Source organism: Acidimicrobiia bacterium (assembly GCA_035471805.1).
Classification (GTDB): domain Bacteria; phylum Actinomycetota; class Acidimicrobiia; order Spongiisociales; family JAHEDJ01; genus JAHEDJ01.
Genome location: DATIPS010000063.1, coordinates 1 through 57,671, shown reverse-complemented (window position 1 = coordinate 57,671; position 57,671 = coordinate 1). Strand labels below are relative to the sequence as shown.

General features: G+C 62.8%; 48 protein-coding genes, 1 tRNA gene and 1 pseudogene (1 of these 50 running past the window's edge). 27 read left to right on the top strand and 23 right to left on the bottom strand.

The genetic code is table 11. From position 1 onward, the window contains the following. The 3 genes in view from VLT15_13335 to VLT15_13325 are tightly spaced (at most 42 nt apart) and all read left to right on the top strand, a layout consistent with a single transcriptional unit that may run on beyond the window. Nucleotides 1–676, top strand: partial view of a branched-chain amino acid ABC transporter permease gene (locus tag VLT15_13335; protein HSR46194.1) — the 3' portion only. 221 nt of this gene lie to the left of the window's left edge; only the last 676 of its 897 coding nucleotides appear in the window; its start codon lies beyond the left edge, outside the window; the stop codon is at nt 674–676. After that, complete coding sequence (locus VLT15_13330) at nt 673–1,782, top strand: branched-chain amino acid ABC transporter permease (GenBank protein HSR46193.1); 1,110 nt, start codon at nt 673–675, stop codon at nt 1,780–1,782. Before VLT15_13335 ends, VLT15_13330 begins: the two co-directional genes overlap by 4 nt. Nucleotides 1,783–1,824: 42 nt before the next feature. Beyond that, nucleotides 1,825–3,249: an ABC transporter substrate-binding protein gene (locus VLT15_13325; protein HSR46192.1), complete on the top strand. Its 1,425-nt coding sequence runs from the start codon at nt 1,825–1,827 to the stop codon at nt 3,247–3,249. 303 nt (nt 3,250–3,552) lie between these two features. Here the strand turns inward: VLT15_13325 and VLT15_13320 are convergent, their stop codons facing one another. Next, complete coding sequence (locus VLT15_13320) at nt 3,553–4,128, bottom strand: biotin transporter BioY (protein HSR46191.1); 576 nt, start codon at nt 4,126–4,128, stop codon at nt 3,553–3,555. Nucleotides 4,129–4,130: 2 nt separating this feature from the next. Here VLT15_13320 and VLT15_13315 point away from each other — a divergent pair, with 2 nt between their 5' ends. The 6 genes from VLT15_13315 to VLT15_13290 all read left to right on the top strand — a co-directional run bounded on the left by VLT15_13315 (nt 4,131) and on the right by VLT15_13290 (nt 12,492). Next, nucleotides 4,131–5,444, top strand: coding sequence for an ABC transporter substrate-binding protein (locus VLT15_13315; GenBank protein ID HSR46190.1), 1,314 nt, complete (start codon nt 4,131–4,133; stop codon nt 5,442–5,444). A gap of 47 nt (nt 5,445–5,491) precedes the next feature. Further along, the gene (locus VLT15_13310; GenBank protein HSR46189.1) at nt 5,492–6,037 is read left to right on the top strand and encodes a class E sortase; all 546 of its coding nucleotides are present in this window, start codon (nt 5,492–5,494) and stop codon (nt 6,035–6,037) included. Nucleotides 6,038–6,165: 128 nt separating this feature from the next. Continuing rightward, entirely contained in the window at nt 6,166–7,224 is a 1,059-nt protein-coding gene (locus VLT15_13305) for a S16 family serine protease (GenBank protein ID HSR46188.1), read from the top strand. A gap of 47 nt (nt 7,225–7,271) precedes the next feature. After that, nucleotides 7,272–9,251 (top strand): DivIVA domain-containing protein, encoded by a 1,980-nt coding sequence (locus VLT15_13300; protein HSR46187.1) that lies wholly within the window; start codon nt 7,272–7,274, stop codon nt 9,249–9,251. A gap of 178 nt (nt 9,252–9,429) precedes the next feature. Next, on the top strand, nt 9,430–12,300 hold the full coding sequence (locus VLT15_13295; protein HSR46186.1) for a UPF0182 family protein: 2,871 nt from the start codon (nt 9,430–9,432) through the stop codon (nt 12,298–12,300). 118 nt (nt 12,301–12,418) lie between these two features. After that, nucleotides 12,419–12,492 (top strand) — tRNA-Met (locus VLT15_13290). A 165-nt stretch (nt 12,493–12,657) separates the two neighbouring features. Here the strand turns inward: VLT15_13290 and VLT15_13285 are convergent. From VLT15_13285 to VLT15_13260, 6 genes are all read right to left on the bottom strand, one after another. Beyond that, complete coding sequence (locus VLT15_13285; GenBank protein HSR46185.1) at nt 12,658–13,626, bottom strand: c-type cytochrome; 969 nt, start codon at nt 13,624–13,626, stop codon at nt 12,658–12,660. Next, on the bottom strand, nt 13,623–15,029 hold the full coding sequence (locus VLT15_13280) for a 4Fe-4S binding protein (protein HSR46184.1): 1,407 nt from the start codon (nt 15,027–15,029) through the stop codon (nt 13,623–13,625). The genes VLT15_13285 and VLT15_13280 overlap by 4 nt, the downstream gene beginning before the upstream one ends. Beyond that, nucleotides 15,026–15,484, bottom strand: a complete 459-nt coding sequence (locus tag VLT15_13275; GenBank protein HSR46183.1) for a cupredoxin domain-containing protein — start codon at nt 15,482–15,484, stop codon at nt 15,026–15,028. Before VLT15_13275 ends, VLT15_13280 begins: the two co-directional genes overlap by 4 nt. Nucleotides 15,485–15,495: 11 nt before the next feature. Then, nucleotides 15,496–15,951 carry a PCYCGC motif-containing (lipo)protein gene (locus VLT15_13270; GenBank protein HSR46182.1) on the bottom strand — a complete coding sequence of 152 codons (456 nt, stop codon included), beginning with the start codon at nt 15,949–15,951 and terminating at the stop codon, nt 15,496–15,498. A gap of 71 nt (nt 15,952–16,022) precedes the next feature. After that, nucleotides 16,023–16,178, bottom strand: coding sequence for a hypothetical protein (locus VLT15_13265; GenBank protein ID HSR46181.1), 156 nt, complete (start codon nt 16,176–16,178; stop codon nt 16,023–16,025). Nucleotides 16,179–16,202: 24 nt separating this feature from the next. Beyond that, nucleotides 16,203–16,511: a hypothetical protein gene (locus VLT15_13260; protein HSR46180.1), complete on the bottom strand. Its 309-nt coding sequence runs from the start codon at nt 16,509–16,511 to the stop codon at nt 16,203–16,205. A 546-nt stretch (nt 16,512–17,057) separates the two neighbouring features. Here VLT15_13260 and VLT15_13255 point away from each other — a divergent pair. Then, nucleotides 17,058–17,321 (top strand): DUF411 domain-containing protein, encoded by a 264-nt coding sequence (locus VLT15_13255; protein ID HSR46179.1) that lies wholly within the window; start codon nt 17,058–17,060, stop codon nt 17,319–17,321. Between the two features lie 93 nt (nt 17,322–17,414). Here VLT15_13255 and VLT15_13250 read toward each other — a convergent pair whose 3' ends face one another. Both VLT15_13250 and VLT15_13245 read right to left on the bottom strand, forming a co-directional pair. Beyond that, nucleotides 17,415–19,763, bottom strand: coding sequence for an excinuclease ABC subunit UvrA (locus VLT15_13250; protein ID HSR46178.1), 2,349 nt, complete (start codon nt 19,761–19,763; stop codon nt 17,415–17,417). Nucleotides 19,764–20,029: 266 nt separating this feature from the next. Continuing rightward, nucleotides 20,030–20,392, bottom strand: coding sequence for a DUF6326 family protein (locus VLT15_13245; protein ID HSR46177.1), 363 nt, complete (start codon nt 20,390–20,392; stop codon nt 20,030–20,032). Between the two features lie 287 nt (nt 20,393–20,679). On the opposite strand from VLT15_13245, the gene VLT15_13240 reads away from it, so the two are divergent. Both VLT15_13240 and VLT15_13235 read left to right on the top strand, forming a co-directional pair. After that, the gene (locus VLT15_13240; GenBank protein HSR46176.1) at nt 20,680–20,955 is read left to right on the top strand and encodes a 2TM domain-containing protein; all 276 of its coding nucleotides are present in this window, start codon (nt 20,680–20,682) and stop codon (nt 20,953–20,955) included. A 308-nt stretch (nt 20,956–21,263) separates the two neighbouring features. After that, nucleotides 21,264–22,484 (top strand): serine hydrolase, encoded by a 1,221-nt coding sequence (locus VLT15_13235; protein ID HSR46175.1) that lies wholly within the window; start codon nt 21,264–21,266, stop codon nt 22,482–22,484. Nucleotides 22,485–22,571: 87 nt separating this feature from the next. Here VLT15_13235 and VLT15_13230 read toward each other — a convergent pair. Continuing rightward, nucleotides 22,572–22,754, bottom strand: a pseudogene (locus VLT15_13230) (hypothetical protein). Nucleotides 22,755–22,834: 80 nt separating this feature from the next. Between VLT15_13230 and VLT15_13225 the strand changes: the two are divergent. After that, the gene (locus tag VLT15_13225) at nt 22,835–22,975 is read left to right on the top strand and encodes a hypothetical protein (GenBank protein ID HSR46174.1); all 141 of its coding nucleotides are present in this window, start codon (nt 22,835–22,837) and stop codon (nt 22,973–22,975) included. A 48-nt stretch (nt 22,976–23,023) separates the two neighbouring features. Here the strand turns inward: VLT15_13225 and VLT15_13220 are convergent, their stop codons facing one another. From VLT15_13220 to VLT15_13205, 4 genes are read right to left on the bottom strand one after another with little or no spacing between them, the layout of a single operon-like run. Further along, a complete protein-coding gene (locus tag VLT15_13220) occupies nt 23,024–23,812 on the bottom strand; it encodes an ABC transporter permease (protein HSR46173.1) in 789 nt (262 codons plus the stop codon). After that, nucleotides 23,809–24,729, bottom strand: a complete 921-nt coding sequence (locus VLT15_13215) for an ABC transporter permease (GenBank protein HSR46172.1) — start codon at nt 24,727–24,729, stop codon at nt 23,809–23,811. The genes VLT15_13220 and VLT15_13215 overlap by 4 nt, the downstream gene beginning before the upstream one ends. Before the next feature lie 47 nt (nt 24,730–24,776). Next, nucleotides 24,777–25,958, bottom strand: coding sequence for an ABC transporter substrate-binding protein (locus tag VLT15_13210; protein ID HSR46171.1), 1,182 nt, complete (start codon nt 25,956–25,958; stop codon nt 24,777–24,779). Nucleotides 25,959–25,976: 18 nt separating this feature from the next. Continuing rightward, complete coding sequence (locus VLT15_13205; GenBank protein ID HSR46170.1) at nt 25,977–27,059, bottom strand: ABC transporter ATP-binding protein; 1,083 nt, start codon at nt 27,057–27,059, stop codon at nt 25,977–25,979. Between the two features lie 322 nt (nt 27,060–27,381). Between VLT15_13205 and VLT15_13200 the strand changes: the two genes are divergently transcribed. From VLT15_13200 to VLT15_13170, 7 genes are all read left to right on the top strand, one after another. Next, nucleotides 27,382–27,639 (top strand): 2TM domain-containing protein, encoded by a 258-nt coding sequence (locus tag VLT15_13200; GenBank protein ID HSR46169.1) that lies wholly within the window; start codon nt 27,382–27,384, stop codon nt 27,637–27,639. Nucleotides 27,640–27,733: 94 nt separating this feature from the next. Further along, the gene (locus tag VLT15_13195) at nt 27,734–28,987 is read left to right on the top strand and encodes an MFS transporter (protein ID HSR46168.1); all 1,254 of its coding nucleotides are present in this window, start codon (nt 27,734–27,736) and stop codon (nt 28,985–28,987) included. Between the two features lie 45 nt (nt 28,988–29,032). Further along, complete coding sequence (locus VLT15_13190) at nt 29,033–29,422, top strand: DUF2237 domain-containing protein (protein ID HSR46167.1); 390 nt, start codon at nt 29,033–29,035, stop codon at nt 29,420–29,422. Between the two features lie 401 nt (nt 29,423–29,823). Next, nucleotides 29,824–31,443, top strand: a complete 1,620-nt coding sequence (pgi, locus tag VLT15_13185) for a glucose-6-phosphate isomerase (protein HSR46166.1) — start codon at nt 29,824–29,826, stop codon at nt 31,441–31,443. A 412-nt stretch (nt 31,444–31,855) separates the two neighbouring features. Next, nucleotides 31,856–35,026, top strand: a complete 3,171-nt coding sequence (locus tag VLT15_13180; GenBank protein HSR46165.1) for an efflux RND transporter permease subunit — start codon at nt 31,856–31,858, stop codon at nt 35,024–35,026. A 3-nt stretch (nt 35,027–35,029) separates the two neighbouring features. After that, nucleotides 35,030–35,467 carry a hypothetical protein gene (locus VLT15_13175; GenBank protein ID HSR46164.1) on the top strand — a complete coding sequence of 146 codons (438 nt, stop codon included), beginning with the start codon at nt 35,030–35,032 and terminating at the stop codon, nt 35,465–35,467. Between the two features lie 9 nt (nt 35,468–35,476). Beyond that, on the top strand, nt 35,477–38,629 hold the full coding sequence (locus VLT15_13170) for an efflux RND transporter permease subunit (protein HSR46163.1): 3,153 nt from the start codon (nt 35,477–35,479) through the stop codon (nt 38,627–38,629). A 312-nt stretch (nt 38,630–38,941) separates the two neighbouring features. Here VLT15_13170 and VLT15_13165 read toward each other — a convergent pair whose 3' ends face one another. Further along, nucleotides 38,942–39,874 carry a hypothetical protein gene (locus VLT15_13165; GenBank protein ID HSR46162.1) on the bottom strand — a complete coding sequence of 311 codons (933 nt, stop codon included), beginning with the start codon at nt 39,872–39,874 and terminating at the stop codon, nt 38,942–38,944. A 254-nt stretch (nt 39,875–40,128) separates the two neighbouring features. Here VLT15_13165 and VLT15_13160 point away from each other — a divergent pair, with 254 nt between their 5' ends. From VLT15_13160 to VLT15_13150, 3 genes are read left to right on the top strand one after another with little or no spacing between them, the layout of a single operon-like run. Continuing rightward, nucleotides 40,129–41,088, top strand: coding sequence for an ABC transporter ATP-binding protein (locus VLT15_13160; GenBank protein ID HSR46161.1), 960 nt, complete (start codon nt 40,129–40,131; stop codon nt 41,086–41,088). Further along, nucleotides 41,085–41,870, top strand: coding sequence for an ABC transporter permease subunit (locus tag VLT15_13155; protein ID HSR46160.1), 786 nt, complete (start codon nt 41,085–41,087; stop codon nt 41,868–41,870). Before VLT15_13160 ends, VLT15_13155 begins: the two co-directional genes overlap by 4 nt. After that, nucleotides 41,867–42,406 (top strand): hypothetical protein, encoded by a 540-nt coding sequence (locus VLT15_13150; protein ID HSR46159.1) that lies wholly within the window; start codon nt 41,867–41,869, stop codon nt 42,404–42,406. Before VLT15_13155 ends, VLT15_13150 begins: the two co-directional genes overlap by 4 nt. 110 nt (nt 42,407–42,516) lie before the next feature. On the opposite strand, the gene arsB is transcribed toward VLT15_13150, so the two are convergent. The 4 genes from arsB to VLT15_13130 form a co-directional block, all read right to left on the bottom strand. Beyond that, a complete protein-coding gene (arsB, locus tag VLT15_13145) occupies nt 42,517–43,602 on the bottom strand; it encodes an ACR3 family arsenite efflux transporter (protein HSR46158.1) in 1,086 nt (361 codons plus the stop codon). Nucleotides 43,603–43,700: 98 nt separating this feature from the next. Further along, nucleotides 43,701–44,159 (bottom strand): plastocyanin/azurin family copper-binding protein, encoded by a 459-nt coding sequence (locus VLT15_13140; GenBank protein HSR46157.1) that lies wholly within the window; start codon nt 44,157–44,159, stop codon nt 43,701–43,703. 107 nt (nt 44,160–44,266) lie between these two features. Beyond that, the gene (gene rarD, locus VLT15_13135) at nt 44,267–45,154 is read right to left on the bottom strand and encodes an EamA family transporter RarD (protein ID HSR46156.1); all 888 of its coding nucleotides are present in this window, start codon (nt 45,152–45,154) and stop codon (nt 44,267–44,269) included. A 132-nt stretch (nt 45,155–45,286) separates the two neighbouring features. Next, nucleotides 45,287–47,527 carry a Na-K-Cl cotransporter gene (locus VLT15_13130; protein ID HSR46155.1) on the bottom strand — a complete coding sequence of 747 codons (2,241 nt, stop codon included), beginning with the start codon at nt 47,525–47,527 and terminating at the stop codon, nt 45,287–45,289. A gap of 257 nt (nt 47,528–47,784) precedes the next feature. On the opposite strand from VLT15_13130, the gene VLT15_13125 reads away from it, so the two are divergent. The 3 genes from VLT15_13125 to asnS all read left to right on the top strand — a co-directional run bounded on the left by VLT15_13125 (nt 47,785) and on the right by asnS (nt 53,202). Then, entirely contained in the window at nt 47,785–49,635 is a 1,851-nt protein-coding gene (locus tag VLT15_13125) for a S8 family serine peptidase (protein ID HSR46154.1), read from the top strand. Between the two features lie 171 nt (nt 49,636–49,806). Then, on the top strand, nt 49,807–51,558 hold the full coding sequence (locus VLT15_13120) for a S8 family serine peptidase (GenBank protein ID HSR46153.1): 1,752 nt from the start codon (nt 49,807–49,809) through the stop codon (nt 51,556–51,558). A 249-nt stretch (nt 51,559–51,807) separates the two neighbouring features. Then, complete coding sequence (asnS, locus tag VLT15_13115) at nt 51,808–53,202, top strand: asparagine--tRNA ligase (protein ID HSR46152.1); 1,395 nt, start codon at nt 51,808–51,810, stop codon at nt 53,200–53,202. Between the two features lie 42 nt (nt 53,203–53,244). Here the strand turns inward: asnS and VLT15_13110 are convergent, their stop codons facing one another. Together VLT15_13110 and amrA are read right to left on the bottom strand one after the other, a co-directional pair. Then, complete coding sequence (locus tag VLT15_13110) at nt 53,245–53,874, bottom strand: MBL fold metallo-hydrolase (GenBank protein ID HSR46151.1); 630 nt, start codon at nt 53,872–53,874, stop codon at nt 53,245–53,247. Between the two features lie 16 nt (nt 53,875–53,890). Beyond that, nucleotides 53,891–54,409, bottom strand: coding sequence for an AmmeMemoRadiSam system protein A (amrA, locus tag VLT15_13105; GenBank protein ID HSR46150.1), 519 nt, complete (start codon nt 54,407–54,409; stop codon nt 53,891–53,893). Between the two features lie 33 nt (nt 54,410–54,442). On the opposite strand from amrA, the gene amrB reads away from it, so the two are divergent. Beyond that, nucleotides 54,443–55,240, top strand: coding sequence for an AmmeMemoRadiSam system protein B (amrB, locus tag VLT15_13100; GenBank protein ID HSR46149.1), 798 nt, complete (start codon nt 54,443–54,445; stop codon nt 55,238–55,240). Between the two features lie 4 nt (nt 55,241–55,244). Here the strand turns inward: amrB and amrS are convergent, their stop codons facing one another. Both amrS and rsgA read right to left on the bottom strand, forming a co-directional pair. Beyond that, nucleotides 55,245–56,345 carry an AmmeMemoRadiSam system radical SAM enzyme gene (gene amrS / locus VLT15_13095; GenBank protein ID HSR46148.1) on the bottom strand — a complete coding sequence of 367 codons (1,101 nt, stop codon included), beginning with the start codon at nt 56,343–56,345 and terminating at the stop codon, nt 55,245–55,247. Between the two features lie 80 nt (nt 56,346–56,425). Beyond that, on the bottom strand, nt 56,426–57,511 hold the full coding sequence (gene rsgA, locus VLT15_13090; GenBank protein HSR46147.1) for a ribosome small subunit-dependent GTPase A: 1,086 nt from the start codon (nt 57,509–57,511) through the stop codon (nt 56,426–56,428). Between the last annotated feature and the right edge of the window lie 160 nt (nt 57,512–57,671).

Here is a 57,671-nt window from a genome sequence, read left to right as displayed (position 1 = left end):
GATGGGGTGGTTGGCGGAACGGGTGGCGGTTCGGCCGATGATCGGCAAGCCGCTATTCGCCATCGCCATTCTGACGATCGGTTTGGACATCGCCATCCGCACCCCGGTCAACAACTTGATCGGGGTCAACATTCGATCCGTCGGAGATCCCTGGGGTTTCGGAACCTGGCAGCTCGGCGACGTCGTCATTCAGCACCGGTCGATCGCGATGGTCGTTACCGCCTTCATCGTCGGGAGCCTGTTGTTTGCGTTCTTCCGATTCTCGCGGGTCGGCCTGGCGATGAGGGCTACCGCCATCGATCAGGAAGTCGCCCTGGCCCAAGGCATCTCCGTTGGGCGGATCTTCTCGCTGGCCTGGATCATGGCCGGCGGCATGGCGGCCCTGGCCGGTACCTTCGCCTCATCCGACTTGAGCGGCTTGACGCAGAGCACCTATATCGTGGCGCTGAAGGCATTGCCTGCCATAGTGGTCGGCGGCCTCGACTCGATCGGTGGGGCGGTGGCGGGAGCTCTGATCATCGGTCTCGCCGAGGCATACACGGCCACCTACCAGAGCCAGCACCTGAGCTTCCTCGGAGGCAACTTCAGCCAGGTCGTCCCGTATCTGGTCCTGCTGATCGTTCTGTTGATCAAGCCGTACGGCTTGTTCGGAACCGAGGAGGTAGAACGGGTATGAGAGGCCGCCCCTCCCTGTTCACCAGATATGAGGCGGATGGGGCGATCTTCCCCAGCAATGCCCAGCGGCTCTGGTTTGTCGTCGGTTTGATTGCAGTTGCAGTTCTGCCGATCTGGCTTCCCCGGGATTGGATGATCCTCATCGCCACCGCATTCATCGCGTCGGTCGGTGTCATCGGGCTCAACCTGATCACCGGCTACGCAGGGCAGGTTTCGCTGGGTCATGCCTTCTTCCTCGGCATCGGCGCCTACGCCGGGGCTGCTTTCGGAGGAGCCGCCACCGACAAACTCACGGGCTTCGGCCTCGACATCCTCATCTGGCTTCCGGCCGCCGGTGTGACCGCCGGGCTGGTCGGGGCGATCATCGCCCCCGTGGCCGTGCGCCTCAAAGGCCTCTATCTGGCGTTTCTGACACTCGGTCTGGTTTTCCTGGGTGAACACATCTTCCGTGAATGGGACTCGGTCACCGGAGGGCCGGGTATCGGCCGGGAACCTGCCCAGCTGAGCCTCTTCGGCTGGCGGTTCGACATCGACGGCAGCATCGGCGGATTCGATGTCACGCGTGAGCAACAGATCTACTGGGTCGGGCTGGTGGTGCTGATCATCATGGGATTCCTGGCCAAGAACATCGTCCGCTCGCGGATCGGTCGTGCATTCGCGGCCATCCGCGACCGGGACATCGCCGCCGAGGTCATGGGCATCGGTCTGACCCGCTACAAGGTGCTCGCCTTCGCCGTCTCTTCCTTCTACGCGGGCGTGGCCGGTGCGCTCCTGTTCACCGTCACCGGGTTCGTCACAACGGCCTCGTTCAATCTGTTGCTTTCGATCAACTATGTGGCGATGGTCGTCATCGGGGGAGCGGCCAGCATCGCCGGGTCGATCATGGGAGCGGCGTTTCTCACGTTGTTGCCTCGCATGATCGACGCGGCAGGCGATGTGCTTCCTTTCCTCGAGGTGGGTTCGTCCGGCCTCTTGAGCACTTCGCAACTCGAGCGCGTAATCTTCGGCATACTGATCATTGCTTTCTTGATATTCGAACCGATGGGTTTGTATGGCATCTGGATTCGCGTTCGCAACTATTGGAAGGCATGGCCTTTCTCGTATTGAGGATTCCGGGTCACCCGGATTGACATGAGGAGGAGGAGGAACATGAGACGACTAGGAAGGTGGAGAGCTCTCGCTTTGCTGGCAGTGTTTGCCCTTGTGGTAGCTGCCTGCTCGCAGGAGACCGACGATACGACGGCCGATACGGAGGCACCCACCGCAACAACGGTGGCCGATACGACCCCGACCGAAACCACGGTTGCCGACACGACCCCGACCGAGACCACAGTTGCCGAGCCGATGCTCACGCTGGGAGCCGGCGTGACCGAAGAGCCTTGCGAGGGAGGCAATCCCGATAACGGCTGTATCTATCTCGGCGTCTTGACCGACGAGTCCGGTCCGTTCGCCGGCGCTTCTGCCGGCCTCTACGGCGGCCAGAGCCTGTTCTGGGCGACGGTCAATGCCGAAGGCGGTATCGGCGGTGCTTTCGATGTGGTGCTCCCGGCGGACCTGAAGAAGGACACCGCCTATCAGGCTGAGAAGCTGGTCGCCGACTACAACACGATCGCAGAGGACGTCGCCGCCATCGCCCAGTCGCTCGGTACGCCGCAGACGATTGCCGCGCTGCCGGATTACCAGCGGGACAGCACGATCGCGGCCCCGATGTCGTGGTGGTCTGGTTGGGCGTTCGTCGACAACGTGATCGAGTTCGGCACGGGCTACTGCTTCGAAGCGATGAACGCCATCGACTGGGCCACGCAGGCGATTCCTGCTGCCGGCCGGACATTCGAAACCATCGGCATTCTCGAGTTCCCGACCGACTACGGCTTCGACTACGCAGAGGGCGTCAAGTATGCCGCAGAGGCCAACGGCCTCACCGTTGCGTGGGAAGAGATGGTCATCCCGGTCTCGGCCGGTGGCGACCCTGCTCAGACTGAGGCAGTTGCCAAGATCGTCGCAGACCCGACCGACCTCGTCATCCTGGTGACGGGCCCGTCTGAGACGGCCGCCATCGTCGGTGGTGCTGCTCAGCAACTCGGTGCAAACGTGCCGCTGTTCATCGGTGCTGCCCCTTCGTGGAACTCTGCACTGCTGGCTTCGGCAGCCGCACCGGCATTCGAGCTCGGCATCTACTTCCAGTCCTCGTTCGTGGGTGGCTGGGACTACGACTCCGTCGGCCATGAGAAGATGAGGACTGCAGTGATCGCGGCCGGATTCCCGGCGAACGACTTCTTCATCTCCGGATGGGTTTCGCAGTATGGTCTCAAGGCCGCTCTCGAAGCTGCCTATGAGTCCGGCGATCTCTCGCATGATGGAATCCAGGCTGCCGCCTTTGCGTTGACCGATGTCGACTACGAGGGCATGATGCCCGCCCGGTCATTCGCCGGAGATCCCAACGACGTCTTCCCGCGTGACGGAGTCATCGGCGGCTACTCGGCAGATGCCACGACGGGTATGGCCACCGTTCAGGACTTCTTCGTGGGACCATCGGCGGCCAGCTACGACTTCACCGAAGCCTGCGCCGGCTAGAACTGCAAGAAGAGACAATTGAGACGTTCTCGGGGGCCGCAAGGCCCCCGAGGCGCGAGAGACCCCGAGTCTCCGGGTTCGGCGCTGAGGTTCTGGAGTCCGGGTCGATCCTTTGGCGTTGCAGCCGGTATCTCTCTGACAGAGGGAACGACCAGGAAACAGGGCAGATATCGAGCGCACATTCTCGAGCCGGTGACCAGATGTCGAGGTTCTCGAAGGTTCGCATAGGCTGCTCGCCTCACCCAGGAGTGACAGTCCGCGGAGCTGCTCGTGGCCGGTTGCTCATGGCCTCGGCCTCCCGCTTCACCTCTCGCCGAACAGCCTCCACACCGCAGGAAGGAACAATCCCGCAGCCGCGATCTTGAGCAGGTCGCCGACGACGAACGGGGCGAATCCTGCAGTGAGGCCCCCGGCGAGATCGGTGCCGAGCACGTGCATCAGCCAGGGCACGCCGCAGAGATAGATCAGCGTGTTCCCGGCGAGCATCGCCGGGATTGCGGTGGTGACCCGGCGATCCTGCTGCTGCTCGGCCAGGTATCCGACTGCGGCGGCCGAGACGATGAAGCCGAGGAGGTAGCCGGCAGTGGCGCCGGTGGCGTAACTCCATCCGCCTTCTCCGCCCTGAAAGACCGGGAAGCCGGCGAGCCCGGCCGCCACATACAACGCCTGTGCAGCAGCTCCCGCCCGAAGCCCGAGGACCGCCCCGCTCAGCAAGACCGCAAAGGTTTGGCCTGTCAGCGGCACCGGCGTGAACCCGAGAGGGATCCGGATCTGCGCGGCGAGGGCCGTCAGCGCGGCGAACCCGACCACGAGAACCGCGATCGAAACGCGGGTGCGTGGCAGGATGCGTGTTGACAGTACGGGGGCTTGGGCTTGCAAGAATGTCTCCTCTCGACCGATCTGAGGTTATCGACTTGAAGCGCCGGATGCTGGTTACCGCGCTGGCAGCAGCCATTGTGGCAGTTTCGTGTACTCCGACCTCGGAGACGACCACGACTGCCGCGGCTTCGGCGACGACGACCGTCGAGACTCCCACCACCGAGCCACCGATCCGGACCGGCATCGGAGTAGACGACGGCGTGATAAGGGTTGGCGTGTTGGTTCCGCTCAGCGGGCCCGCCGCAGTATTCGGCGAGTCCGTTGTGGACGGCCACACGGCCTTCTGGACCTACGTCAATGAAACCCTCGGGGGTGTCGGCGGTGAATACGAAGTGGAGGTGACGGTCTTCGATCACCGGTACGACGTCGATGATGCGACCGGCGGATTCAACGACTTGTCCGGTCGGGTCGTCGGGTTTGCCGGAGCTCTCGGATCGCCGATCGATGAGGCCCTGGCTCCGCTCCTCGAAGAGAGCGGAATGCTGATGATGGCGGGAAGCCTCTCATCAGAGTGGATCGGCCACTCCGCGCTCGTGCCGAATCTCATGCTTCCGACCTATCGGGATCAGGTGGCCTCGGGGTTGGTGTGGGCGGCGGATGGAGGCCTGGCGGGTGAAACCGCCATCCTCTACCAGGAGGGCAGCTACGGGGAGGACTGCCTGCGCGGCTACGACGCCGCCGTTTCCGACCTGCGGCTGGCAAGTGCCGGGCGCGTCGCCCATGCTCCCGCCTCGACGGACTTCGGAGATGTCGTCGAGCAGTTGCGCGCCTCGGAGCCGGATCTCGTCGTGGTTTGCACGACGGCCGACGCGCTGGTGCGAATCGTCGCCACCGCAGACTCGCTTGGGTTCAATCCAAACTGGCTCGTGGCGGCGCAGTCTTTCGACGCTGGGGTAGCAACGGCGCTGGGAGGAGACGAAGGCGTCGAAGCGGGGATTGCCAGGCTGGGCCGAGTCGGTGTGATGGGAGCCGGCCCGCCGGACGGGGCCCCTGCTGCGAGTCTCATGCGCTCCGTGTTCGAGGGCAGTGACGCGACGGACTGGTACACCTTGTTCGGGTACAGCCAGGCGGCCACCTTTCATCTGATCCTCGAGGAGGCCTTCGAATCCTCCGATCTGACCAGAGCAGGCTTGCGGGAGGCCGCGGCCCGGTTGGACGGCATAGACCTCGGCCTCGACGGACCGCTCTCGTCACTGGTCCGGCCGGCTCCGGTGGAGGCTGCCGCCGTGGGGCGTATCGACCTGGACACCATCACCGCGCCGTTCGGGATCCCGGCCACCGAGCCCTACTTCACCTCCGTGTTCGCCGTCCCGTAGGAACCGTTTCAACTCAAGACGAGGCAGAGCCGCGCCGATGCGTTCGTATGCGCCGCTCCGGTTTCGCACTTGTCGCGATAGTCGCCATCGTCCTCGGAACGATGCCGGCTCCTGCGTCGGCAGAGCGAACAACCCTGCTTCCGGAGCGGGCAAGGGTAGATGCATTCACGCAGAGTCTCGGTGTGTACATCGCCAGACTGGAGATCCCGGCGATCGGTCTCGATGAGATCGTCCGCCAGGGTGTCGACCTCTCGGTGATCGACAAGGGGGTGGCGCACTGGTCCGGTACTGCAGGCCCAGGGGCAATCGGCAACATGGTGCTGGCCGGTCATCGAACCACCGAGACGGCGCCGTTCGTCGATCTCGATCAACTCGCCCCCGGCGACGCCGTCACGATTACCGGCGTCGATGGACGTGTCGCCGACTACGCGGTGATCGAGACCGTCATTGTCACTCCGGATGAGATGTGGATCGTCGATCAGACCGAGTCGCCGATGCTCACCATGTTCGCCTGCCATCCGAAGGGGTCGGCAACCCATCGGATCGTCGTGAGGGCGGAACTGGCCGATCAGCCGGTCGTGCAGTTTCCCTGACCGTCTGAGGGCGTTGAGAGACGAACTTCGCGCCTCCCGATCCACCATCCGGTGCCTGTGATTCGGTGGCCCGCAGCCGGCCGCTCCCGGTTCCTTACCCACCACCGGCCAGTACCATCGCAGCCGAAATGAAGACCGAATGGGAACACTCCGAGACTGATCCCGGGACCACGCGCCGGATGCCGCGCTGGCCTTGGGCCGTGATCGCAGCGTTCTTGCTGTTGATCGGTCTCACCGTGACGGCCTGGAACGTCAGCCTGCCGTACTTCGCCATGTCGCCGGGCCCCCTCTACGACGTCACCGACTTCGTGATTCTCGGTGAGGGCGACCCGCAGCCTTCGGAGGGCGATCTCTACATGCTCACGGTCGTGCTGCAGGAAGTGAACATCTTCGAATACGTCCTCGGGGCACTCGATCCGGCGGTCGATCTCGTCGAACGTCAGAAGATCCGCCCGGACGACGTGTCCCGTGAGCAGCAAAGAGAGATCAACCTTCGTTCGATGAACGAATCAAAGACCACCGCCATCCTCGTTGCGCTCGAGAGACTCGGATACGAAGCGACAATATCGGGTGAGGGATTGAGAGTCGCGTCGCTTCTCGAAGGTGTCCCCGCCGCTGAGGTTCTCCAACAGGATGACGTGATCATTGCCGTCGAGGGCGTCGAAGTGACGATCGCCCCCGACGGTGTAGCGGAGATAACGAGTTACGACATCGGGGACACCATCACCCTGACCGTTCGACGCGACGGCGAAGTCCTGGATGTGGATGTGTTGCTGATCGAACACACAGAGTTTGCCGATAGGCCGATGGTCGGCTTCCTCGCCGAGACCTACAACCCGTCCTACGTGTTCCCCATGGAGATCGATATCGATTCGCAGAACATTGGTGGCCCTTCCGCCGGTCTCATGTACACGCTGGCCGTCATGGACGTTCTGAGCGATGAAGATCTGACAAGGGGGTGGCGCATCGCCGGGACCGGAACGATCCGGTCGGACGGGACGGTGGGCGCCATCGGGGGGATCAAGCAGAAGGTAGTCGCTGCTCAAGAGGCCGGAGCCCAGTATGTCTTCGTGCCCGTGTCCAACTTCGAGGCGGCCGCAACGGTGGTCGACGATGAAGTAGAACTGATCGCCGTTGAGAGCGTCGACGACGCTCTGGACTTCTTGAGCGGTTTGCCCCACGCTTGACGGCTCAAACCCCTGATTCTCGTGAATGAGCGGGTATCGTTTCGGCAATGGCCGACCTCGTTTCCCCCGATCAGATCCGCAGTAAGACCTTTCGGACTGCGTTCCGTGGGTTCGACCAGTCCGAGGTTGCCGATTTCCTCGAGAGGATCAGCAGCACGATTGAGTTTCTTGACCGTGAACGGGCCCGTGTCGCTACATCGGCGGCCGAGCAAGTCGACGGGGACCTCCAGACGGAGTTCCAGAGAGTCACAGCAGAGATCGGCGAGTTGCTGGAGGCGGCGCGGGTAGCAGCCGAGGGTATGCGCGATCGCGCAGCTGCCGAAACTGCCGAATGGCGGCGGTCCGCCGAAATGGAAGCCTCCAGGCTGCGCGCCGAGGCGCAATCCGATTCGGAGCATCTGCGAGGCGATGCGTGGTCGACCGCCAAGACGATGCTCGAGCAAAGCCAGGAAGAAGCCCGGCGGATCGCCGCGGCGGCCGAGAGAGATTCCCTGGCGGTGGTCGGCCACGCCGAACGCGAATCGCACAGAACCCAGGCTGCGGCTCGGCGGGAGGCCGACGATTTGGTCCGCACGGCCAAAATGGAGTCCGACCGCCTGATCGTTGATGCTCGTGCCCAGCACGACGAGATCATCGACACGGCCCGCAAACAGGCCGATGCGGCACAGGAACGGGCCAGAGCGTTGGAGGTGCGACGCGACGAGCTTCTCGCCGAACTCGAGACGGTTCGATCGAAGATCCACGCCATGGAGGCGGATATCGAGGATCGACGGGAGCCCGTACCGTCGGATCCGGCGCAGCCGGCGTCCGTTCGTTTGATTCCGGCTGAGGGATCCGGCGAGGGCAAGGCGCGCGACGATGCGGCCGGGTGGTCGCCTGCCGACACGATCCGGATCATCCCCGCAGCAACGAAGAGAATCGAGCTGGATCACGAAGTTGATGCTTCATCACTGGCCGACGAGGTTCGCCGGTTGCGGGAAGAAGCCGCTCTCGTGAAGTTGGCCGGAACGGCAAAGAGGAAGAGCGTCGAAGTCCCGCGGGCGAGCGAACCCCCCGTCGATGAGTCGTTTGATGCCGAACAGGTCGAGGATGTCCAGGTGCCGACCGATCCGGAGGAACCCGCCGCCGAGGTCCCGGAGGAAGTTGCAGAAATCGACGAACCCGAGCAAGTCGTTGCGGAGCCCGAACCGCCGCCGGCGGCGGTCGATGAAGCTCCTCCGGAGAAGCCGTGGGCGCTCGACTCACTGTTCGCGACTCTGCGGAGTGAGCCGTCGGGTACGGAACCGGCGGCGGCTCCGGAGTATCCACTCGAACCGGCTACCGAACAAATGCCCGACCCCGAACCCGATGCGGAAGTGCGGGAATCCGAGCCCGTGGCCGCAGCCGGCGACCCGATCGCCGACCGGGAGCAGCTTCTGCTGCCCATTACGAACCGCGTGTTGAGAAGCGTCAAGCGTCAACTGACGGAGGCACAGAACCTCACACTCGAAGATGTTCGTGTCAAAGAGGCTTGGGATCCGGAGGCCTTCGATCTCGCCGACCGGGTCCGCGGCGATCTGTTGGTCCTGGTGCAAGAGAGCTACGCGGCGGGCCAGGGAGCAGCCGCGTCGATATTGGGGACGGAGACGGGAAGGCCCAAGCCCGGGAAGCTCGACATCCCCGATCACTCCGTCGACTTCTCCTCGGCCCTCTCTGAGGCGCTCGATCATGTCGCAGGATCCGGAGAGCAGGGCCCGCGTGCTTTGTCGGCCTCGCTGTCGAGGGTGTATCGCGCCTGGCGAACGGACGAAGCGGAGAGACGGCTCCGCGAATACGCGATAACGGCCTTTCATCGCGGGTTGCTGGCCGGATCCGCGGGTGCCGGAGCGGCACGAATCCGGTGGGTCATGTCGGGCCGTGGGTGCGCGAGTTGCCGTGCAGCCGCCAAGGTCGGCACCGTCGCGATCGATTCCGACTTCCCGGGCGTGGATGGAGTCCCGCCGGTGCACGGGGGTTGCGGCTGCACGATCGTGCCCGTACCGGGCTAGGCGCATTTCGCCGTGCGGGCTCCGGAGCCTAGGTTGTAGGTGGTCGAAGCCCCTGCACCGTCCACACCGGGTTGGGACGGGGGAACTCGAACTCAGAAACCGGAACTCGAAGTCAGATCAGGGACCCATCGACGGGTTTTTCCCTGGAATCTCCAACTAGTCATAGAATGGCCTGCACATGCTGAACAGAGAACCAACCGAAATCACGCCTCGCCCCCGCCGCCGCCGCGGACTCGGGGTGATCCTCGTCATCGTCGCGGCCGTTCTGCTCGCTCTTCGGACTCTGGCCGGGTTCTGGACCGACTACCTGTGGTTCCAATCGATTGATCTGGTGTCGGTCTGGTCGACGAGATTCTGGACGACCGCGGCAATCGTCGTCGTGGCTTCGCTCATCGCATTCGGCTTCTTGTTCGGCAACTTGATCCTGGCCGATCGTCTTTCGCCGAGGTTCCGGTTGATCGACCTGGGAGACGACGAGGAGGTCGTCGAGAGGTTCAGCGAATGGATCGAACCCCGGATCCGTCGAGTGCGCCTCTTGCTGGCGTTGGTCTTCGGCGTCATGCTCGGCGTCGGAACCGCCTCGCTTCTCGATCAGGTCCTTGCGTTTCTGAACTCCTCCAGCTTCGGGGTCACCGACCCGCAGTTCGGTATCGACGTTGGTTTCTACGTGTTCAGGCTGCCCTTCTGGCGCGAACTGGTGAACTGGACGTTCCAGCTGGTCGTCGCCTCTGCGATCCTGGTCACCGCGCTGCACTACCTGAACGGAGGGATCCGGCTGAGGCAGGGCCGCCCACCGGAGATCGGCGAGGGTGTCAGAGCTCATCTATCCGTCCTGTTTGCCCTCTTGGCGATTCTCAAGGCCGGCGCCTACCGAATCGACGGCTACGAGTTGCTCAACTCGAGCCGGGGTCTCGTGTTCGGAGCGGGATACACCGATGTCAACGCACGGATCCCTGCTCTCCAGTTGTTGGTGTGGATCTCACTGGCGGCCGCCCTGCTTCTGCTCTACAACCTCCGGCGCCGGGGTTGGATGCTCCCGGCCGTCGCGGTGGGTAGCTGGTTGGCGGTCTCGCTCATCGTCGGCAACATCATCCCTGCGGCCGTGCAAAGATTCCAGGTCGATCCGAATGAGATCGAGCGCGAGTTGCCGTACATCGGTCGCACCATCGAGTTCACCCGCAACGCCTTCGGCCTCGCCGATGTCGAAGTCCGATCGTTCGCCGCGGCACAGCAACTGGATGCCGACGCGATCGAAGCCAATCGACCGACGATCGACAACCTGCGATTGTGGGATCCGACTGTGCTCGAGTCGACGTACCGCCAGTTGCAGGAACTGCGCACTTTCTACAAGTTCGAGGATGTCGACATCGACCGTTACGAGGTCGACGGGGAACTCACACAGGTGATGTTGTCGGCCCGCGAGTTAGATCTCGAGGGACTCGAGGTGACCGGTTGGGTCAACGAACACCTGGTATTCACTCACGGCTTCGGTGCGGTGCTCAGCCCGGCCAACTCGGTGACGGTGGAGGGTCAGCCCGATTTCTTCGTGAAGGACATTCCACCCGAGACCACTGTGGCAGGTCTGGAAGTCACGTCGCCGCGTATCTATTTCGGTGAGGGCTTGAACTCAGGAAGCTTCGTGATCGTGGGCACCAACGAGAAGGAAGTCGACTTCCCGCTCGGCGCCGGAGAGAGCGCCGTGGAGTTCAACTCGTACGACGGGGAAGGTGGCGTGCGCGTCGGGAACATCTTCCGCAGGGCAGCCTTTGCGCTCCGGTTCGGCGACTTCAACACCCTCATCGCCCAGCAGTTGACGAATGACAGCAAGGTCCTGATGGTTCGCAACATCACCGACCGCGTCACAACTGCAGCACCGTTTCTCATCCCGGACGGTGACCCCTATATGGTTGCCCTGGATGGTCGCCTGATCTGGATGATCGACACGTACACCGTCACCGACCGGTTCCCCTACTCGGAACCGAGCAATACAGCCCGGCTCGGCGCAGAGGCACGGCTGCCTTTCGGTCTCAACTATGTGCGCAACTCGGTGAAGGTGGCGGTCGATGCGTTCGACGGAACGATGACTTTCTACGTGGTCGATCCGTCTGATCCGATCATCCAGACCTACCAGAAGATCTACCCGGATCTCTTTGCCGACTTCGACCAGATGCCGGACGGAATGGTGGCGCACTTGCGCTATCCGGAGGACATGTTCCGCATTCAGAGCGACGTCTACTCCTTGTACCACGTGACGGAGCCACGGGTGTTCATCAACAACGGCGACCCGTGGGCCATTGCCCGCGACCCGTCGACCACCGTGCCGGAGCAGATCCGAATCGAATCGGCTTATCGGGATGCCGACGACGCTCTCTACCGTCCGATGCTGCCGTACTACCTGCTGATGCGCCTTCCCGAAGAGGAGGGACTGTCGTTCATCCTCATGCAGCCGTTCACCCCGGCTAACCGGCCGAACATGTCCTCGTTCCTCGTGGCCAAATCGGGTCCCGACAACTACGGGCAGTTGATCGACTACGAGCTGCCCCGCGATCGTTTGGTGGACGGACCCGGACAGGTAGGTGTCCGGATCAACCAGGATCCCGAGATCTCGCCTGAGTTCACTCTCCTGGGTCAAGAAGGTTCGGTGGTGATCCAGGGAAGCATGCTGGTCGTGCCGATCGAAGATTCGGTTCTGTACGTTCAGCCGATCTACCTGCAGGGCGAGGACCGGGCTTCGGCGTTGCCCGAGTTCAAGCGGGTGGTCGTTGTGTTCGACGATCGAATCGTCATGAGAGAGACGCTCGACGAGGCGATGTCTGCCATTTTCGAGGGGTACGTTGTTCCGGGTGGAGACACCGTCACGCCCCCGGGCACCGGCGACGACCTGGTCGTGCCCAGCGACGTGGCGGACCTGCTCCGGCAGGCAGACGCAGCGTTCGCGGAAGCCCAGGCTGCCCTCAGCGCGGGAGATCTCGGCGGCTACCAGGCCAAGATCGACGAAGCTCAGCAGCTAATCGGGGAAGCCATAGAACTGCTGAGCAACGGCGGCTGAGTCCTGCCGTTCCGGCCCAAGCGGCCGCCCGAGACGGGGAGGAGTCGACGCCGAAAACGGCCGGCGGGCTGCCTTTGCGGTACCGGGCGGGCTGCCGTACACTTGAAGGACAACACGACGCGGGGTGGAGCAGTCTGGTAGCTCGTCGGGCTCATAACCCGAAGGTCGTAGGTTCAAATCCTACCCCCGCTACGAAAAACCCCGGTCAGGCGAACGCCCGGCCGGGGTTCTCTTTCTCTCTCCTCTTCCGGCCCGGCATCTCTTGGGGGTGGGCCCGGTCGCAGCCGCCGGCCGGCATCCGACCTAACGCCGCCAAGGTCTACGAGGTGCGCAGCGCGGCTGCGTCGATGAGCATTGCTACTCGGGTGGAGAGTCGAAAGCCAGGTACCAGAGGTATCCGACGAGTTCCAGCGTTTCCTCCGCAGTGAACAGCGTGCCGAAATTCGGCATGTCTGTCCCCATGCCCCCGCGCCGGATCTTGGCGTACCAGATGTCGCCCCGTCGCAGCCAGGCTACGTCGCTGAACGCGGCAGGTCGCTCGATTGTCGTTTCGGCGGCCGGCCCGTCGCCTTCCCCGGATTCGCCGTGGCAGGCGGCGCAGTTCTTGGTGTACAGGCCGGCGGTCGCAGAGTCCGGTTCGGCAGGAGTCCAGAGGTAGGCGACAACGTCGATCAGGAGATCAGCGGAGAGATCGGGGTTGGCGGTGCCGAGGATGTCGGCTCCCTCGGCCGGCGAGTGTTGCAGAAGCCAGTCGGGATCTTCGAGTTCGGGCGGAATCACTACCGACTCGATGCTCATCCCGGCCCGGCTCACATCGGGCGAGATGCCGGTCGTCGTCTGGGGTTCGGCATCGATGTCGATGGACGCAGCAGCGAGCGCGTCGATGATGGGGTCGGGTGGATCATCCGCGGTCGCCGACCCTGCGGCGACGACTTCGATGATTCCTCGCATCCTCCAGTGATCGGCACTGCACCAGGTGTTGCAGTAGTACGTGTAGATGCCGGGGGAGTCGAAGGTTACGGTGACATTCTCGGTGTGGCCGGGGTCGATCTGCCCGAGGTCGATCCCGAGGCCGGGGCCGATGGCAATACCGTGAGTCACGTCCTCGGCGGAGAACCGGAGGGTGACCGTCTCGCCGACGTCGACCCTGATGGTGTCCGGTGAGAATCCCCCGTCTTCGGGAGTGCGGGCTTCGACGTCGATGATCCGGTGCTCGGACAGCATCGGACGGAGACCGTACTGGTATCCGAGCACGGCAACGGGGATGCCGACGACGATCAACAGCACCGCCAGGAGGCCGGAACGGTTGCCGGCGGTTCGGTTCATCCGAGGTACAGCCAGAGCAGCGCCATCGTGCAGACCAGCAGAAACATGGCCACCGGTGCCGTTGCCCGCACAGCCGTTGCGCCTGAGGGATCGTGACGGAACCCTATACGGAGACCCGTGCGGAGGCTGAAAACGAGCCCGCTGAGAATGATGGCTGCCTGTATGCCGGGCGCGGTCCCTGAGAGGAAGGGGGTCCATCCTGCGTCGCGTGTGCCGAACAAGTTCCAGCCCCAACCCAAGGGGTCTGAGACTGCCGCCAGTGCATAGCTGCCGTTGGTCAGGGCGAAACCGACGGAGAAGGCGATCCAGGCGGCCAGGCCGATAGGGATCAGCGCGTGGGCGTATTCGTTGAACGTCTGCCGCACGGAGAGTCCGCCGCATGACCGTCGAGCTGCGGCGGCGGCGGCGAGCCAGAAGAGTCCAGGGACCACCAGCAGAGTGGCTGCGAGAAACCCGGCTGCGTAGAGCGCCCAGCCAACGAACGATTCGAAGGCAGCCCACTCTTTGATCGTCGACCAAGGTCCGAACAGCACCGCCGGGTAGATGATCGAGCACGCCAGCATGATCAAGGCTTTGAACGCCTCGTCGACCTTCTTGCTGCGAACCGGCCGGCCGAGGTCCGCTCCCGGCCGGCGCAGGTTGACCACCACGTTGTCCATCGTGCACGTCTTCAGACATTCGGTGCACAACCCACAATCGAGATTACGGTCGAGTTTGCCGGGGTAGACCATCCACGGGCAGCCGTAGCCGCGTTCGTTGCCCGTGATGCAGTCCTTCGTGCGATGATCGACACATACCTGCCGGTCGCGGACTCGCAGCTCAACCGGTGCCGTCATCGAGTAGAGGCCGATGAAGCCGCCGATCGGGCACACATATCTGCAGAACACCCGTTTCTCGAAGAGCAGGCTCATGCCGAGGGCTACTCCGGCCATTCCGAGGATCACCCCGGCGGATATCGAGGGCCTGGTCAGGATCACCGTCGAGAACAAGGCGAGCAACAGGAACCCCGTGTTCTGGGTCCACATGTTCCTCAGCCGGCGCGGCCATCGCAGCCCCATCGTTCGCAGCCGGTTCGAACCGCCGACGATGCCGCGCCGTTGGACCCATTCGCCGGGCGCAGGTATGGGGCACACCGTGCACCAGGCCCGTCCAAGACCCGGTACCAGGAACACCATCAGCAGCGCCCACCAGACGATCCAAACGAACACGATTCCGAAGTTGCGGTTTCCCGCCGACGTTCCGACCAGACCTGCAACGATCGCCAGGACGAACGGCGCCAGCATCACGAGCATCAGGATCGGCTGAAACCCGCGGGAGAGCACAATGCGTCTGAGTCGCGGAGCCGACTCGAGCAGGTCGATTCTTCGCCCGGATGAAGCCGGCTCCCGCACGACGACCTTCATGTCGCCCACCGTTCGCGAGTGCCGGAGAGCAAGGCCGCCACCGCGAGGAGGGCCAGGGCACCGGACCGCCACAGGAGGTCGTTCGGCCCCACCACCAGTTCACCGATCATGAAGGGGTGCAAAGGTCCGCAGGCTACCGAACACCGGTACCGGAACTTGCCGCTCTGGTCGGCCAAGAACGAGAACTCCTCCGATGCTCCGGGTGCGACCCGAGCCTCGATGTCGTAGCCGTCCAGATACAGTCCGTGGACGACGTCGGAGGCTTTGAGTTCCACGTGTACCGTGTCGCCGCGATTAACGGTCAGCCTCGCCGGCGAGTACTCGAACTGTGAGGCGTCGATCGTCAGGTGATGGACCTCCGGTTCGCCGAACGCGGGAAACGGCACGAGCAGCACCGCCAGTATCGCCAGCAGCAGCACGCTGCGGCGAGCCGTGACAATCGTGCGCCATCTCATCATGCGTAATCTCAACTCGGGGGCATCGGCGTCGGAGTCGGAGGTCCGAACCTGCCGTAGCGGCCGTCGATGAACTCCCGTATCTCCAGGGGCGACTTGCCGTCGGCCGTCATGCGCATGGTGTCCTGGGCGATGTCGACGCAAATACCGCACCCGATCGCATGAGAGTCAAACGTGATGGGGCCGCCTTCGGCCATATCGGATATGAAGCAGCCCAGGTTGCTTTCGTGGCCCATCGTGCCGCAGCCGCAGTAACAGGGCTGATGCGACAGATCTTCCGGGTGGGCGACCGCAAACAGGTACGCCTCCTGGACGGAGTCCGGCGCCGTCAGTACGAAGTCGGGAAGCACCGACGGGTCGGCGAGATCCATCCCGTGGCTCTCACCTCCGGTGCCGCACGCCGAAACGGTGAGTCCGCCGGCGATGATTATGAAGGCCATCAGAAGCGCAGTTTTCGGAATCCTCACTGGTTGTCCCTACTCGTTCTCGTGTGCCGTCCGGACGTGTGTGACGCACCGATCCCGTGCGGCGTCATTCTCTATTGGACCCAGTTCGAGAGGATCACGATCTCCCGAGCCGGATTCTCCGGGTCGTTTGTGGCCAGGTGCAACCGGAAGTCGTGGAAGCCGTCCATTCCGGCGTGCATCGTGAAGGTCACCGCCACAATTGTTGATTCTCCGGGGTTGAGGACCATCGAACCGATGGTCGGTGTAGGCGGTCAACACCCGTCCTCGAGTTCGATGAACGGCTCCTCAGTGAACAGGAGAGTGGCATCTCCCGTGTTGGTCACCTCGAACGTCGCCTCGACCATCTGATTGAACTGAACATCTCCGAAATCTACGAAGTCGCGGTCGAGTTGGAGGATCGGTGTGCCGATTGTGTCGAGAGCCACCCCGACCGGTTCGGGACTGTCACCCCATCTCGAAGTAACCAGCAACAGGACGAGCAGCAAACCCGCTACCGCGGCGACGGTCCGCGCCGCGTTCGGTGTGCGGTACCCACGGGTCGAACGATCTTGCCTGGTCACGGTTCCTCCCCGGATCCGTTCGTCTGCTCTTCAAACGGTCGCATAAGTTGATTTGATCCCTAATTATCAGACAGATTGATACTTAGTCTGGCGCCAGAAGTCCCAAGCCGGGAGGGAAGGTCCCAAACCGCGGCGACCGGAGATGAAGCCGTCGTTTGTCGGGTGGGCATTCTTGAGCACGGGACCGGCTATCGGGCCTCTACCGCGCCCTGCGAGGCCAACAGATGCGGCGGGTGCGCCCTCGACACCGCCCGCACAGGATTGCACTGCGGCTAGAGTCTGCCCCTGATGAAAGGTCGAGAGTTGCGTTCCCGTATATGGCTTTTGTTACTGGTGCTTGGAGCGACCGCGTGCGGCGGCGCTTCAACGGTCACCACGACAACCGCGGCACCTCAGCCGACGAACCCTGTGGCAACAGCAACGGAGTTGTCACTGTCCGGTCTCAGTCTGGATGTGCATCAGGAACCCGGCTGAGGATGCTGCACTGGGTGGGTCGGGTACCTGCAAGAACTGGGAGCCAGCATCGATCTGACCGAGGATCCACAGTTGGCCGAATTCAAATCGGAACACGGGGTCCCCGCCGGTGCCGCATCGTGCCACACGGCGCTGCTGGATGGGTACGTGATCGAGGGACACGTTCCGGCCGGGGCGATTCTTCAGCTCCTCGACGAACGCCCGGATGCCATAGGTCTGGCTCTGCCCGGCATGCCGGCGGATTCACCCGGCATGGGTGGAGATGTCGACACCTGGGAGTCGCAACCGGTGGTGTTGATCCAGAAGAACGGGGAAATGGTTCCGTTCGACTTCTGATCTCGAGCGGCCGCATCTCCACATCGAGATAGGAGGACCCGCGCCCTGCCGGCCGGAGCGAATCCGGGCTTCGGGGCGTCTCATGCTCCTCAGTCAGATGCCCGAATACTCGGCCAGGTGTTCGCCGGTGAGCGTGGAGCGGGCCGAGACGAGTTCGGTGGGTGTGCCCTCGAACACGATCCTGCCGCCGTCGTGACCGGCACCGGGGCCGAGGTCGATGATCCAGTCGGCGTGTGCCATCACCGCCTGGTGATGCGAGATGACTATGACCGTCTTGCCCGAATCCACGAGCCGGTCGAGTAACCCGAGCAGGTGGTCGACGTCGGCCGGGTGGAGTCCGCTGGTCGGTTCGTCCAGGATGTAGACGCCGCCCTTCTCGGCCATGTGGGTGGCCAGCTTCAGTCGCTGCCGTTCGCCACCGGACAGAGTGGGGAGCGGCTGGCCGATGCTCAGATAGCCGAGCCCGACGTCGGCGAGCCGGCCGAGGATGGTGTGGGCGGCCGGCGTGCGAGCCTCCCCTGTGCCGAAGAACTCCTCGGCCTCGGTCACCGGCATTGCGAGCACCTCGCTGATGTCGCGGCCGCCGAGGTGGTACTCCAGCACCGATGTCTCGAATCCTTTCCCTTCGCACTCTTCGCAGGTGGTGGTGACGGTGTCCATGAAGCCCAGCTCCGTGAAGATGAGGCCGGCGCCATTGCAGACGGGGCAGGCGCCCTCGGAGTTGGCGCTGAACAGCGCCGGTTTCACGCCGTTGGCCTTTGCAAACGCCTTGCGGATCGGGTCGAGCAGCCCGGTGTACGTAGCAGGGTTGCTCCGGCGCGAGCCGCGGATGGCGTCCTGGTCGATCGAAACTACCCCATCTCGCCCGGAGACCGAGCCGTGGATCAGGGAACTCTTGCCGGAACCCGCAACTCCGGTCACCACACAGAGCACCCCGAGTGGAATGTCGACATCGACGTCCCGCAGGTTGTGGGTTGTTGCGCCGCGGACCTCCAAACGGCCGGTGGGTGCCCGCACCGTCTCTTTGAGGGCGGCCCGGTCGTTGAGGTGGCGGCCGGTTACGGTGGCGCCGGCACGCAACCCGTCGACGGTGCCCTCGAACACCACCTCGCCGCCGGCACTGCCGGCGCCGGGACCGAGGTCCACGATGTGGTCGGCGATCGCGATCGTCTCTGGTTTGTGCTCGACGACCAGCACAGTGTTGCCCTTGTCCCGCAGCTGCAGCAGCAGTTCGTTCATCCGTTGTATGTCGTGAGGATGGAGGCCGATGGTCGGCTCGTCGAAGACGTAGGTGACATCCGTCAGCGAAGACCCGAGGTGGCGGATCATCTTCGTGCGCTGGGCCTCCCCTCCCGACAGCGTCCCCGACGGTCGGTCGAGTGAGAGGTAACCCAACCCGATCTCCACGAACGCGTCGAGTGTCTCCCTCAGCGCCCCGAGCAGTGGGGCAGAATGCGGATCGTCGAGGCCGCCGACCCACTCGGCCAGGTCGCTGATCTGCATGGCGCAGGCGTCGGCGATGTTGATCCCGTTGATCTTCGACGACCGCGCCGCCTCACTGAGCCGGGTGCCGCCGCAGTCGGGACAGGCGGTGAAGGTTGCCACCAGGTCCACGAACGCCCGGATGTGCGGCTGCAACGAATCCCGGTCCTTGGAGAGGAACGATTTCTGGACCCGGGGTATCAGGCCGTCGAAGGTGGCGTTGACCCCGTTGATCTTGACCTTGGTCGGCTCCTTGTAGAGGAAGTCGTGGAGCTCCTTCTCGGAGTACTTGCGGATCGGCTTGTCGGGGTCGAAGAAGCCGGACTCGGTGAACGACCGCACCATCCAGCCTCCCGTCTTGTAGCCGGGGACGGTGATGGCACCCTCGTTGAGCGACTTGGAGTCGTCGAAGAGCCGGGTGAGGTCGATGTCGGAGGCCGTGCCGCGGCCTTCGCAGCGCGGACACATTCCTCCCGTCCGGGTGAACGTGACGTTCTCTCGCTTGCCCTCGCCGCGTTCGATCGTGACTGCACCGGTTGCCCGGATCGAGGGGACGTTGAACGAGAAGGCGTTGGGCGACCCGATGTGCGGTTGTCCGAGCTTGCTGAAAAGGATCCGCAGCATGGCGTTGGCATCCGTCACCGTGCCGACCGTCGAGCGGACGTTGGCTCCCATCCGCTCCTGGTCGACGATGATCGCAGTCGTCAACCCGTCGAGTACGTCGACATCCGGACGAGCCAGCGCCGGCATGAAACCCTGCACGAAGGCGCTGTAGGTCTCGTTGATCATGCGCTGCGACTCCGCGGCGATCGTGTCGAAGACGAGAGAGCTCTTGCCTGATCCCGAGACACCGGTGAAAACGGTCAGCCTGCGCTTGGGGATCTCGACACTGACATCTTTGAGGTTGTTCTCTCGGGCTCCGGTCACCCGGATGAGGTCGTGGCTGTCGGCATTGTGCATCCTGTGAACGCTAGCTCTCTGAGGAGCCGCGGCCGGACCGTGAATACATTTCCGGGTCCCGGTTCACCCACAAAGACCTACGCAGGCACCGGAGCGGATTCCCCTTACAGGCGTCTGATACGCTGCCGGTCGGACGGTCGCGGGTTCGGACCCGACCCAGCCCAACCGGCTGCCGACTGGTGCGGCCGCTTCCTCGCCGCTTCTCACGATTACGAACAGGCGACCGACACCGATCCATCCGACACCCCTGGGAAATCGCCCGAGAGTCAGGTCCACGTCCAAGCGTTCCAGATGATCGCTCCGTTGAAGACGAAGCTGACCACGAGCAGGAAGTTGTCGTACGCTCCCGGGTACGGCATCCCGACGAGATTGAAGAGGACGAGAAACGCAGCGGCGGCGATGTTGATCCAGCGGATGGCCGGATACGGCACGGTCAGGGAAAGGACCACCATGACGATCGGGATCAGCATCAGCACGGCTGCGGCGATCCACACCGCCTGGTTTGCCTTCCGGCCGTCGATTTCCCCGGGGGTGAAGTCGCCGGCAAATATCCGCAATACGTCTCCCAGGAGATAGGTCAGCATCATCGCCACCCACAGCCCCGAGAGGACGATCCTCACATCCTCCACGATTTCCAACTCCTCAGGATCGACCGTCTCATTCCCGTTCGACGTCGAGAGCCGGCGAGTCGAAACCGCGCTCGGTCCTGGAGGGTTCCTTTCCACAAACTCCCGGGTCCTCCTCCTTGTACAGCCCCATCGACACGACTTCTAGAGGCCTTGGTCCCTCAATCGGGGGTGGGGAAGTCGCCGCCTCGGGTCCGGTCTATGTCGCCGAAGTTGGCGCCCTCAACGGGCCCTTTGGCCCTTGCGCGGAGAGCGGCCCTCCTCGTCCAATGAACGAGGAGGTCTGGATGATGCAAACTGATCCTGGACTGGAACGGGTTGAGAGGCACGCCCGGCACGTGCGCAACTTCCTGTACCACCTGATGACCTACGCGTTCGTGAATGCACTGCTCGTGATTCTCGATGTACGTGCCGGCAGGGGAGGTCAGGCAGTGCTCGGCCTCGACTGGGCTTACTGGCCCGCTCTCTTCTGGGGCCTCGGCGTCGTCGGACACGCAATCTCCGTGTTCTTCGGGAACCAGAGGGCGCAGATGCTGTATGAGAGAGAACGGGGCGGGAACTCGTAGAACACCAGGTCCGTTGTCGCCGATTCGTGACGTCGTCCATCCGCATGCACGACAAGGGTGCCGGCGATCAGATTCAGAAAAGACCTGTTCTGAGGGTCGAACGGCTTGGTGACGCGAGGATCAGCACCGGGGCGGCAATCGACAGAATGAGATATCCGACCGCAGTGCTTCCCGCAACGAGTTGGAGCAAGCGAGCCTGCGAAGCATGAAAGGCGTCGACCCCATCGCAGATGCCCGGGAACCACGGATGTTGGTGACTGGCCGACGCGATAGCGTGGTGCTCGACGGAGAACCGGAGGCAGAACATCATGGGTCGGCGAATCGGCAAATGGTTGCTGGCAGCTGTGGCGATGCTGGTCGCGGCCGTGACGGTATGGGTCGTCGTAGGCGCGGTCGTGTACTCGCCGGAGTACGCCTGGCGGGTCGTGTCGATGAGGAAATCAAGCCAACTCGACTACCTGGAGCGATTTCCCCTCAGCCGGCTTTCAGCTTCCACCGATCCGTTCGTGTTCGAGAAGGCTATCGATGAGGAGAGGGTCCGGAGAGGTTTCGAGTCGATCTTCGGGGTCGACGACTTCGACGCATTCCTCACTTCCACGGGCACACAGGCTTTCATCGTCATCGAGAACGACCGAATCCTCTACGAGCGTTACTTCAACGGCGCCGCCCGCGACTCGATGCTCACGTCGTTCTCGGTGGCGAAGTCGTTCGACTCTGTGCTGATCGGCATCGCCCTCGAGGAGGGTTTCATCGGCGGCGTGGACGATCCGATCACCGACTATCTGCCGGAGCTGGCGCAACGAGACGCGCGTTTCGCGGCGATCACGATCCGGGACCTCCTGCTCATGGCCTCCGGGCTCGACTACCAGGCGATCCGCTGGGGTCTGTTCAACGGCGACGACCCGCTGACTACTTATGCCCTCGACCAGCGGCAGCTGGCGCTGGACAACACCACAGTCATCGACCAGCCCGGCGAGTATTTCAGCTACAACAAATACCATCCCCAGCTGTTGGGGATGATCCTCGAACGGGCCACCGGCATGTCGGTGACTGAATACACGCAGACCCGGTTGTGGGACAAGGTGGGCATGGAGTTCGATGGTGCCTGGGCACTGGACGGTGAGACCAGTCGCTTCGAGAAGATGGAGGCAGGTTTGAACGCCCGGGCGATCGATTACGTCAAACTGGGCCGGCTATTTCTCGAGCGTGGGGTCTGGAACGGCGAGCAGGTCGTGTCGGACGGATGGGTTGGCGAGTCGACCGTACTGGATCCGTCGACCCACCACGCGGACTACTACCCGGATCATTGGGGACAGATCGTCTACGCAGACGGCGGCGGGTACTACAAGTACATGTGGTATGGGGCGCTTCGAGACGCGGGGGAGTACGACTTCTATGCGGCCGGCGATCACGGTCAGTACGTGTACGTATCCCCGGTAGCCGACATGATCATCGTGCGCAACGGCACCGAGTTCGGCATCCCGAGCGCCGAGTGGACCGACGCGTTCTTCGCTTTCGCGAGCGGTTGACGTTGAGCCCGGCGATCGGGGGTTAGGTCCGTGGGGATTCTGCCGGCCCGGGCAAACCGCCGCCGGCCGGGCCGGCACGACTTCGGGTCCGGTGAACTGGGCGTTGTAGAGGTCGGCGTAGGCGCCGTCGAAGGCGATGAGTTCGTCGCGGCTACCTTGCTCAACGATGCGGCCGTTTTCCATGACCAGAATCAGGTCGGCGGCGCGGATCGTCGAGAGGCGGTGGGCGATCACGAAGCTGGTCCGCTCCGTCGGCAGGGCCGCCACGGCAAGATGACCCGTGGCCGGCACCCTCCCTGTGAGACAATGGTCCATGGCCACCATCTTTGGTGGCCGGCCTGGAGGCACTGATGGCTAGCAAGGACAAGGGCGGCAGAAGCGCCAAGAAGGTGGCCGCCAAAGGCCTCAAAGAGAAACGCCTCGACAAGAAGGCGAAAAAGGCCTCGCACGGGAGCGGAAACCAGTCGGTCGATCGGACCCTGGGCCGCTGACACAGGAGTCCTCGATCGATCGAAACACGTCCAGGGGGTTGGGGGGATTCAGGTCGATTCCTCGGCCCGGCGCGAGAAGCGCTGGGCGAGGATTATCGGGACGAATGTCAACACCACAACCGCCAGTGCCACCACGTTGGTGACGGGGCGGTTCCTCGGCCGCACGAGCGATGAGAAGATCCAGATTGGCAGGGTCTGCTGATTGCCGGCCGTGAATGTCGTCACGATGATTTCATCGAAGGACAACGCGAAGGCGAGCATGCCGCCCGTCACCAGCGCGGAAGACATCTGGGGTAGGAGGACATGCCTGAAGGTCTGCCAGCCGCGCGCTCCCAGGTCCATTGATGCCTCGATCAACGACGGCGAAGTCCTGCGTAATCGCGCGATCACGTTGTTATAGGCGACGGCCACGCAGAAAGTCGCGTGGCCGATGACGAGCGTCCAGAACGAGAAGGACAGATCCGCGAGGTTTATCGCCGAACGTAACGCTATCCCGGTGATGATCCCGGGTAATGCGATCGGTAAGACGATGAACAGTGACAGCGTCTCCCGCCCGAAGAACTTGGTTCGCCAGACTGCTCCGGCTGTGAGCGTTCCGAGTACGAGCGCCACGATCATCGCCACGAACGCCACGCGCAGCGACAATCCGAGGGCAGCCCGGATGTCACCGTTGTTCCAGGCAACCTCGAACCACCGGGTCGTCAGGCCCGGAGGCGGAAATTGGAAACTCGAGTCCTCGGTTGTGAATGCGTACAGAAACAGAATGGCGATAGGCACATGGAGATAGAGAACGGCACCCAGCGCCGCCGCTTTCAGGCCCCAACCGGCGGTTCTCATAGCGCCTCGAAGGCGCCGAGCCGTTTGGCGCCGAACAGGTAGAGACCCATCACCGCTATTGGCACGAAGGCGAATGCGGCGGCGAGCGGGAGGTTGCCTGCCACGCCCTGGTAGCTGTAGATGGCCAGCCCGATGAATGGTGAAGAATCACCGATGACGGTCGGAATGATGTAATCGCCGAGCGTCAACGAGAAGGTGAAGATCGATCCCGCCGCCACACCGGGGATGGCGAGAGGCCAGACCACCTTGCGAAAGGTAGTAGGCGGGTGAGCTCCCAGGTCGGCAGATGCTTCGACGAACGAGCGGGGAACGCGCTCCAGCGCCGCCTGGATCGGCAGCACCATGTACGGCAGCCAGATGTAGACGAAGACCAGGAACTGACCGATGTACGAGACGGAGAGGGACGGCCCACCGATCCCAGGGGTCCGCAGAATCGCATCGAGAAGACCGCCGATTCCCAGCCGTTCGAAGAACCAGTTGATGATGCCGTCGGCGGCGAGGATCAGCTTCCACGAATACACGCGAACGAGATACGAGGACCACAACGGGATCAGCACCGCCATGATCAGTACGGCCTTCGTGCGCCGCGATGCGTGGCGGGCAATGTAGTAGGCGAGCGGCAGAGCGATCATGATCGAGGCGAGAGTCACCGCGGCCGCCATCCCTATAGTCCTGCCGGCCACCGACATGTTGGCGTCTGTGAACAGATCACGCCACGTGTCGAGAGTCGGTGACCGGTCGATGGTGCCTGCGAAGCTGTCGAGACGGAAGAAGCTCTGCACCAGCAGAGCGACGATGCTTCCCCCGTAGACGCCGACCATCCATAACAACGGAACTCCGAGCAGGAGGGCGAGGCGCAGCCGCGGCCTGCGATAGAGAGCCGATGCGATCCGGTGCCAGGTCGGTGAAGAGCTCATGGGACAGGGTGGGTGGGAGTGCCGGAGCACTCCCACCCACCGTCATGTCAACGTCCGCCGATGACGGCCAGGTAATCGGTCACCCATCGGTAATAGGGAACGCAAGCCCCGGCTGTTGAGGTGCCGTTACAGTCATCCGTTGGGGTCTTCCAGAATGAGATCCGCTCGAAACTGTCGAACCCGTTGACAGTGCATCCGTCCGGGCCCAGGAGATCGTTGCCGTCACAGGCGGCAGGAACCGAAGGCACGGAGCCGAACCAGGCGGCCAGGTCACCCTGGACCTTGGGATTGAGCGACCAGTCGAGCCACTTGTAGGCGCAGTTGGGATGCGGCGCGTTGACGTGCATCATGGTCGTGTCCGCCCAGCCGGTTGCACCTTCCACGGGAATCGTGGACGCTATTGGCTCGCCGCCGGCCTGCAAGATGTTCACCTGGAATGGCCAGCTGGCCGACGCGGCCACACCCTCGTTGGTGAAGTCGTCGATCTGGATGAAGGCATCGTGCCAGTAGCGGCCAACCAGCGACCGTTGCGTCCGGAGAACATCGAGTGCAGCGGCGTACTGCTCCTCGTTGAGCTGGTAGGGGTCGTCGATTCCGAGGTCGGGTCGCGTGTGTTTGAGGTAGAGGGCGGCGTCGGCAACATAGATGGGACCGTCGTACGCCTGCACCCGTCCGGCATTCGCCTCGCCGTCCGGCAAGTCGGTCGGTTCAAAGATCACGCTCCACGACGTGGGGGCGGAGCCTCCGAATACCTCAGTGTTGTACGCGAGCACGTTGGCGCCCCACTGGTAGGGCGCTCCGAAGTGCTTGCCGTCCACTGTGTGCCATGGAGCATTCTGCAGCCGTTCGTCGACCGTGTCCCAGCTCGGTATGAGGTCGGTGTTGACTTCCTGCACCGTTCCACCTGCGATCAGACGAAGGCTGGCGTCGCCGGAAGCCGTCACGAGATCGAACTCATCCGATCCGGTCATCAGCGCAACCATCTCGTCCGACGTGCCCGCCGTCTTGACCTCTACCGCACAACCTGTGTCTTCTTCAAACTGGGTAACCCAGTCGAAGGCCGAGTCGGTCTCCCCGCGCTCGATGTACCCGGCCCAGGCGACGATGACGACCTTGTCTTCGGAGTCGCCGATCTCCTGGAGAGGGCCGCCCGAGGTGGCCTCGCCATCGCCGCCGCAAGCAGCGATGACGAGAGCCAGGACGGCCACCAGGCTCACTATTCGTCTCATGTCGTTCCTCTCGATGGTCTATTGGTGTGTTTCTCGAACGGCTGCGAATGCAGCCGGGTCTGTGTTCTCGTCCTGAGTAGCTTCCGCCAGCGGACGGCACGCCCCCGACTTCCAGTGGAGACGCACCTGCTTTCCATGCGTGGCGCCAACATCGCCGTGATTCACGTCCAGGTTCTGGTTGGTCACCAGCAGTTCGCCGCCTTCAACGGTGACTCGGTAGCGGCTGTACATGCCCAGGTAGGTCGCCTCGACCACCGTGCCGTCGATGGAGATGGATCCATCCGGAGCCGGGATGGAAGGGTCGCTCAAAGTGATCTTCTCCGGCCTCACCGTGAACGCAGCGGGTGTGCCTCGCAGCTTGGTGGCGAGGAGGCCGTCGACGACGTTCGACACGCCGACGAATCCCGCAACGAACGGATTCCGTGGGCTCTCGTATACCTGGGCCGGAGTACCTACTTGCTCGACCCGCCCGTGGTTGAACACGGCGAGCCGATCGCTCATGGTCAGTGCTTCCTCTTGATCGTGCGTGACATAGATGAACGTGATACCTACCTCACGTTGGAGTGATTTCAGCTCGATCTGCATCGCCTGACGCAGTTTGAGATCGAGCGCTCCGAGGGGTTCGTCGAGCAACAGGACCGAAGGACGGTTGACCAGCGCCCGGGCCAGGGCGACCCTTTGTCGCTGCCCCCCCGACAACTGAGCAGGCTTGCGGCCACCGAGAGCGTCGAGGTGAACGAGGGCCAGCGCTTCCTCAACCCGGGTACGCTGCTCGTTTCCGCCGACTTTCTTCACCATCAGCCCATAGGCAATGTTCTCGGCCACCGTCATGTGTGGAAACAGCGCATAGTCCTGGAAGACCGTGTTGACGTCGCGATCGTACGGCGGAAGGCCGGAGACGTCGATGCCGTCGAGGAGGATGCGCCCGGCGGTCGGGATCTCGAAGCCGGCGAGCATGCGCAGGCAGGTGGTCTTGCCCGACCCCGATGGGCCGAGCATTGCAAAGAACTCGCCGTCGTGAATCGCCAGGTCGACTTCATTCACGGCGCGCACATCACCGAACGCTTTGGAAACCCCCTCGAACTCAACGGCGACCGTCAAATCCGGCTCCCTCACAACCAGCAATCGCGGATGTGTGCTGCCGGCGCGTCGACATCATCGGCACTCATTGGGGGGAAGAGATCTGACGACGCCAGCATCAGGGAAATATAGGCGCGCGCAAGCCGGCGACGCCTCCGAAAAACCGAAAATTGGCAGCGCCCCGGCGTGGCGACCCTGCCGACATCCTGTCGACCTAATCGGTAGGCTTCGGGCTCAATCGCGACGAGCGTGATCCGAGTCGGCGTTGGCCGAGTATGTGGACCGCGCCAGACGGTGTGCGCTCGAGCGGAAACAGCTCAAGCGTCTAGGGAGGAGTGCCGGCATGGATGCGGAGAATGGCCGAGAGGCCGCTCTCAAACGCCTGAAGGACAAGCGGGATTTCAAGAATCACGCGGCCACCTACCTGATCGTGAACGCCCTGCTCGTGGTCATTTGGGCAGTATCCGGTCAGGGTTATTTCTGGCCTATCTGGCCGATCCTCGGCTGGGGTATCGGACTGGCCTTGAATGCCTGGACCGCCTACTTCCAGAAACCGATATCGGAGGATGACATCCGCCGCGAGATGGAGAAAGGCGTCTAGGCGTAGACGACAGGTCGCCGTCAGCGTCCCGTCGGGGTTGACCGGGCACCGGCAGCGTTAGCATCTGCGCACCCTACGCAGTTGGTTGAACGCGGTGTCATCAAGAACTGAGACTTCTGGTACCGGTGCCGTCGTGGTGTCGGTCTGGGTGCTGTTCCTCGGCACTGCCCTCCTGATGGCAGGCAATGGCCTGCAGGGTTCACTACTCGGTATCCGTTCGGATATCGAGGGGTTTGCCACCCCGGCCATCGGCATCGTGATGGCGTCCTATTACGCCGGGTTTCTCGTCGGGTCGCTGACGATTCCGGCGCGGCTGGCCAGCGTCGGGCACATACGGGTGTTCGCCGGGCTGGCGTCCCTCACGTCTTCGGTTGCCTTGATCCACTACCTGGTTGTGGATGAGGTCACCTGGTCGCTGTTGCGGTTCATCACCGGATTGTGTCTCTCGGGACTCTACGTGACGATCGAGAGCTGGCTCAACGACCGGGCCTCGAATGCGACCAGGGGCCGCCTGCTTGCCGTCTACATGGTCGTCGTCACCGTTTCCGTCGGATGCGGACAGCTGCTCCTGGGCGCCGCCGACCCATCCGGTCCGCGCCTCTTCATCACCGCCTCCATTCTGATCTCGCTGGCGATCGTCCCTCTTGCCCTATCTCAGATACCTGCGCCGGCCCTCGACCCGCCTTCCGGGGTCTCGATTCGAGCCCTTCTCCGGGTGGCTCCTCTGGGAGTAGTCACCGGCGCGCTGGTCGGCGCCTCCAACGGTGCGATATTCGGATTGGGTGCCGTCTATGCCACCCGCATAGGTATGAGCCCGGGTCGGGCCGGATTGTTCGTGGGAGCGTCGGTGGTCGGTGCCGTCATCACGCAGTACCCGCTCGGACATCTGTCCGATCGATTTCCGCGGCGCCGTGTCATCTTCATCGCCGCAACCGCCGCAGTCGGTGTTGCCTTGCTCGGAACGACGGTCGATCGGCACAGCCCCCTGCTCTTCGTCGTTGCCGCGCTGTACGGCAGTCTTGCCTTTCCGATGTACTCGCTGGCCGTCAGCCACATCAACGACATAGTCAGGGACGATCAGCTGGTCTCGACCGCGGCGGGAGTGTTGTTCGTCTACGGGGCAGGTTCGATCGTTGGGCCGATCATCACTTCAGTCCTGATGACTCTTTTCGGACCGGCCGGGTATCTGTGGAGCCTGTCCGGGTTCTTCGCTCCCGTCGCCGCGTACTCCCTCTATAGGTTGGCGACGAAGGCCAGACCCGGCCAACAGAGTTTCGTGAGCCTCCCCCCGAGAACGTCTGTGGTGGCGGCCACCCTGGCCGAAACGCGGCCTGCAGACGATATGTGAGCCACATTCAGCGCGGGGAGGCAGGGACGGCCATACTGGAGGCTCATGGAGCACAACGTTCTCGGCGGGGTACTCGAAGCCTGCGGTACCGACCCGCTCACCGGGTGGTACCGCGATGGTTCTTGCGCCACAGATGCGAGCGACCGGGGAAGCCACACGATCTGTGCGGTGGTCACCAGGGAGTTTCTCGATCACCAGCTGGCCATCGGCAACGACCTCATCACCCCCGTCCCACAGTTCCGCTTTCCGGGTTTGGTGCCCGGGGACCGCTGGTGCGTGACCGCCGTCAATTGGTTGCGCGCTCATCAAGATGGCGCTGCCGCGCCCGTCGTGCTGGCGGCGACGGATGAGTCGGCGCTCGAGTTTGTGCCGCTCGAAGTGTTGCGTCGATACTCAGTCGACGTGCCACCGGATCCGGGCATGCTGGGACCCTGATCTTTCGATAATCCGGCGCCCGGCAATCGAGCTACCGCTTCAATGGACTATCCGGACGCTTGGTCGGGCGTCCCACTCCCTTTGGCATTGCGACGGCCGGCTGCTTCGCCGGTCACGAGTCCCTCGGAAATGCAGATTCCGGCTTTGGTCGTCGAGACGTACCAGAATCATCGGTACCAGTGAGGGAGACCCAATGGGTTTGACTGTCTGTATGAGCGCCGCGGCCCTCGAGATACGCCGGGAGAAGGGCGCGCCGTCTTGAGAGAACAACCCAACGCCGACGGAAGCCGACGCTCTGCTCGGACCAGACTGGGCCTGGATCACTCGATGACTGCCCGTACTGTGACCTGTCTGGTTGGGTTGCAGGACGATGGCGGATCTGGAGGAATGGTTTGATACCAATCAACTCGACACAGGAGTGGAAGGAACTCGAGGAGCTCGAGCGACGACTGGGTGATCTCGATCTGCGACGGGAGTTCGTAGTAGACCCGGGCCGGGCAGAGCGCCTGACCTTCGGCGCCGGCGATCTGATGGTCGACTTCTCCAAGCACCTGGTCACCGATGAGGTACTTGCGGCGTTGGTCGGCGTCGCCCGTCGTGCAGGTGTCCCGGAGCGGATCGAGGCGATGTTCGGCGGGGAGCACATCAACGTGACGGAAGACCGAGCCGTCCTGCACCCGGCCCTCCGTGCCCGGGTGGGGGAAACCTTCTTCGTGGATGGTCGAGACGTAGTCCGTGATGTTCAACGCGTACTCGACCGGATGACGGACTTCGCCGACCGTGTGCGAGCCGGTGAATGGCTCGGTCACACCGGGAAGCGGATTCGCCACATCGTTAACATCGGCATCGGGGGATCAGACCTCGGTCCGGCGATGGCGTACCGGGCTCTCCGTTCGTACAGGGATACCGATATCGAAGCGCACTTCGTGTCGAACGTCGATCCGGCGAATCTGGCGGGTGTTCTCGACGTGGTCGATCCTGCTTCCACGCTGTTCGTGGTCGCCTCCAAGACGTTCACCACTCTGGAGACGCTGTCCAACGCTCGCGCCGCCCGTGCCTGGTTGGTCGATTCTCTGGGAGACGATGCGGCCGTGTCGAAGCACTTCGTAGCCGTCTCCACCAACGGCGACGAGGTCGCCGCTTTCGGGATCGACACTGCCAACATGTTCGAACTCTGGGATTGGGTTGGAGGCAGATACTCGCTGGATTCGGCGATCGGACTGAGCTTGATGATTTCGGTCGGCCCGGACGCCTTCCGGGACATGCTGGCGGGATTCCGGGCCATGGACCTTCACTTTCGGACGACGCCGCTGGAGCACAACGTGCCGGCCCTGCTCGGCATGATCGGCATCTGGTATCGCAATCTGCTCCGTTACCCGACCTACGCCGTCTTGCCGTACAGCCAGGATCTCGATCGATTCGCCGCGTATCTGCAGCAACTCGAAATGGAATCCAACGGCAAGCGGGTACGCCTCGACGGGACGTTGGTCGACATGGACACCGGACCAATCGTGTGGGGTGAACCGGGTACGAACGGCCAGCACGCCTTCTACCAGTTGCTGCATCAGGGCACGACGGTGGTCCCGGCCGACCTGATCGGGTTCGTCGAGCCCGCAGAAGATCAGGGGGGCCAACACGATCTGCTCATGGGCAACCTGTTTGCACAGGCCGAAGCACTGGCGTTCGGCAAGCCCGCAGACGAGGTGGCGGCGGCCGGCGTGCGAGCAGACCTGGTTCCGCATCGAACGTTCCCCGGCAATCGACCCACCTCCGTGATCCTCGCTCCGAAACTCACACCATCCGTCCTGGGTCAGCTAATCGCTCTCTACGAGCACAAGGTCTTCACCCAGGGAGTCGTCTGGGGTATCAACTCTTTCGATCAGTGGGGAGTCGAACTCGGCAAGGAACTGGCAGGGACGATCATCGAGGAACTGACCGCCGGGCAACCGCTTGAGTTGACGCACGATGCTTCGACAAACGCCCTGATCCGTCACTACCGCCGCCAGCGCGGCAGGGCGTGACCGCCGGTTCCTTCGTGCCCGCGAGCGGCGCGATTAGACCCGTTTTCGCGCGACATTCCGACCCTATAGGTACCGAAAGTCGCGCGAAAACGGTCATTTCAGGGGAGAGCTTCGCGTTTCTCGGGGAAAACCCCCCCCAGATATCTCACACTGAGCGGTCAGGCTGTGTAGGTTACTTCTAGGCTGTTGAGAATCGAGATGGCAACATCTGGATTCCGACTTGGGACAAGGGGTATCGCATGGGAGGCGTAAACCGCAGGAACCGTCCAGGGGCGCTGTTGCATGGGAGGCCTCCACAGGGTTGCCGACCAAGAATCGGTGCGGCTCCGTCCGGTGCAGGCGGCCGTCGCGGCTCACTTGGAGATCAGCTTCTGATCTCGATCCCGACGGGCAGAACTGGAGGCCGATCGTGATGATGCGGTGGCTGGTTGACTGGAGTCTCAAGTTCCGCAGAATCGTGGTGGCTCTTGCCGTTGGGCTGCTGGTCTTCGGCATCGTGCAACTCGACGACATCAAGAGAGACGCGCTTCCCGAGTTCAGCCCGGTCACGGTGGAGGTCCAAACAGAGGCGCTCGGATTGTCGGCAGCCGAAGTCGAGCGGTTGATGACCATTCCCCTCGAGCAGGACTTGCTCAGCGGCGTCGCTTTCCTCGAGAGTATCGAGTCGGTTTCGCTGCCCGGGTTGTCCTCGGTCGTCATGACATTCGAGCCCGGCACCGCCCTTCTCGACGCCCGCCAGGTTGTAGCCGAGCGCCTGGCCCAGGCGGCCGGCCTGCCCCAGGTAGCCGACCCGCCTCTGATGATCCAGCCACTCTCGTCAACGGGTCGCGTTGCCATGGTTTCGCTGTCATCCGACGAGCTGACACCGATCGAGACGTCGGTCCTCGCACGTTGGGTCGTAGTGCCGCGGCTTCTCGGAGTAAAAGGCGTTGCGAATATCTCGATATGGGGGTTCCGCGACCGGCAACTCCAGGTTCTCGTCGATCCCGAGAGACTCATCGCCCAGGATGTCACTCTGAATCAAGTGATCCGGACCGCAGGGAACGCTCTGGAAGTATCACCGCTGACCTTCCTCGAGGCGTCGAGTCCGGGGACGGGCGGGTTCATCGACACCGTGAACCAGAGACTGCACGTGTTTCACGAGCAAGCGATTTCCACGCCGGAGGAGCTCGCTCAGGTCACCGTTGAGGGAGATGAGGGCGAGGCGGTATATGTTGATGGGCGCCCCCTCACGCTTGGCGAAGTTGCGCAGATTGAGACGGGTCACCAGCCTCTGATCGGTGACGCTCGCTGCAGCTCCGGCCCGTGCGTCCTTCTGGTCATCGAGAAGTTTCCAGAGGCGAACACGCCCGAAGTCACCAAAGAGCTGGACGCGGCGCTGCGGGCGTTGAGTCCGGGGCTTCCCGGCATTCAGATCGACAGTTCGGTCTATCGGCCGGCTTCCTACGTGACAACCGCATTCAGCAATCTGGGGATGATGGTTCTCATCGGGGCGGTCCTTTTGCTGCTGGTGATCTGGATTTTCCTGCTCGATTGGAGGATCGTCCTGATCGGTGGGGCTTCGATCGTTGTTTCGATGGTCGCGGCATTGGTCGTCCTGTACCTGACCGGAACTACGACAAACGTCATGATCCTGGCGGGTCTGGTCATGGCGCTTGTGGCGATTGTCGACGACGCGATCGTCGGTGCGTGGAGCCAATCGATCGCTTCGGAAGGCGGAGCACGACAGACTTCACTGTTGGAGCGGATCCGTACGGCCACTCTACGGACGCGGGGTGCGGCCCTATATGCGACCGTCATCGCCGGTGCCGCAGTATCGGTGTTCTTCTTCCTGGAAGGTGAAGGGGGCGCCTTCCTTCCGCCTATCGCCGGCGCCTATCTCCTTGCCATCGGTGCATCGCTTCTCGTCAGCCTCACCGTAACGCCGGCCTTGAGCGCGCTCGTGCTACCGAGCGAGCCTCGCGAGCCCTCGCCTTCGAGGCTCATTCGGTCGGTACGTTCTTCATTCTCGAGATTTGGATCGCGGCTGATCGCCGGGCCCGGAGTCGCCATAGCCACGTTCGTCGTATTCGTAGGGGCCGCCCTGATCCTGGTTCCCTTCATCGATCAGGCTCTGCGACCCGAGTTGAAGCAGCGTGACGTGCTCGTGCACCTGGACGCTCCACCGGGAACCTCGCTGATTCGAATGGACGAGATCGCCGCGCAGGTGGTTTACGACGTCGGCTCGCTCGACGGCATCTCCAATGTGACGGCGCACGTTGGAAGGGCAATCACCTCCGATCAGGTGGTAAACGTCAACTCGGCAGAAATCTGGGCCAAGATCGACCCGGCGGCCGACTACGAGTCGACGCTCGCCGGCATCGAGAACGCCGTTGGTTCTCGACCCGATATCAGCAGTCAGGTCCAGACCTATTCAGAGCAACAGGTTTCGGAGATCCTCGGCAGATCTGCCGATGCGTTGATCGTCCGCGTGTACGGAGACAACTCTGTCGTTCTTGGTGAGGTCGCCGAGCGGGTAGTTGGGCTGGTCGAGAACGTGGAAGGGGTGGCCGACTCGAAGATCGACCTTCCGCTCGAGCAGCCGACTATCGAAATCGACGTTGACCTCGATCGCGCCCAGGCCGTCGGCCTCAAGCCGGGCGATATCCGGCGTCGGGCGGCAACCCTGTTGTCCGGAATCGTCGTCGGCAATCTGTTCGAAGAACAGAAAGTCTTCGACGTCGTCGTTTGGGGTGCTCCGGCTATACGGCAAACGGTGGACGACGTTGAAGGCATTCTGATCCCGACTCCCAGCGGATTGACCGTGACTTTGGCCGATGTCGCCGACGTGAGAGTCGTTCCCAACGCCACGGTGATACGGCATGAGTCGGTCGAGTCCTACCTGGACATCATCGCCGACATCGGCAACCGCGACATCGCCGACGTGGCCGCAGAGATCGATGAGTCTCTATCGAACACAGTCTTTCCGCTCGAGTATCACGCAGAGGTGCTCGGAGGATTCGCCGTCGACCGTGCTGCAACTTCGCGGGTTATCGCCGTCGTCGTTGCCGCGTTGATCGGGATCTTCGTGTTCCTTCAAGCCGCGTTCGCCAGCTGGCGGCTGGCCATCCTGGTGTTTGCCACCCTGCCGCTGGCCCTATCCGGAGGCGTGCTCGCCATCGCCCTGACGGGTCTTGAGGCAACGCTTGGATCCATTGCCGGCCTGGTGGCAATAATCGGTCTGGCTGCACGCGGAACGGTGTTGCTAATAAGGAACTACGAGGGGCGTGAAAGGCGCGGTGAGGCGTTTGGCGAGGAGTTGGTCGTCGCGGGTACTGCCGAACTCCTGGTCCCCACGGTCGTTCCCCTCGCCGGGCTGGCAGCCGTGTTCATTCCACTTGCGGCCACGAGTCGGATGGCAGGCCTAGAGGTAGTGGGTCCTATGGCTTTCGTGGTGATTGGAGGTTTGATCACAACACTCCTAATGACGCTCGTGGTTGTTCCGGCGGCCTATCTGAGGTGGGGAAACATCGAGACACCCGATACGACCGCCGACGACTTGTTCGACGACGGCTTTCTCCGGGTGCCGGTGGCGGGTGATTGAGCGATGCCTAGGAAACTCGGGTACGGGCTCTTGGCGGCGGTTGCGCTGTCTCTGATCTTTGCGCAGGCTTCCGGAACAGAGCCGGACGAGGGCTCATCGCATGACGAGCCGGCGACATATGCACCAGTGGAAGGCTCCGATCTCTTGCGGATCACGTTGACCGCGTCGGCCGCAGAGCGCCTCGACATCCAGATTGCGAGCGTTGGGACGGGCGCAGAGGGCACCTCTGTCGTTCCGAGCGCCGCTTTGATAATCACTCCCGACGGGAAGCATTGGGTGTACACGAATCCTGAAGGTCTGGATTTCCTTCGTCATGAGATCACCGACGTGGTGGAGGTCGATCATCAGGCCTTCTTCGTGGAGGGCCCGCCGGTGGGAACGGCCGTCGTTGTGACCGGGGTGCCTGAGCTCTACGGCGCCGAGTTCGGAATCGGAAAGTAGGCAATCGGGATGCTGCGTTGGATTGTTGGCTCGAGCTTGAAGTACCGGTTCATAGTCATGACCTTTGCCTCCGGGCTCATGTTCTTCGGAGTGCAACAACTGCAGAACACACAGATCGATGTGTTCCCCGAGTTCGCCCCGCCGCGTGTCGAGGTGCAGACACCTTCGCTCGGGTTGTCCGCCTCGGAGGTCGAGGCGCTGGTCACCATCCCTCTCGAGCAATCGCTCGCCGGCATACCTGGTCTCGACGAGATCCGGTCGAACTCGGTGGAGCAACTCTCCTCGATCCTGATGATCTTCGAGCGTGGCACCGACTTGCTGGACGCTCGCCAGTTGGTGAACGAACGTATAGCGGTCGTCGGACCAACTCTGCCGACCTGGGCATCTCCGCCGGTGTTGATCCAGCCACTCTCATCCACGAGCCGCGTGATGAAGATTGGCTTGACCTCGGTCGACCCGGAGCTCGATCTGATCGATATGTCGATGGTCTCTTACTGGACTATTCGCACACGCCTCCTTCAGGTTCCGGGCGTTGCCAATGTGCCTATCTGGGGCGAGCGTCTGGAGATGCTGCAGGTGCAGGTAGACCCCGAACGGCTCCGCGAGAACCAGGTAACGCTTGAAAGCGTATCCACCAGCACATCGGATGCGCTTGCGGCTGGGCTCTTTCGGTATTCCGAGGGTCACATCATCGGCAAGGGTGGATGGATCGAGTCGGAGGATCAACGCCTCAGCGTTAGGCATTTGGCTCCGATCATCACAGCTGATGATCTTGCCTCTATTCCGGTTCAGACGACGACAGGTGAAACACTCCAACTGGGTGAAGTTGCAGAACTCGTTCGAGACCATCAGCTACTGAACGGCGACGCAGTCATCAACGACGGTCCTGGGTTGATGCTCATCGTCGAGAAACTCCCGTGGGCCAATACCCTGGAAGTCACGCGCGGCGTCGAGGAGGCGCTTGCGCAGCTGGAACCCGGTCTGCCCGGTATCGAAATCGATGCCGAGATCTTCCGCCCTGCCACCTTCATCGAGGAGTCGATAAAGAATCTGTCGACCGCGATCTTGTTCGGCGCAGTCCTCATGATTCTCATGCTCAGCCTGTTCCTCTACGAGTGGAGAACGGCGCTGATCAGCGTCGTCGCCATCCCGTTGTCGCTGGTGGCCGCTGGTCTGGTGTTGCACCTGCGCGGCGCGACGATCAACACGATGATCCTGGCTGGGATGGTGATAGCACTTGGTGACATCGTCGACGATGCGATCATCGACATTGAGAATGTCGTACGCCGTCTCAGAGAGCACCGCGCGCAGGGTGGTACGCGCTCGACCGCCAGAGTTATTCTCGATGCATCTATCGAGGTGCGAAGTGCGATCGTCTACGCGACCCTTCTCGAGATCGTTGCCGTAGCGCCGATCTTCATGCTGGAGGGCTTGTCGGGAGCCTTCTTCCGTCCGTTGGTCACTTCGTATGCCTTGGCATTGCTCGCGTCGATGGTTGTTGCACTGACGCTAACGCCGGCACTGAGTCTGGTCTTCTTCAGGAATCCGGAATCTCTGCGCCACCGTGAATCACCTTTCGTGCCGTTCCTCAAGAAGCTCTACGTGAACTCTCTCCGTCCTCTCGTCGCCAATCCGAGGGGTGCCTACGCGACGGTCGCGACCGTCACGATGGTCGGTGTGGCACTGGTCCCGCTTCTCGGACAATCGTTGCTTCCGTCGTTCAAAGAACGGGATTTCTTGATGCACTGGCTGACAAAGCCGGGAACGGGTCAAATTGAGATGGTGAGAATCACCGAGGAAGTCAATCGCGAACTACTAAGCATTCCCGGCGTGCGAAATGCTGGATCCCACATCGGGCAAGCGCTTCTGATGGACGAAGTTGTGGGCATCGACTTCGGCGAGAACTGGGTCAGCGTCGATCCGGCCGTCGACTACGACGAGACGTTGGCGAAGATCCAGGAGACCGTCGACGGATATCCCGGGCTCTATCGGGATGTCCAGACCTATCTGAAAGAGCGGATTCGGGAAGTGTTGACCGGTTCGAGTGAGCCGATCACGATTCGCGTGTTTGGACCTGATCTCCAGGTGTTGCGCGATACGGCCGCCGAGGTGAATGAGATCCTTGGTGGCATCGCCGGTGTGAAGGAGAACCACGTTTCGTTCCAGGAGGACATACCCCAGATACGCGTTGAGGTCGATCTAGAGGCAGCGAAGGCCTATGGCATCAAACCCGGAGACGTCCGGCGGGCCGCTGCACGATTGATCTCTGGGGAGGAAGCAGGGGACGTGTTCTGGCAGGGCAAGGCCTACGATGTGCAGGTCTGGAGCACGCCTGAGACGCGGCAAAGCCTCACCGACGTGCGCAATCTCCTTCTCGACACTCCGAGCGGGCAGTACGTGCTGCTCAGCGACGTCGCGAAAGTGGGGATCGCCGCCGTACCGAACAAGATCCATCACCAAGACCTGTCAAGAAGTATCGACATCGGGGCAAACCTCGATGGGACTCGCGATCTTGGTTCCGTAGTCGATGACCTCGAAGATGAGTTGGAGTCTTTCCAATGGCCAATCGAGTACCGCGCCGAACTCCTGGGTGAGTTCAGTGAGCGGCAGGACGCCTCGCGACGGATGATGACGACCGCCGTCATTGCGGCAGTCGGTGTCTTCTTGCTTCTGTACGCGTCGTACGGTTCCGGACGACTCGCTTTGCTGTCGTTCCTCACACTGCCGATCGCTCTGGTGGGTGGAGTTATCGCTGCCTATATGGCGGGCGGCGTCATCTCATTGGGGTCGCTCGTTGGGTTCTTCACGGTGCTGGGAATCGTCGCTCGAAACGGAATAATGTTGATAAGCCACTATCAACACCTGGAGCGCGAGGAGGGTGTTGAGTTCGGCGTTGGGTTGATACTTCAAGGGGCAAGCGAGCGCTTCGTTCCCATCATCATGACGGTCCTCACGACGGGCCTCGCGCTCATCCCTCTGATCGTGAGCGGCAACATTCCCGGCCAGGAGGTCGAGTATCCGATGGCTATCGTGATTCTCGGGGGGTTGATCACCGCCACTCTCCTCAACCTGTTCGTTGTGCCGAGTCTGTACCTGCGTTTTGCGAAGAGCGCTGCCCGAGTGGGAGACGCCGGTACGGTGGTACCCGAGGCGACGATCTGAAGCACCTGCTGGGGCCCGCGCCGGCCGTTCTGCTCTCCATTATCTGAGGAACCAAGAGCAGCCCGCTCCGAAGATCGCCGAACGCGCATTCACGACCCACGCTCGCCGGCGTGGTGCGTCCAGGATCAGCAGCTTCTTCTGGTGGAGTATGAGCCCAGAGTGTCACCGTGACCGACACTCCTTGCGGCGTCGCGGGCATATGACCACCGAACCGGAGGAGCATCGTGCCATAGCGGCATTCCCGAGCCTGCTCCGGCGGGTTGCCCGAGGCAAGTCGTCCGGGCGCAAGCCTGTTTCTGCCGGCGAGATCTGCTACTGGCTGATCGGTTGGGTCAAGCCGTAGACGTCGGGGCTGATCTCGTATGCATGGGCTTCGAGTTCCAGTACTGCGGCTCGCGTCGCGATCACGTCGGCGCCGCTCAGCTTGGTAATGGAGACGAGTTCGAGTTCCTCGCGTCCTTCGTCGGATCCACTCCAACCGACGGCAATGTTCCCGATTCCCGGAGCGAAGTACTTGTGCTGAAACGCGCCCGGCTCCTCGACGTTGAACTCATCGATGATCAGAACGTCTTCATAACACCCGGCGGCCACGCACATCTCGTTGCTGAACCCTCCGACGGCAGCTCTATCTATGAACTCGACGGCCGGGCCCCACCCCTGTGAGTAGCTGATTGATCCCTCTTGCGGGTCTCCCTGCATGGCAATGCCGGCCCGGGCGCCTGCGAGGCCGGAAAGCCAGGTCGGCGCATCGACCAAAGCGCCGTCGTCGTATTCCTCGGGGTGTTCGCCCATCCTCCATACGTTGCCGTTGTTGTCCTGAGCGAAGAACGCCAGTTCGGTCTCGGCCAACTCGCCGGCGCTGTAGTCGCGCGCCCAGATGACCAGTGTCTCGATTCCGTCGATGACTTTCGTCATATCCGTGACCGTGTATACCACCCGATGTTCTATCAGCTCGCCCTCGTTGGTGAAGCCCTTGTAGACGAGCCGTGTCCAGGGAACCCAAGGCAAGTAGACATTGTCTATGACGGTGGGGTTGTCGAAATCGTCTGGGTCAAAGACCTCGTAGTCCGACCGCACCGGCCCAGGATCCGGTAAAGCAGGGACAGAAGTCGTCGAGGGGCTGCTGGCTACCAGCCGTACGGCCTCCGATGGTGGGGCGGTTGTCAATGGTGTCGAATCACCGGCACACGCCGAGATTATCAATACCAACACGCCTCCAAGCAGGGCTGCGGTACGACGTCGCATTCCGTTACCTCCTTGGCTCTCGATTGGAGAGCCGGCCGCTCCACTGCCACCACTCTACGTGTTAGCGACCGGGCGTGCCGGGCAGATCAGGGTTCTGCCCGGCGATCTGGCGGGAAGACCGCAACGCAAGAGAAAAACTTCGCCTGCATGACTCTTCCGGCGGTTTCAGGCGTAGGCTCTGCGGCTGGAGGCAAGTCCGGCACTCCCTGCTCTCGAGCGGGAAGGGTCTGGCCACGAGTCGAAAGGGTGGGCGGATGAGCAGGATTGGCCCGGCGGTGCTCTGCGAAGGCCTGACTGTCAAATACGGCTCCTTCACTGCCGTCGACCGTGTGACCTTTGATGTTCAGCCTGGGGAGGTCTTCGGACTCCTCGGACCAAATGGAGCCGGCAAGACCTCGGTGGTGAGAGCGCTCACTACCATCCTCGACCCATCCGCCGGCCGTGCGGAGGTAGCCGGCATTCCACTCGATCGTCCGGGTGCCGTGCGAGGCCGGATCGGCGTACTACCGGAAAGCAACGGATATCCGGGTGCGGAGACGGCCCTGGACTACCTCCGTTTCTACGGGCAACTGTTCGGCATGCGTGCGGCCGAATCGGCTGAGCGCGGCGAGTCGCTTCTGCGGCAGTTCGGGCTCGCCGCAAACACGAACCAGCTGATATCAACGTTCAGTCGCGGAATGAGACAGCGGCTCGGGATTGCCCGGGCTTTGGTCAACGACCCTCAAGTGTTGTTTCTAGACGAGCCGACCCTTGGATTGGATCCGGCTGGAAGGGAGGATGTCCTCTCTCATCTCACCTCGGCCGTCGCGACCAACGGCGCAGGCGTTGTCTTGTGCAGCCACCACTTGGACGACGTCGAGAGAGTCTGCGACCGCGTCGCTATTCTCGACCGGGGCAGTGTGGTGGCTCTGGGGACCGTGTCCGACGTAATCGAGACGGCCGGGATCGGCAGCCGGATGAGGATCGCCGTGGCTCCGGACGGGACCGGGCAGGCTCTCGGCCGATTGCTGAAGCTGCCGCAGGTGGCACGAGCCGAGTCGAATCTGAGCAGGCCCGGAGAGATACACGTCGATCTGGTTGAGCCGGAGCCTCACGCCAATCAGATCCTGTCTCTCCTTGTAGGAGCCGGAATCGAGGTCCGCGGCGTGGAGTTGCAGGGGGCACGGCTCAGCGAAGCATTCCTCACGCTCACAAATAGGGAGCTCGGGCAATGACCGTTGGTTCCCGCCCCCAAGTTTCTTGGGTCGTCATTGCCGTCCACGAGTTGCGGGTGCTGTGGTTGAGCGCGAGGGGACTCACCGTCCTTTTTGGATACACCCTGCTCCTGTCGATCATGGCCTTCGTGGCCGCTTCCGAAGCCCAGTTGAATCTGCTCGATGCCCGGGAGTCGGTTGGAATCGTCGTCCAGATGGCCATCGGTCTCGGCACACTGGCCGCCCTGGTGGTGAGCGCCGACGCGATATCCGGAGAAAGAGAGCGCGACACTCTCGAAGCGCTGCTTGTGACACCGGTATCCCGGCGCGCTCTCGTCATCGGGAAGATGGCGGGGGCCTCATCGATGTGGATGGCCGGGATCACGGTCGCCTTGCCGTATGTGATAGCGATGGCTCGGGGCCCCGGCGTTGCCGCAGACGCAATGTTCGTACTCGTTGTCGCCGGGTCACTGGTGGGCGTTTCGCTCACGGCCGTTGGTATGGCCATAAGCGCGGTTGCGATGAGCAACCGGGTGAGCCTCGCCGCCGCCGTGGGATTGCTGCTCGTGTTCGCCGCTCCGAGTCAGTTGCCTGCGGTAACCGCCAATGGAGTGCTCGGGTCGTTTCTCATTGCCGCTAATCCAGTGAGCGCCGGCTTGAAGCTGGCGGGCCTGGTGTTGATCGACCAAGAATCGCTGGCATCTCACTGGACCTTGCTGATTTCACCGGCAGTGGCGGCAATCGTCCTCAGTTTTGTGGCGATTCGATTGAGCAGCCGCGTTCGACTCGGAGGTGCGCGATGATCGTTCGTGCGATCCTCGCCGGCCTGGCGATCGTCTTGCTCGAACCCGTCCCCATCGCTGCGCAGGAGCCGACGGCGCTAGAGATAGAGGTCAATCCCGGTTCGATAGACACCACCCTCGGCCGGACGGAGCGCGTCGAAGTGGTCGTGACCAATACGTCCTCGGAGTCGGTCGGGACGCTGGCGGTCCATATCGACATCACCGACCCGGACGGCGAGTCGTCGGTCGACCCCGAAGATTGGACGCCGACGCTGACCCGGGAGGTGGGGGGATTGGAGCCGGGAGAGTCGAAGAGCGTGATCTGGAGCGTTCAGCCGATCTCGAACGGCACCTTCTCGATGTACGCGGTGGCTCTGGTGTCCGGATCAGTCGACATCGCAGTTTCGAACGCCGTCACGGTTCGGGTTGCGTCCAAGAGGACTCTGAACCCTGAGGGGATCCTGCCGGTAGCAGTAGCCTCGCCGTTGGTCGTCGGAACACTGCTGATTCTCAATCTGAGGAGATCGTCGGCCCTCAGAAGGGGCCGGAAGGCATAGCGCGCCGCGAGCGGCGCGATTCTGCCCATTTTCGCGCGACATTCCGACCCTATAGGTACCGAAAGTCGCGCGAAAACGGATCTGTCTCGGGTGTTGCGATAGCCGGGCTTCTACGAACCGACCGGGTAGAACCTGCGCCTCGCCCATAGGGCCACGTACACCAGTCCGACGAGCACCGGGACCTCGATGAGGGGCCCGACCACTCCCGCAAGGGCCTCTCCCGACGTGACACCGAACACGCCGATTGCCACGGCGATGGCCAGTTCGAAGTTGTTGCTCGCCGCGGTGAAAGCGACGGTGGTGTTCTTCTCGTAGGACAGCTTCAACCAGAGGCCGAGCACGAACGAGATCACCCACATCAGCCCGAAGTAGACGAGGAGGGGGAGTGCGATCCGGGCGACATCGACAGGCTGCGAGGTGATCGTTTCGCCCTGTAGAGCGAAGAGGATGACGATCGTGAACAGGAGCCCGTAGAGCGCCCACGGGGCGAGCTTGGGTAGAAAACGGTCCTCGTACCAGGCGACGCCGCGGGCTCGTTCGCCCCACCGGCGGGTCAGGTAACCGGCGGCCAGGGGAATGCCCAGGAAGACGAGCACGATCTTGGCGATGTCCCACATGGAAACGTCCAGCGAGGCGGTATCTAGGCCCAGCCAGCGGGGGAGAAGCTCGAGGTAGAAGTAGCCGAGCACTGAGTAGGCGACGATCTGAAAGACGGAGTTGAGCGCGACCAGAACGGCTGCGGCTTCGCGGTCGCCGCAGGCGAGATCGTTCCAGATCAGCACCATGGCGATGCAGCGAGCCAGGCCGATGATGATCAGCCCGGTGCGGTACTCGGGCAGGTCCGACAGGAACAGCCAGGCGAGGGCAAACATCAGCGCCGGGCCGACGATCCAGTTGAGGACCAGCGACGCTCCCATCAGTTTGCGATCTGCTGCGACCTCACCGATCTTCGAATAGCGGACCTTGGCCAGCACCGGATACATCATCACCAGCAATCCGAGCGCGATGGGCAACGACACGGTCCCGATCTTGACGGTATCGAGCCAGTCGTTCAGGTCCGGGAACAATCGTCCCAAACCCAGTCCCAGTCCCATTGCCAGGATGATCCATACCGGCAGGAACCGATCGATCAGGGAGAGGCTAGTGAGGGGCTCATCGCCGGCGCGACCTTCGGGCGCGACATTCGAAGACCTCATGAGAGAAGTCTCGTTTCGGATTGTTGGAGAGGATAGAGTCGCAGGTCCCCTCCGGCGGCCCGGTCGGCTCTGTGTTCCGGAGGCTGCTCCACCGGCTCCTAGCCCTCGAAGTTGAAGTCACCCACCATGCCGGCTTCGTAGTGGCCCTCTATCAGGCAAGCGAAGCGAGCCAGGTCGCCGGCGTCGTCGAAGGTGATGGTCAGGGACTTCGTCTCTCCGGGTTCGACTTGGACCTCCCGGGCAGCCATTCCCTCCATGCCGTCCATCTCATCCATGTTCGCCACGTCTTCGTCCCCATGGCCCGTGGCGTGGCCGGCTTCGAGGTGCTCGTCGATCTCGGATTGATTCGTGACGACGAACTCATGGGCGACGACCCCCGTGTTGGTGACGATGAACTCGACCGTCTCCCCCGGAGAGATGTCGATGTCGCCGGGGTTGAAGGCGAAATCCCCGGCATCGATCTCGATCTTGCGCGGGTTGTCGGTCGTTCCGGCCGAGTCGCCGCAGGCGGCCACGACGAGAGCCAGGACGGCTACTGCGATGGCTAGTCGTTTCATGGATCTCTTGCCTCCAGTTGGTGCTACCCGGAACGCCTTCCGGGTAGCGCGATACCGTAACCGGCCGGACCTCTGTTTGCTGCCCCGGCCGGCGACTTTGGTCCGCGTCACGCGGCCAGCGGCTGTGTCACCGTTCGCCTCCGGCGGAACAGGCCGCTGATCGTGTAGATCGCCAGTGCGGTCCACACCAGGATGAAGCCGACCATCCGGTCCGAGCCGACGACCTCACCGTAGACGACGACTCCGATCAGGAACTGCATCGATGGGGCTATGTATTGGAGGAGCCCGATAGTCGACAGCGGAATCCGGGTGGCTGCCGCGCCGAAGAGCAAGAGAGGCAGTGCTGTGGCGAGGCCCGTCAGGATCAGCAGGAGCGTGATGCGGGGACCGGCAATTCCAAACGAACCCTCACCTTTGGAGCCGAGAATGGCCAGGAGGGCAAAGGCCGGCACGAGAACCAGGGCTATTTCGACGGTGAGGCTTTCAAACGGACCGAGCGCCACCATCTGCTTCTTCAACAGCGCATAGGTGGCGAAACTGGTTGCCAGTACCAATGCTATCCACGGAACCGTGCCGACGGTGATTGCCATGTAGGAGACACCGGCCGCGGCTACACCGATTGCCGTCCACTGGGCGGCGTCCAGTCGTTCGCGCAGCACTATTACCCCGAGCGCAACGTTCAGCAGTGGGTTGATGAAATAGCCGAGGCTCGACTCGACAATGTGTCCATTGTTGACGGCCCAGATGTAAGTGGCCCAGTTGACGGTCAGCAACCCGCCTGCGATCAGCAGGCGAACCACTGAGCTCGCCTTGAGTCTTCGAATCTGCGCCCAGGAGCGCCGGATGCCGATGATGCCCGTAAGCAAGACCATCGACCACACGATCCGATGAGCGAGAATCTCGAAAGAGTCGACCGACTCGATCGCCTTCCAGTAGATCGGAAGGATTCCCCAGAGGAAGTACGCCCCGACACCGAAGGCAATGCCGCGCTTCATCAGATTCTTCTTGTTTTCTCGGCAATGCAATCACGCGCCACGCGCAACAGTATTGCTGAGAAAACGCCACGCGGATTCTCGGCAATGTAGATGCGCGTCACGCGCAACAGTATTGCTGAGAAAAGTCTGCGTTCATGATTTGGCGCCGAGGCTTCGGCCGTTCATTTCGTCCGGTTGCTCGCCGAGGAGACGGCCGCGGAACGTGCCGGCCGAGCGGATGAACAACACGGTTGGCAGGCCTTCGGCCAGCTCTTCGAGTCGGCGGGCGTAGGACTCCTCATCGCCTCTTGCCGTCGCCCGCAGCCCCATCAACACGACGTCGCCGCTCTGGGACTCCTGGAAGATCTGCCTGCTGATCGGGACGTCCTCCGACCTCTGCAGGATGTCTATGCGGGCGTCGATCCGGGCCGCACCGATGACCTTTTCGAGGAGCACACGGTTCCTCTCCATCATCATGTCGGAAGTTGCGATGCTCTTGAGTGTGATCTGGGCGTCGCGCCATTCGGGGTTGAGCGACATCAGGTGTGCGAAAAGCGCCAGCATGTCGCCGTTGTTCTGCAACCCGCCCCACCAGACGATTATGTTCCTTCGTTTGCGGGTCGAGAACGGCCGGGCGTTGCATATCACCGCCGACATGCCGATTGTCGCGAGCCGTTCGATGATCCGAAGCACCTCTGCCTGCCGGTCGGTCTTGTCGCTCCAGCCGAACATCACCGTGTTTGAGGCGATACCCGCAATACCGTTGGCCTGGGCCACATCGATGACCCCGGTGGTGAAGTCCTCCACGACGTCGACTTCTCCGAACGCAACTACTCCCATCTCGTCGAGGTCACGGTTGAGGGATTCGGTTCGTTCCTGGACCGACGGCCCGAGCTCCTCGAGAGATCCCACCTGCAGATCGCTCACGGTCAAGATGCCGCGGTCTTGCACCAGCCAGGCGGCGAACTGAACGAGGGCCATTCGTTTCCTCGCGTCGCCTGCGAACAGCAGGATGTTCGGTCGCCAGTTGCGGGGATCCTCGGGGAGACGGCGAAGCTGGAGGACCGTCGAACGCACCAGCGCCATGAGCGCTCCACGGCGCAGGTCGCCCCATGGAGCCGCCATGGCGCGTCGGCGCATTATGAGATAGACGCCGACTTCGACCACAACGGCAACCGCCAGTGCCAGGGGATTGATGAGGAACATGACCCAGAAACAGCCAAAGGCCCCGGCCAGCGAGATCCAGGAGGGGACTTTCATCGACGGCCGGAAGGAAGGATCTCCGGTGAGCCGTTCGACTCCTGCGACGAGATTGACCATGCCGTAGGTCGTCAGGAAGAACATCGTCAGTACGGGGGCCACGGCGTTGAGATCACCGAGAAGCACGGCACCCAGTGCAACCGCGATCGATACCACGAGCGGCATGCCGGGACCGTCGATACGGGGGAGCTTCTTGCCGATGAACCGGGGCAGCACGCGATCATCGACCATCGCCTCGAGTGTGCGCGGCGCGCCGAGGATGCTGCCCACCGCCGACGAAAAGATGGCACCCCACAATCCGGGGAAGATGAGGAAGCCGATACCGCCAGCCAGCGTGAACCACAGCAGGTTGTCGTTTATCAGTTCTTCCGGACTGGCGGCGAGACCGAGTGCGATCACCGTTCCCAGATACACGACGAACCCGACCAGGACCGCAGCGATCGACCCGCGCGGAATGGAGCGTTCGGGGCGCTCGAGGTCGCCGGACAGAGATACGCCCGCCATGATCCCTGTGACGGCCGGGAAGAAGACGGCGAACACGGGCCAGAAACCCAGGCCCGTGGACGACCCTGTGAGATCCACCGTTTCCGGCATGTTGCGGACTACGCCGACTCCCAGCGCGACAAGCGCCAGCAAGATTCCTGCCATGATCGGCAACTGCAGGCGTAGCGCCAGATCGGCGCCCCGCGCAGCCAGCAAGGCGACGACGAGAACGGTGATGGTCGCAGTCGGCCGCAGCGGGAGGTCCGGCCAGATCAGCTGCAGGCTCTCAGCCAGGCCGAAGGCGTACAGAGTGACGCTGAAAGCCTGCGCCAGGAACAGCGGGATTCCGATGGCGGCTCCGATCTCCACTCCGAGGCTGCGGGAGATTATGAAGTAGGCGCCGCCGGCTCCGACCCGCATGTTGGTGGCCACGGTGCTCACCGACAGCGCCGTCGCGAAAGTCACGGCGTTGGCAATTATCACGATCGTGACTGCCCCGATCAACCCAACGTTTCCAACTACCCACCCGGTCCGCAGGAACAGAATCACGCCGAGGATCGTCAGTATCGAAGGGGTGAAGACGCCGAGGAAAGTTCCGAGCTTCTCGGGACGCGGTTGCGTGCGGCGGAACCTTTGCGTGATGGGGGTCAAGCGAGCCACAGTTGATGGGAGGATAGGCGAGAAAGCATCAGGGATGCCGCGCTGTGTCGTTCGCCTATCGACCGGCGGCCTGTTGCCCGGCTGCTGAATGAGTTGAATCTCCGAGGCCTTGTCCGGTGCGACCCCTGCTCATCGCCCCCGGAACCCGCAACCGATTCATAACTAGTTATCTCGCGTGCATCGGCAATCGTTCGCGAGTTTTCGACCTGTTTCCCGATATCCCTCTCATGGAGCTGGGAGGTTGGAGTATGAAGGCAGCGCAATCGTTCAGATGGGAAGAGCAGCTCCGCCGGCTTCCGGCCGTTTTGCTGGTAGTGATGATGATCGCAGCTCTGCCGGCACCGGTCGCTTCTTCCGTGGACGATTCGCCTCTGCTGACGGTGATTGTCGAGAAGACGATCGGTACCGATGGTTCGGTTGAGCAGTTCGTGGAGATGCTGGGTGGAACGGTCCTCACCGACCTTCCGATCATCGACGGTTTCACCGCCGAGTTGCCGCAGTCGGCGATGGCTGCTCTGAAGGCGATGCCCGGTGTGAGTGCGGTCACCCCCGACAGCGCCGTCCAACTCATGGGCAAACCGCGCAAGAACAACGGCGGCACGACAACCGATTCCTCACCGACCGGTGACGGTACGGTCACTTTCGGCGAGATGAAATATGCGTCTTCGATGGACGGCTCGATGTACCACGTCGTCAAGGAGGCGGTCGGCGCTGAGGCGGCGTGGTCGCAGGGTGCGGGCGGTGAGGGCGTTACGGTAGCGCTGATCGATTCGGGTGTGGTTCCCGTGCAGGGTCTGACCGGTGCAGGCAAGATCATCAATGGTCCGGACCTCTCATTCGAGTCGCAAGATCCCGGCCTCCGCTACCTGGATACGTTCGGCCACGGCACCCACATGGCCGGCATCATTGCCGGCAATGACACCGGCGTATCGAACCCGAAGGCTGCCAGCAAGTCCGACTTCTATGGGATTGCCCCCGGGGCATCGATTCTCAGTATCAAGGTCGCCGACCACGAAGGTTCCGTTGACGTTTCCCAGGTGATCGCCGCGCTCGACTGGGTGGTGCAGCATCGTGATGACAACGGGATGAACGTGCGGGTCATCAACCTCTCGTTCGGGACCGACAGCACTCAGAGTTACCTGCTCGACCCGTTGGCCCATGCCGTAGAGCAGGCTGTGTGGAACGGGATCGTTGTCGTCGTGGCAGCCGGCAACGACGGCAACGTCGACCCCCTGCGCAACCCGGCCCTGGACCCCTACGTGATCGCGGTCGGAGCAGCCAATACCAACGGCACTGCAGACGGTACCGACGACTTTGTACCCGATTTCTCCAACTGCGGGACGAGCGGCCGTTCTGTGGATGTCGTTGCGCCGGGTGTGTCGATCGTCAGTCTGCGGAATCCGGGGTCCTACGTCGACACCAAGCACCCGAGTGCCGCGGTCAACGACCGCCTGTTCCGCGGGACCGGCACCTCTCAGGCCGCCGCGATTGTCTCCGGTGCCGCCGCAGTCATCCTCAGTTCCAAACCCAATCTCAATGCCTTTCAAGTCAAGAACCTGTTGGTGGATACGGCGGTCGAGCTGACCGGCGCGCATCCCCGCTGCCAGGGTGCGGGCCTGATCGATGTCGGCGCAGCCGTGAAACAGCGTAGGAAATCCTCCGGGGTCGCGCCGTACACCTGGTCGGCGGGAAACGGATCTCTCGACGCGGCGCGTGGTTCGTTCCACCTGCAGGATCCCAACGGCTCGGTTCTCGAAGGCGAGATCGACATCTTCGGCCGGCCGTTCGACAGCAGTGAACATGCCGCGGACGCCCGGTCCGAGTCTGCGTGGGACGGCGGTAGCTGGAACGGGTCGGAATGGTCCGGTGTCTCATGGAGCGGCGTGTCGTGGTCCGGTGTCTCATGGAGCGGCGTGTCGTGGTCCGGTGTCTCCTGGTCCGGCCTTTCCTGGTCCGGCTTTTCCTGGTCCGACATGACCTGGAACGGACTCTCCTGGTCCGGTGTCTCGTGGTCGGGCTCGTCCTGGTCGGGGTTGTCCTGGAGTGCAGGAGTCTGGTCCGGCGTCAGCTGGGACGGACCCAAACCCCGCTTCAACTGATCCTCCTTCACGGCCGGCGAAGAAGCCCCCGGAACCCTCCCCGGGGGGTCAGGTCTGAGCCGGTGCCAGTCGCATCCATAGATAACTAGTCATCTCGCGTGGACAGGCAACGGTTCGCGAGTTTTTCAACCGTCTCCCGATATTTCTCTCATGAATCTGGGAGGTTTGAAGATGAACGCAGCGTATTCGGTCAAATGGGAAGAGAAGCGCCGCTGGTATTCGACCGTTGTGCTGATAGTGGCGATGATCGCGGCCTTGCTGGCGCCGGGGACGTCTGCCTCCGCCGACTTGCCGCTGTTGCAGTCTGCTGTTGAGGATGCAGCCGGCTCCGCTGGACAGTTTGAGCGTTTCATCGTGCAGGAGACTGCAACCGCCGGCGACGGTCCCGAGTTGCTGGTCGGTGAGCTGGGGGGAGTGGTTGTCCTCGAACTGGGCATCATCGATGCCTTCGTCGCCGACATCCCGGCGAGTGCTGCGACCGTTCTGCTCCAGCATCCGGAGGTAGCCAAAGTCACACCCGATTCCTCAGTCGATTATCTATGGGGCCATTTCCGCCAGTGGGAGGGCACATCCCAGCAGATGGACGCTCTCACTGGCCCCGGATCGATGTACGAGGTCACGGAGAAGACCCGCGCCGATGATGCATGGTCCTGGTATCAGGCGACGGGCGATGACGTGACTGTCGCGATCATCGATTCGGGTGTCACTCCGGTTGCCGGACTGTCGGACGGGCGGCTCATCAACGGCCCAGATCTCTCATTCGAGTCGCAGACTGGTGAGCAGTATGTTGACACCTTCGGACATGGGACCCACCTGGCCGGGATCATCGCCGGCCGTGACAGGGCAACTCGAGCCTACGGGTACAGCTACAACCACGACGATGAGTTCACCGGGATGGCTCCCGATGCCGATGTTCTCTCGGTCAGGACGGCGGGTCGCAACGGAGCGACCGACGTGTCGCAGATCATTGCGGCCATCGACTGGGTGGTTCAACATCGCAACGACAACGGAATGAACGTCAGAGTGCTGAACCTGTCGTTCGGTACCGACGGCACTCAGGACTACCTCCTCGATCCGCTGGCGTACGCGGTTGAGCAGGCGTGGAAAGCGGGCATCGTTGTCGTGGTGGCGGCCGGGAATGACGGAAACTCGGCACTCCTCCGCAACCCTGCCTACGACCCGTTTGTGATCGCGGTCGGAGCAGCCGACGGGAACTCGGTTGCCTCCTTCAGCAACTGCGGGGACAGGAGCCGGCACGTTGACATCGTGGCACCCGGCCGGTCCATCGTCAGCCTCCGCACTCCCGGTTCCTATGCCGATGTCAACAATCCGGATGCCGTTGTTCAGGAACGATTCTTCGTTGGTAGCGGCACGTCTCAGGCCGCTGCGGTTGTCTCGGGCGCCGTTGCGCAGATACTCGATGCCAAGCCCTATCTCGAGCCCGACGAGGTCAAATCCCTGCTGATGGAGTCGGCGCGCCGCTTCTGGGGAGTCGACTCCAAGTGCCAGGGATCAGGCATGCTCGACGTGGCCGGAGCACTCCGTCAATGGGTTCCCTGGGATGCGGATCAGAACGCCACTCCTTCCAAGGGCAACGGCTCGCTCGACGCAGCGCGGGGTTCCTACCGGATCTCGATGGATGGAGTCGAGCTCAACGGCGAGCAGGACATCTTCGGCCGGGCCTGGGACGGTGACGCACACGCAGAGTTGAGTGCCATGGGTGTGTCCTGGTCCGGTGGTGACTGGAACGGTGTGTCCTGGTCCGGTGTGTCCTGGTCGGGTGTGTCCTGGTCGGGTGTGTCGTGGTCGGGTGTGTCGTGGTCGGGTGTGTCGTGGTCGGGTGTGTCGTGGTCCGGTGTGTCCTGGAGCGCCGGAGCGTGGTCCGGAGTGAGTTGGGACGGACCCGTGCCTCGTTACAACTGAGCGCCCGGTCAGGCGTTCGGGGAAACCCCCGGGAACCTTCCCCCGGGGGTTTCCTGTTGTCTGTCGATCGCCGGCCATTGGTCTCAGCCCGACGGCCGGGTGCGAAGCAACAACCCCAAAGGCTATTCGCAGCCGGAACGGGCCGACTACCCGGTCGCCGCGGTGGCCGCCGGCGCTCCGTCTGGCCGGGTCCGACTCATTGCCTTATCATCGGGCCGCCTGCGGAGGCTATTCCAACGGGAGTCGTACATGCAACGGCAACTCATCAAGCACGTCCTGGAACGGACCGACTTCGGCACCGAAGTAACGGTTGCCGGTTGGGTCCGCACGCGCCGGGACTCGAAGGGCGGGTTCTCGTTCATCGAACTTCACGATGGGTCGAGTTTCAGCGGTCTTCAGGTCATCGCAGATGGCGAGTTGCCGAACTACGAGGCGGACGTCCTGCGGCTGACGATCGGGTCTGCAGCGATGATCACGGGAGTTCTGACCGAATCGCCCGGCCAGGGTCAGGCCGTTGAGATCAAGGCTGCGCAGATCGAGGTATTCGGGTTTGCCGACCCCGATGAATACCCGTTGCAGAAGAAGCGCGTGTCGTTCGAGCACCTGCGGGACATCGCCCACCTTCGTCCGCGTACCAACACGCTCGGGGCGGTCGCCCGGGTTCGCAACGCGTTGTCCTATGCAACCCACCGGTTCTTCCAGGAACGCGACTTCCTCTACGTGCACACCCCGCTGATCACCGCCAGCGACGCCGAGGGCGCCGGCGAGATGTTCCGGGTGACGAACTTCAATCCGGCGGAACCGCCGCGAGCCGAAGGAGGAGCGGTCGATTACACCCGAGACTTCTTTGGCCGCCCCGCCTTCCTGGCAGTGAGCGGCCAACTGAACGCTGAGGCCTATGCGCTGGCGCTCGATCGTGTCTACACATTCGGGCCGACCTTCAGGGCCGAGAACTCGAATACTCGCCGCCACCTGGCCGAGTTCTGGATGATCGAACCCGAGATGGCATTTGCCGACCTCAACGACAACTCCGACCTGGCCGAGGACTATGTGAAGTATCTGGTGCAGTACGTTCTCGACAACTGCGGCGACGACCTCGAGTTCTTCAACAAGTGGGTCCAGGAGGGACTGCTGGACACGCTCGCCGGCGTCGTCGAGGGCGACTTCGAACGCATTACCTATACGGAGGCGGTCGACATTCTCACGGCGTCCGGTGAGACGTTCGAGTTCCCCGCCGAATGGGGGTCGGATCTCCAGTCCGAGCACGAGCGCTACCTGACGGAAGTCGCCGTCAAGAAGCCGGTGATCGTGACCGACTTCCCGTTCGACTTCAAGGCGTTCTACATGCGCCGAAACGACGACGGCAAGACGGTGGCGGCCATGGACGTCCTCGTGCCGCAGGTCGGTGAGATCGTCGGCGGCAGCCAGCGTGAGGAGCGCCTCGACGTGCTGGCCGAGAGCATGGACATCAAGGGCATGGATCGGGACCACTACTGGTGGTATCTAGATCTGCGACGCTTCGGTAGCGCCCCCCACGCCGGTTTTGGTCTCGGACTGGAACGGGTCGTGCAGTTCACCACCGGAATGCAGAACATACGCGACGTGATTCCCTTCCCGAGGACGCCGAGGAACGTTGGTTTCTGAGGCGGCCCGAGACTGCGCAACCGGCAGCCGGCCGCGGACCTGCTACACCGTGAAGCTCTCGCCCCAGCCCAGTGGGACGAACTCGATACCGGATTTCGCCAGCACGTTCTTCGCCATGCCGTTTATCCAGTTGCGACCGAGGGCGCTGAGCGCGAAGTCATGGACCGGGATCGCCTGCTGGGGGGCCAGTCTCCGTGCGAATTCCATCGACGCGGTCGTGGAGCCCCATGGGATCATCAGGGGCAATGCCAGAACCGGTGCCGAAGAGGTGAGCTGGTAGCTGTCCCCGGGGTGCGTGAGCACACCGTCTACCGTGAAGGCCCGGTTCGGAGGTGCGGTTCCCATCGGAGTTGTTTCGTGAAGGACATCCTCGGAAGTCACACCGGTCGGATTCGCTGTGAGCACCGTGATGTCGTGGGGGGCAAGCAGGTCGGCCACGGATTGGTTGGAGTACACCGTGACGTCCGAGCCACGGTCGATGAGCCAGGCCACGAACTCCGGTTTCACATGGTCGCCGTGTTCGTGGGTGATCAGCACCCGTTGAACATCGCCGATCGTTGCGAGATCGAACTCCCCGGTGTCGAATGTATGAAACCCGGGGTCGAACAGAGTGGTGCCTGCATCCGTCGTGACGGTGAGACAGGAGTCGGTGAGGCGTCGAATGGTGGTCATAGTCTGACCCTACCGGTCAGCGGAGGATTGTGGCCGTGAAACGCTCGATGGTCACCTTGGTTCCCGGGCTCAGTCCGGCTTTGCGAGTGGCGAGCTCGAGTTGCTGCTCCGGGCTATCGATGCCGGGAATGGCCGGCAACAGCAGTCCGCTCCGACCTCCGGGCCCGGTGACTATGACGCCGTACTTTTCCGGATCGAGGTCGGCCGTTTCGTCGACGATCTCGGGCTCCTCCAGGAGATAGACGGCAACGTCGAGGTCCTCGACTTCGTCCCGCCGCAAAGGGGGGAAGCGGGGATCGGTCGTTGCCGCCGAAACTGCAACTCGACCAACCTCCTGCGCCACTGAGGTTTCCCGCAGGTTGAGGCTCCCGATGCACCCTCTCAGCGGCCCTTCCCGGTCGCCGGTCCCGGCCTCATGCAACGAAACGAAGATTCCCCACGGCCGCGCCTCTGTCCACTCATCCGGCAGAACCTCGTTGCCTTCCAGATGATTCCTTATCGCTTCGACGGCTGCTTCAACGAGCGGATGGGCCATCCCTGAATCATGCCATAGGCGTATTCTGAACACATGACCACCACCGCGCGGCCGCCGGCGGTAGCCGGATCCTTCTACCGTGGAAGCGCTCCGCGATTGCGCAGCGCGGTCCGCGAGTTGTTGGCGTCGGCGCCCGAAGTGAGCCCTTCTGTCTCCACTCGCATGGTGATCGTGCCGCACGCCGGGCACATCTACTCGGGACCTGTTGCCGCCGTCGCGTATCGGATCGTCGCGGCCGAGTCACCGGCGCGGATCGCGCTGATCGGTCCGTCTCACTTCGTTGCTTTCGATGGGCTGGCAGTACCCGATCATGAGATGCTGGCCACACCGCTCGGTACGGTTGCCGTCGATCCCGTGATCGAGGAACTCGAGAAGGCCGGTCTGGTACGCAGGTCGGAAACCGCACATCGTCGTGAACACTCCCTGGAGGTCCAGCTGCCCTTCCTGCAGACGGCGCTCGACACGTTCACCGTTGCGCCGCTGCTGACCGGCGACGAAGATCCCGGGCCGGCTGCACAGGCGCTTGCCCACATGTTGGATGCCGGGTTGTTCGTCGTCGTCAGCTCGGACCTCTCGCACTATCACGACCACGACACCGCCTCGAGCCTCGATGCCGCAACTGCCGAACTCATTGTCGGCTTGCGCGAGGCAGAACTGGATCGCTACAGCGCCTGCGGGCGTACTGCCGTTCGTTCGGCTCTACGCGTGGCGGCCGACCGCGGGTGGGGTTGTGAGCTGCTCGACCTCCGCACGTCGGGAGATACTGCCGGTCCGCGCGATCGCGTGGTCGGCTACGGGGCATTCGCCCTCGGCCCCTCTCCGTCATCGTGAGGGTTCACCGGCCGGCGAGCCGGACCGGCCGACGGCGGGATCCCCAGGAACCGGGTTCCGCATCGAAGACGCCGGCACAGGCGGTACCACAGATCTCACATCGGCCCTTGCCGTACAGCCCCCACCTGCCCAGCCGGTACCAGTCGCGTTCGATGAGCGTTGCGCCGCACTGATGGCAGAAGGTGGATTGGCCGGAAGGGTCGTGGACGTTCCCCGTGTACACGTAGCGTTCTCCGTTGTCTACGGCGATCCGGCGTGCTCTGCGCAAAGTGGAGGTCGGAGTCGTGGGCCGATCGAACATCTTGAAGTCGGGGTGGAAAGCGGTGAAGTGGTGCGGGATGTCCGGCCCCAGATTCCCGACGATCCAGCGAGTCATCCTGTCGAGTTCCTCGTCCGAGTCGTTCAGGCCCGGTATGAGCAGCGTCGTGATCTCGAACCACACATCGGTTTCATGGCGGACGTATTCGAGCGTCTCGAGGACCGGACCGAGACTCCCGGCACAAGTGCGGTGGTAGAAGTCTTCGGTGAACGCCTTGAGGTCGATGTTGGCGGCATCGATGTGCGAATAGAACTCCCGTCTGGGTTCGGGGCTCACGTATCCGGCCGTAACTGCCACCGTCTTGATGCCTCGTGCATGGCACGCCAGCGCAACGTCGATTGCGTACTCGTGAAAGACGACCGGGTCGTTGTAGGTGAAAGCCACACTGCTGCAGTTCAGATCGGCGGCCGCCTGCGCGATCGTGTCCGGCGATGCCTGGTCGGCGAGAACGTCGTACTGTTTGGCCTTCGAGATATCCCAGTTCTGACAGAACCGGCAAGCGAGATTGCAGCCGGCCGTACCGAACGACAGAACGGGGGTCCCGGGCAGGAAGTGGTTGAGCGGCTTCTTCTCGATCGGGTCGACGCAGAAGCCGGACGAACGTCCGTAGGTAGTGAGCACGACCTGGTTGTTCTGCCGGGCCCGGACGTAACAAAGGCCTCTCTGACCTTCCCGCAACTTGCACTCGCGCGGACAGAGATCGCACCGGATGCGCCCGTCGTCGAGCACGGTCCAGTATTTGGTTGCCACGATCGATCCGCGTGGAGCCAGTGAAACCGGTTCCATGGGTCAATCGTACGCCCGCGAGTCGCGAGTCGCGAGTTGCGCGGCAGATCGCGAATTGTGAATCAACCGATAGCGCCGCACTACCACTCATCCGCGGTCGGCGGCGGTCGGGGGCGCGACGATTCGCGGTTCCGCTGCCGTTCCGCTTGCTGCTCTTGCCGGGCCAACTCCTCTTCGAGTTTTCGAAAACTGTTGAGTCGGCGCCGGTCCAGGCGACCGTCGGCGATGGCGGCGTTGACCGCGCATCCTGGTTCCGATTCGTGGATGCAGTCACGAAACTTGCAGGAACCGCTGAGGATGACGATGTCTTCGAAAGCGGTTTCCAGACCTTCTCTGGAGTTCCACAAGCCGATCTCCCGCAACCCGGGGGTGTCTATGAGCACTGCCCCCGAGGCAAGCTGAACGAGATCCCTGGACGTGGTCGTATGCCTGCCTTTCCCATCCGCGCGCCGGGTGTCTCCCGTCGATTGGATGTCCGTTCCCGCCAGCTGGTTGACCAGGCTGGACTTGCCGGTACCCGACGCCCCGATCAGGACGATGGTCACCCCCGCTCCAACGAAGGGTCTCAGGGCGTCGATCCCGTTGCTGCTCTTGTTGCTCACGGCGAGGACCTCGACACCCGGCGCCAGGAGTTCGACGTCTCGAACGGTCGCCTCCACCGCGGCTTGGTCGAGCAGGTCCGTCTTGGTGAGGACGAGGGTTGGCGTGGCGCCGCTCTCCCACGCCACGACCAGCAACCGCTCGAGTCGCCCCGGATGAGGGGGATGATCGAGACCATGCACCACGAACACCCGGTCGACGTTGGCGGCGAGAACTTGCACGGCCGGCCGTGCTTCGGAGGCGGACGGGTCAAGCCGTTCGATCGCGGTCCGTCTCGGGAGTACCGCCTCGATTACCTCGCCGTGATCCGGGTCGGGTCGAACGACCACCCAGTCGCCGGTCGTGGGGGCACCCGTTTCAGCGCCGGGAGGCGCCGCGCCGCGCGCCATCGCTGCCCTCGTTGTTCCTTCACTGGTGGCGACCAGGGAGCTCCCCCGATCGACGCGCAACACCCTCCCCGGGTATCGGCCGGGTTGTGCGAACGTCGCGTACAGCGCGGAGACGTTCTCGTTCCAACCGAATGAAACGAGTGAGTCGATGGGTATGTCGGACGGTGGTGTCGGCATGCGTGAGCACTCCTAGAGGTAACCGTGCTCCGGCCGGGTGCCCGCCGGCTAGGCGGCTGTGAACGAGCGGAGCACCCGACCAACGCGGTGCTGCAAAGGCGAAGTCTTGAATCTCATTCGACTTCCCCTTTCTCGCTCGCGCCCGGCAGGGTATCAGAGG

Excerpts from the sequence above, each read along its gene's own strand:
- VLT15_13330 (HSR46193.1), top strand. The coding sequence starts at position 673 with ATGAGAGGCCGCCCCTCCCTGTTCACCAGATATGAGGCGGATGGGGCG.
- VLT15_13325 (HSR46192.1), top strand. The coding sequence starts at position 1,825 with ATGAGACGACTAGGAAGGTGGAGAGCTCTCGCTTTGCTGGCAGTGTTT.
- VLT15_13315 (HSR46190.1), top strand. The coding sequence starts at position 4,131 with ATGTCTCCTCTCGACCGATCTGAGGTTATCGACTTGAAGCGCCGGATG.
- VLT15_13310 (HSR46189.1), top strand. The coding sequence starts at position 5,492 with ATGCGCCGCTCCGGTTTCGCACTTGTCGCGATAGTCGCCATCGTCCTC.
- VLT15_13305 (HSR46188.1), top strand. The coding sequence starts at position 6,166 with ATGAAGACCGAATGGGAACACTCCGAGACTGATCCCGGGACCACGCGC.
- VLT15_13300 (HSR46187.1), top strand. The coding sequence starts at position 7,272 with ATGGCCGACCTCGTTTCCCCCGATCAGATCCGCAGTAAGACCTTTCGG.
- VLT15_13295 (HSR46186.1), top strand. The coding sequence starts at position 9,430 with ATGCTGAACAGAGAACCAACCGAAATCACGCCTCGCCCCCGCCGCCGC.
- VLT15_13285 (HSR46185.1), bottom strand. The coding sequence starts at position 13,626 with ATGAACCGAACCGCCGGCAACCGTTCCGGCCTCCTGGCGGTGCTGTTG.
- VLT15_13280 (HSR46184.1), bottom strand. The coding sequence starts at position 15,029 with ATGAAGGTCGTCGTGCGGGAGCCGGCTTCATCCGGGCGAAGAATCGAC.
- VLT15_13275 (HSR46183.1), bottom strand. The coding sequence starts at position 15,484 with ATGAGATGGCGCACGATTGTCACGGCTCGCCGCAGCGTGCTGCTGCTG.
- VLT15_13265 (HSR46181.1), bottom strand. The coding sequence starts at position 16,178 with ATGGTCCTCAACCCCGGAGAATCAACAATTGTGGCGGTGACCTTCACG.
- VLT15_13250 (HSR46178.1), bottom strand. The coding sequence starts at position 19,763 with ATGCACAATGCCGACAGCCACGACCTCATCCGGGTGACCGGAGCCCGA.
- VLT15_13240 (HSR46176.1), top strand. The coding sequence starts at position 20,680 with ATGCAAACTGATCCTGGACTGGAACGGGTTGAGAGGCACGCCCGGCAC.
- VLT15_13235 (HSR46175.1), top strand. The coding sequence starts at position 21,264 with ATGGGTCGGCGAATCGGCAAATGGTTGCTGGCAGCTGTGGCGATGCTG.
- VLT15_13225 (HSR46174.1), top strand. The coding sequence starts at position 22,835 with ATGGCTAGCAAGGACAAGGGCGGCAGAAGCGCCAAGAAGGTGGCCGCC.
- VLT15_13220 (HSR46173.1), bottom strand. The coding sequence starts at position 23,812 with ATGAGAACCGCCGGTTGGGGCCTGAAAGCGGCGGCGCTGGGTGCCGTT.
- VLT15_13215 (HSR46172.1), bottom strand. The coding sequence starts at position 24,729 with ATGAGCTCTTCACCGACCTGGCACCGGATCGCATCGGCTCTCTATCGC.
- VLT15_13210 (HSR46171.1), bottom strand. The coding sequence starts at position 25,958 with ATGAGACGAATAGTGAGCCTGGTGGCCGTCCTGGCTCTCGTCATCGCT.
- VLT15_13200 (HSR46169.1), top strand. The coding sequence starts at position 27,382 with ATGGATGCGGAGAATGGCCGAGAGGCCGCTCTCAAACGCCTGAAGGAC.
- VLT15_13190 (HSR46167.1), top strand. The coding sequence starts at position 29,033 with ATGGAGCACAACGTTCTCGGCGGGGTACTCGAAGCCTGCGGTACCGAC.
- VLT15_13180 (HSR46165.1), top strand. The coding sequence starts at position 31,856 with ATGATGCGGTGGCTGGTTGACTGGAGTCTCAAGTTCCGCAGAATCGTG.
- VLT15_13175 (HSR46164.1), top strand. The coding sequence starts at position 35,030 with ATGCCTAGGAAACTCGGGTACGGGCTCTTGGCGGCGGTTGCGCTGTCT.
- VLT15_13170 (HSR46163.1), top strand. The coding sequence starts at position 35,477 with ATGCTGCGTTGGATTGTTGGCTCGAGCTTGAAGTACCGGTTCATAGTC.
- VLT15_13165 (HSR46162.1), bottom strand. The coding sequence starts at position 39,874 with ATGCGACGTCGTACCGCAGCCCTGCTTGGAGGCGTGTTGGTATTGATA.
- VLT15_13160 (HSR46161.1), top strand. The coding sequence starts at position 40,129 with ATGAGCAGGATTGGCCCGGCGGTGCTCTGCGAAGGCCTGACTGTCAAA.
- VLT15_13155 (HSR46160.1), top strand. The coding sequence starts at position 41,085 with ATGACCGTTGGTTCCCGCCCCCAAGTTTCTTGGGTCGTCATTGCCGTC.
- VLT15_13150 (HSR46159.1), top strand. The coding sequence starts at position 41,867 with ATGATCGTTCGTGCGATCCTCGCCGGCCTGGCGATCGTCTTGCTCGAA.
- arsB (HSR46158.1), bottom strand. The coding sequence starts at position 43,602 with ATGAGGTCTTCGAATGTCGCGCCCGAAGGTCGCGCCGGCGATGAGCCC.
- VLT15_13140 (HSR46157.1), bottom strand. The coding sequence starts at position 44,159 with ATGAAACGACTAGCCATCGCAGTAGCCGTCCTGGCTCTCGTCGTGGCC.
- rarD (HSR46156.1), bottom strand. The coding sequence starts at position 45,154 with ATGAAGCGCGGCATTGCCTTCGGTGTCGGGGCGTACTTCCTCTGGGGA.
- VLT15_13125 (HSR46154.1), top strand. The coding sequence starts at position 47,785 with ATGAAGGCAGCGCAATCGTTCAGATGGGAAGAGCAGCTCCGCCGGCTT.
- VLT15_13120 (HSR46153.1), top strand. The coding sequence starts at position 49,807 with ATGAACGCAGCGTATTCGGTCAAATGGGAAGAGAAGCGCCGCTGGTAT.
- asnS (HSR46152.1), top strand. The coding sequence starts at position 51,808 with ATGCAACGGCAACTCATCAAGCACGTCCTGGAACGGACCGACTTCGGC.
- VLT15_13110 (HSR46151.1), bottom strand. The coding sequence starts at position 53,874 with ATGACCACCATTCGACGCCTCACCGACTCCTGTCTCACCGTCACGACG.
- amrA (HSR46150.1), bottom strand. The coding sequence starts at position 54,409 with ATGGCCCATCCGCTCGTTGAAGCAGCCGTCGAAGCGATAAGGAATCAT.
- amrB (HSR46149.1), top strand. The coding sequence starts at position 54,443 with ATGACCACCACCGCGCGGCCGCCGGCGGTAGCCGGATCCTTCTACCGT.
- amrS (HSR46148.1), bottom strand. The coding sequence starts at position 56,345 with ATGGAACCGGTTTCACTGGCTCCACGCGGATCGATCGTGGCAACCAAA.
- rsgA (HSR46147.1), bottom strand. The coding sequence starts at position 57,511 with ATGCCGACACCACCGTCCGACATACCCATCGACTCACTCGTTTCATTC.